This is a genomic window from Marinobacter koreensis (assembly GCF_023156285.1).
Lineage (GTDB): Bacteria > Pseudomonadota > Gammaproteobacteria > Pseudomonadales > Oleiphilaceae > Marinobacter > Marinobacter koreensis.
Window position 1 is genome coordinate 113,862 of the sequence record NZ_JAKZAJ010000004.1, and the last position, 56,614, is coordinate 170,475.

54 protein-coding genes (2 of these 54 only partly in view) are annotated in these 56,614 nt (G+C 60.2%); 29 read left to right on the top strand and 25 right to left on the bottom strand.

Going from position 1 to position 56,614, the window contains the following annotated elements; translation table 11 throughout:
* Together MLD04_RS11815 and MLD04_RS11820 are read left to right on the top strand one after the other, a co-directional pair.
* Window positions 1-223 carry the final stretch of an MHYT domain-containing protein gene (locus MLD04_RS11815; RefSeq protein WP_248158500.1) on the top strand. The gene continues 1,061 nt to the left of window position 1, outside the view, so the window shows 223 of its 1,284 coding nt (coding positions 1,062-1,284); its start codon lies beyond the left edge, outside the window; it ends in the stop codon at window positions 221-223.
* Window positions 224-309: 86 nt separating this feature from the next.
* Window positions 310-3,126, top strand: coding sequence for a DUF748 domain-containing protein (locus MLD04_RS11820; RefSeq protein WP_248158501.1), 2,817 nt, complete (start codon window positions 310-312; stop codon window positions 3,124-3,126).
* Here the strand turns inward: MLD04_RS11820 and MLD04_RS11825 are convergent.
* Entirely contained in the window at window positions 3,123-3,944 is an 822-nt protein-coding gene (locus tag MLD04_RS11825) for a transporter substrate-binding domain-containing protein (protein ID WP_248158502.1), read from the bottom strand. The two genes, MLD04_RS11820 and MLD04_RS11825, sit on opposite strands and share 4 nt — an antisense overlap.
* Before the next feature lie 108 nt (window positions 3,945-4,052).
* On the opposite strand from MLD04_RS11825, the gene yfbR reads away from it, so the two are divergent.
* The 4 genes from yfbR (at window position 4,053) to MLD04_RS11845 (ending at window position 7,641) form a co-directional block, all read left to right on the top strand.
* Window positions 4,053-4,655, top strand: a complete 603-nt coding sequence (gene yfbR / locus MLD04_RS11830; protein WP_248158503.1) for a 5'-deoxynucleotidase — start codon at window positions 4,053-4,055, stop codon at window positions 4,653-4,655.
* Between the two features lie 118 nt (window positions 4,656-4,773).
* The gene (locus MLD04_RS11835) at window positions 4,774-5,589 is read left to right on the top strand and encodes an SDR family NAD(P)-dependent oxidoreductase (protein WP_248158509.1); all 816 of its coding nucleotides are present in this window, start codon (window positions 4,774-4,776) and stop codon (window positions 5,587-5,589) included.
* Between the two features lie 108 nt (window positions 5,590-5,697).
* Window positions 5,698-6,798 carry a GGDEF domain-containing protein gene (locus MLD04_RS11840; protein ID WP_248158512.1) on the top strand — a complete coding sequence of 367 codons (1,101 nt, stop codon included), beginning with the start codon at window positions 5,698-5,700 and terminating at the stop codon, window positions 6,796-6,798.
* Window positions 6,799-6,852: 54 nt separating this feature from the next.
* Complete coding sequence (locus tag MLD04_RS11845; RefSeq protein ID WP_248158515.1) at window positions 6,853-7,641, top strand: class II glutamine amidotransferase; 789 nt, start codon at window positions 6,853-6,855, stop codon at window positions 7,639-7,641.
* A 7-nt stretch (window positions 7,642-7,648) separates the two neighbouring features.
* Here MLD04_RS11845 and MLD04_RS11850 read toward each other — a convergent pair whose 3' ends face one another.
* Complete coding sequence (locus MLD04_RS11850) at window positions 7,649-8,542, bottom strand: metal-dependent hydrolase (protein WP_248158518.1); 894 nt, start codon at window positions 8,540-8,542, stop codon at window positions 7,649-7,651.
* A 229-nt stretch (window positions 8,543-8,771) separates the two neighbouring features.
* Here MLD04_RS11850 and MLD04_RS11855 point away from each other — a divergent pair, with 229 nt between their 5' ends.
* Both MLD04_RS11855 and MLD04_RS11860 read left to right on the top strand, forming a co-directional pair.
* Window positions 8,772-9,878 carry an AraC family transcriptional regulator gene (locus tag MLD04_RS11855; RefSeq protein ID WP_248158521.1) on the top strand — a complete coding sequence of 369 codons (1,107 nt, stop codon included), beginning with the start codon at window positions 8,772-8,774 and terminating at the stop codon, window positions 9,876-9,878.
* A 369-nt stretch (window positions 9,879-10,247) separates the two neighbouring features.
* Window positions 10,248-10,652: an NINE protein gene (locus MLD04_RS11860; protein WP_248159486.1), complete on the top strand. Its 405-nt coding sequence runs from the start codon at window positions 10,248-10,250 to the stop codon at window positions 10,650-10,652.
* Here MLD04_RS11860 and MLD04_RS11865 read toward each other — a convergent pair whose 3' ends face one another.
* Window positions 10,653-12,020: a WS/DGAT/MGAT family O-acyltransferase gene (locus MLD04_RS11865; RefSeq protein WP_248158524.1), complete on the bottom strand. Its 1,368-nt coding sequence runs from the start codon at window positions 12,018-12,020 to the stop codon at window positions 10,653-10,655. It lies immediately after the preceding gene.
* Window positions 12,021-12,448: 428 nt separating this feature from the next.
* On the bottom strand, window positions 12,449-13,147 hold the full coding sequence (locus tag MLD04_RS11870; RefSeq protein WP_248158533.1) for a hypothetical protein: 699 nt from the start codon (window positions 13,145-13,147) through the stop codon (window positions 12,449-12,451).
* Between the two features lie 155 nt (window positions 13,148-13,302).
* Here MLD04_RS11870 and MLD04_RS11875 point away from each other — a divergent pair, with 155 nt between their 5' ends.
* On the top strand, window positions 13,303-13,923 hold the full coding sequence (locus MLD04_RS11875; RefSeq protein ID WP_248158536.1) for a type IV toxin-antitoxin system AbiEi family antitoxin domain-containing protein: 621 nt from the start codon (window positions 13,303-13,305) through the stop codon (window positions 13,921-13,923).
* 47 nt (window positions 13,924-13,970) lie between these two features.
* On the top strand, window positions 13,971-14,312 hold the full coding sequence (locus tag MLD04_RS11880; protein WP_248158538.1) for a nucleotidyl transferase AbiEii/AbiGii toxin family protein: 342 nt from the start codon (window positions 13,971-13,973) through the stop codon (window positions 14,310-14,312).
* Between the two features lie 20 nt (window positions 14,313-14,332).
* On the opposite strand, the gene MLD04_RS11885 is transcribed toward MLD04_RS11880, so the two are convergent.
* The 3 genes from MLD04_RS11885 to MLD04_RS11895 form a co-directional block, all read right to left on the bottom strand.
* Complete coding sequence (locus MLD04_RS11885; protein ID WP_248158540.1) at window positions 14,333-14,770, bottom strand: hypothetical protein; 438 nt, start codon at window positions 14,768-14,770, stop codon at window positions 14,333-14,335.
* Window positions 14,771-14,789: 19 nt separating this feature from the next.
* Window positions 14,790-15,140, bottom strand: coding sequence for a hypothetical protein (locus tag MLD04_RS11890; protein ID WP_248158542.1), 351 nt, complete (start codon window positions 15,138-15,140; stop codon window positions 14,790-14,792).
* 78 nt (window positions 15,141-15,218) lie between these two features.
* Complete coding sequence (locus tag MLD04_RS11895; protein ID WP_008176957.1) at window positions 15,219-15,737, bottom strand: Hcp family type VI secretion system effector; 519 nt, start codon at window positions 15,735-15,737, stop codon at window positions 15,219-15,221.
* Between the two features lie 377 nt (window positions 15,738-16,114).
* On the opposite strand from MLD04_RS11895, the gene MLD04_RS11900 reads away from it, so the two are divergent.
* Window positions 16,115-18,478 (top strand): sensor domain-containing diguanylate cyclase, encoded by a 2,364-nt coding sequence (locus tag MLD04_RS11900; RefSeq protein ID WP_345799621.1) that lies wholly within the window; start codon window positions 16,115-16,117, stop codon window positions 18,476-18,478.
* On the opposite strand, the gene MLD04_RS11905 is transcribed toward MLD04_RS11900, so the two are convergent.
* Window positions 18,475-19,251, bottom strand: coding sequence for a sulfite exporter TauE/SafE family protein (locus MLD04_RS11905; RefSeq protein ID WP_248158545.1), 777 nt, complete (start codon window positions 19,249-19,251; stop codon window positions 18,475-18,477). The genes MLD04_RS11900 and MLD04_RS11905 overlap by 4 nt on opposite strands.
* Window positions 19,242-20,381, bottom strand: coding sequence for a lysozyme family protein (locus tag MLD04_RS11910; protein WP_248158548.1), 1,140 nt, complete (start codon window positions 20,379-20,381; stop codon window positions 19,242-19,244). The genes MLD04_RS11905 and MLD04_RS11910 overlap by 10 nt, the downstream gene beginning before the upstream one ends.
* A 52-nt stretch (window positions 20,382-20,433) precedes the next feature.
* On the opposite strand from MLD04_RS11910, the gene MLD04_RS11915 reads away from it, so the two are divergent.
* Window positions 20,434-21,921 carry an amidase gene (locus MLD04_RS11915; protein WP_248158559.1) on the top strand — a complete coding sequence of 496 codons (1,488 nt, stop codon included), beginning with the start codon at window positions 20,434-20,436 and terminating at the stop codon, window positions 21,919-21,921.
* 122 nt (window positions 21,922-22,043) lie between these two features.
* Window positions 22,044-22,637 carry a hypothetical protein gene (locus MLD04_RS11920; protein WP_248158560.1) on the top strand — a complete coding sequence of 198 codons (594 nt, stop codon included), beginning with the start codon at window positions 22,044-22,046 and terminating at the stop codon, window positions 22,635-22,637.
* Window positions 22,638-22,647: 10 nt separating this feature from the next.
* On the opposite strand, the gene MLD04_RS11925 is transcribed toward MLD04_RS11920, so the two are convergent.
* Genes MLD04_RS11925 through MLD04_RS11940 form a run of 4 tightly spaced genes read right to left on the bottom strand, consistent with a single transcriptional unit; the run spans window position 22,648 to window position 26,680 of the window.
* A complete protein-coding gene (locus MLD04_RS11925; RefSeq protein WP_248158561.1) occupies window positions 22,648-23,787 on the bottom strand; it encodes a HupE/UreJ family protein in 1,140 nt (379 codons plus the stop codon).
* Window positions 23,784-24,974, bottom strand: coding sequence for a tetratricopeptide repeat protein (locus MLD04_RS11930; RefSeq protein ID WP_248158564.1), 1,191 nt, complete (start codon window positions 24,972-24,974; stop codon window positions 23,784-23,786). The genes MLD04_RS11925 and MLD04_RS11930 overlap by 4 nt, the downstream gene beginning before the upstream one ends.
* The gene (locus tag MLD04_RS11935) at window positions 24,940-25,188 is read right to left on the bottom strand and encodes a hypothetical protein (RefSeq protein WP_248158567.1); all 249 of its coding nucleotides are present in this window, start codon (window positions 25,186-25,188) and stop codon (window positions 24,940-24,942) included. Before MLD04_RS11935 ends, MLD04_RS11930 begins: the two co-directional genes overlap by 35 nt.
* Window positions 25,189-25,198: 10 nt before the next feature.
* On the bottom strand, window positions 25,199-26,680 hold the full coding sequence (locus tag MLD04_RS11940; RefSeq protein WP_248158570.1) for a DUF4331 domain-containing protein: 1,482 nt from the start codon (window positions 26,678-26,680) through the stop codon (window positions 25,199-25,201).
* 157 nt (window positions 26,681-26,837) lie between these two features.
* Between MLD04_RS11940 and MLD04_RS11945 the strand changes: the two genes are divergently transcribed.
* A complete protein-coding gene (locus MLD04_RS11945) occupies window positions 26,838-27,401 on the top strand; it encodes a sigma-70 family RNA polymerase sigma factor (RefSeq protein ID WP_248158572.1) in 564 nt (187 codons plus the stop codon).
* Entirely contained in the window at window positions 27,398-28,096 is a 699-nt protein-coding gene (locus MLD04_RS11950; protein ID WP_248158575.1) for an anti-sigma factor, read from the top strand. The genes MLD04_RS11945 and MLD04_RS11950 overlap by 4 nt, the downstream gene beginning before the upstream one ends.
* A gap of 12 nt (window positions 28,097-28,108) precedes the next feature.
* On the opposite strand, the gene MLD04_RS11955 is transcribed toward MLD04_RS11950, so the two are convergent.
* Complete coding sequence (locus MLD04_RS11955; protein ID WP_248158578.1) at window positions 28,109-29,527, bottom strand: HDOD domain-containing protein; 1,419 nt, start codon at window positions 29,525-29,527, stop codon at window positions 28,109-28,111.
* 223 nt (window positions 29,528-29,750) lie between these two features.
* Here MLD04_RS11955 and MLD04_RS11960 point away from each other — a divergent pair, with 223 nt between their 5' ends.
* From MLD04_RS11960 to MLD04_RS11970, 3 genes are read left to right on the top strand one after another with little or no spacing between them, the layout of a single operon-like run.
* Window positions 29,751-30,758 (top strand): methionine ABC transporter ATP-binding protein, encoded by a 1,008-nt coding sequence (locus tag MLD04_RS11960; RefSeq protein WP_248158583.1) that lies wholly within the window; start codon window positions 29,751-29,753, stop codon window positions 30,756-30,758.
* The gene (locus tag MLD04_RS11965) at window positions 30,758-31,423 is read left to right on the top strand and encodes a methionine ABC transporter permease (RefSeq protein WP_248158585.1); all 666 of its coding nucleotides are present in this window, start codon (window positions 30,758-30,760) and stop codon (window positions 31,421-31,423) included. Before MLD04_RS11960 ends, MLD04_RS11965 begins: the two co-directional genes overlap by 1 nt.
* A gap of 43 nt (window positions 31,424-31,466) precedes the next feature.
* Window positions 31,467-32,255 carry a MetQ/NlpA family ABC transporter substrate-binding protein gene (locus tag MLD04_RS11970; RefSeq protein ID WP_248158588.1) on the top strand — a complete coding sequence of 263 codons (789 nt, stop codon included), beginning with the start codon at window positions 31,467-31,469 and terminating at the stop codon, window positions 32,253-32,255.
* 100 nt (window positions 32,256-32,355) lie between these two features.
* On the opposite strand, the gene MLD04_RS11975 is transcribed toward MLD04_RS11970, so the two are convergent.
* Window positions 32,356-33,009: a peroxiredoxin gene (locus MLD04_RS11975; protein ID WP_248158591.1), complete on the bottom strand. Its 654-nt coding sequence runs from the start codon at window positions 33,007-33,009 to the stop codon at window positions 32,356-32,358.
* A 145-nt stretch (window positions 33,010-33,154) separates the two neighbouring features.
* Window positions 33,155-34,519, bottom strand: a complete 1,365-nt coding sequence (locus MLD04_RS11980; protein ID WP_248158592.1) for an alanine/glycine:cation symporter family protein — start codon at window positions 34,517-34,519, stop codon at window positions 33,155-33,157.
* Between the two features lie 200 nt (window positions 34,520-34,719).
* Here MLD04_RS11980 and MLD04_RS11985 point away from each other — a divergent pair, with 200 nt between their 5' ends.
* Window positions 34,720-35,154: a CBS domain-containing protein gene (locus MLD04_RS11985; protein ID WP_248158593.1), complete on the top strand. Its 435-nt coding sequence runs from the start codon at window positions 34,720-34,722 to the stop codon at window positions 35,152-35,154.
* A 29-nt stretch (window positions 35,155-35,183) separates the two neighbouring features.
* The gene (gene fghA / locus MLD04_RS11990) at window positions 35,184-36,029 is read left to right on the top strand and encodes an S-formylglutathione hydrolase (RefSeq protein ID WP_248158594.1); all 846 of its coding nucleotides are present in this window, start codon (window positions 35,184-35,186) and stop codon (window positions 36,027-36,029) included.
* Between the two features lie 24 nt (window positions 36,030-36,053).
* On the opposite strand, the gene MLD04_RS11995 is transcribed toward fghA, so the two are convergent.
* The 3 genes from MLD04_RS11995 to MLD04_RS12005 all read right to left on the bottom strand — a co-directional run bounded on the left by MLD04_RS11995 (window position 36,054) and on the right by MLD04_RS12005 (window position 38,742).
* Complete coding sequence (locus tag MLD04_RS11995) at window positions 36,054-37,178, bottom strand: HD-GYP domain-containing protein (protein WP_248158597.1); 1,125 nt, start codon at window positions 37,176-37,178, stop codon at window positions 36,054-36,056.
* Window positions 37,179-37,294: 116 nt separating this feature from the next.
* Window positions 37,295-37,726: a helix-turn-helix domain-containing protein gene (locus MLD04_RS12000; RefSeq protein ID WP_248158600.1), complete on the bottom strand. Its 432-nt coding sequence runs from the start codon at window positions 37,724-37,726 to the stop codon at window positions 37,295-37,297.
* Between the two features lie 152 nt (window positions 37,727-37,878).
* Window positions 37,879-38,742, bottom strand: coding sequence for a substrate-binding periplasmic protein (locus tag MLD04_RS12005; RefSeq protein ID WP_248158603.1), 864 nt, complete (start codon window positions 38,740-38,742; stop codon window positions 37,879-37,881).
* A gap of 220 nt (window positions 38,743-38,962) precedes the next feature.
* Between MLD04_RS12005 and MLD04_RS12010 the strand changes: the two genes are divergently transcribed.
* The gene (locus MLD04_RS12010; RefSeq protein WP_248158605.1) at window positions 38,963-39,970 is read left to right on the top strand and encodes a GGDEF domain-containing protein; all 1,008 of its coding nucleotides are present in this window, start codon (window positions 38,963-38,965) and stop codon (window positions 39,968-39,970) included.
* Here MLD04_RS12010 and MLD04_RS12015 read toward each other — a convergent pair.
* Complete coding sequence (locus MLD04_RS12015) at window positions 39,927-41,339, bottom strand: MATE family efflux transporter (protein ID WP_248158610.1); 1,413 nt, start codon at window positions 41,337-41,339, stop codon at window positions 39,927-39,929. The genes MLD04_RS12010 and MLD04_RS12015 overlap by 44 nt on opposite strands.
* Before the next feature lie 97 nt (window positions 41,340-41,436).
* Between MLD04_RS12015 and MLD04_RS12020 the strand changes: the two genes are divergently transcribed.
* From MLD04_RS12020 to MLD04_RS12030, 3 genes are all read left to right on the top strand, one after another.
* Window positions 41,437-42,309, top strand: a complete 873-nt coding sequence (locus MLD04_RS12020; RefSeq protein ID WP_008940302.1) for a carboxylate/amino acid/amine transporter — start codon at window positions 41,437-41,439, stop codon at window positions 42,307-42,309.
* 152 nt (window positions 42,310-42,461) lie between these two features.
* The gene (locus MLD04_RS12025) at window positions 42,462-44,036 is read left to right on the top strand and encodes a methyl-accepting chemotaxis protein (protein WP_248158613.1); all 1,575 of its coding nucleotides are present in this window, start codon (window positions 42,462-42,464) and stop codon (window positions 44,034-44,036) included.
* A 166-nt stretch (window positions 44,037-44,202) separates the two neighbouring features.
* Entirely contained in the window at window positions 44,203-45,600 is a 1,398-nt protein-coding gene (locus tag MLD04_RS12030; protein WP_248158615.1) for a sodium-dependent transporter, read from the top strand.
* Between the two features lie 66 nt (window positions 45,601-45,666).
* Here MLD04_RS12030 and MLD04_RS12035 read toward each other — a convergent pair whose 3' ends face one another.
* From MLD04_RS12035 to dctP, 4 genes are all read right to left on the bottom strand, one after another.
* The gene (locus MLD04_RS12035) at window positions 45,667-47,511 is read right to left on the bottom strand and encodes a methyl-accepting chemotaxis protein (RefSeq protein WP_248158618.1); all 1,845 of its coding nucleotides are present in this window, start codon (window positions 47,509-47,511) and stop codon (window positions 45,667-45,669) included.
* Between the two features lie 74 nt (window positions 47,512-47,585).
* Window positions 47,586-48,896, bottom strand: coding sequence for a TRAP transporter large permease subunit (locus MLD04_RS12040; RefSeq protein WP_248158620.1), 1,311 nt, complete (start codon window positions 48,894-48,896; stop codon window positions 47,586-47,588).
* Window positions 48,893-49,441 carry a TRAP transporter small permease subunit gene (locus MLD04_RS12045; protein WP_248158622.1) on the bottom strand — a complete coding sequence of 183 codons (549 nt, stop codon included), beginning with the start codon at window positions 49,439-49,441 and terminating at the stop codon, window positions 48,893-48,895. The genes MLD04_RS12040 and MLD04_RS12045 overlap by 4 nt, the downstream gene beginning before the upstream one ends.
* Before the next feature lie 76 nt (window positions 49,442-49,517).
* A complete protein-coding gene (dctP, locus tag MLD04_RS12050) occupies window positions 49,518-50,564 on the bottom strand; it encodes a TRAP transporter substrate-binding protein DctP (protein ID WP_248158625.1) in 1,047 nt (348 codons plus the stop codon).
* 169 nt (window positions 50,565-50,733) lie between these two features.
* On the opposite strand from dctP, the gene MLD04_RS12055 reads away from it, so the two are divergent.
* The gene (locus MLD04_RS12055; RefSeq protein ID WP_248158627.1) at window positions 50,734-51,474 is read left to right on the top strand and encodes an enoyl-CoA hydratase/isomerase family protein; all 741 of its coding nucleotides are present in this window, start codon (window positions 50,734-50,736) and stop codon (window positions 51,472-51,474) included.
* On the opposite strand, the gene MLD04_RS12060 is transcribed toward MLD04_RS12055, so the two are convergent.
* On the bottom strand, window positions 51,471-53,063 hold the full coding sequence (locus MLD04_RS12060) for a class I adenylate-forming enzyme family protein (protein WP_248158629.1): 1,593 nt from the start codon (window positions 53,061-53,063) through the stop codon (window positions 51,471-51,473). The genes MLD04_RS12055 and MLD04_RS12060 overlap by 4 nt on opposite strands.
* A 144-nt stretch (window positions 53,064-53,207) precedes the next feature.
* Between MLD04_RS12060 and MLD04_RS12065 the strand changes: the two genes are divergently transcribed.
* The 4 genes from MLD04_RS12065 to MLD04_RS12080 all read left to right on the top strand — a co-directional run.
* Window positions 53,208-54,002, top strand: a complete 795-nt coding sequence (locus MLD04_RS12065) for an SDR family NAD(P)-dependent oxidoreductase (RefSeq protein WP_248158631.1) — start codon at window positions 53,208-53,210, stop codon at window positions 54,000-54,002.
* Window positions 54,002-54,442, top strand: coding sequence for a PaaI family thioesterase (locus MLD04_RS12070; RefSeq protein WP_248158633.1), 441 nt, complete (start codon window positions 54,002-54,004; stop codon window positions 54,440-54,442). The genes MLD04_RS12065 and MLD04_RS12070 overlap by 1 nt, the downstream gene beginning before the upstream one ends.
* Before the next feature lie 76 nt (window positions 54,443-54,518).
* Window positions 54,519-55,721 carry an acyl-CoA dehydrogenase family protein gene (locus MLD04_RS12075; protein WP_248158635.1) on the top strand — a complete coding sequence of 401 codons (1,203 nt, stop codon included), beginning with the start codon at window positions 54,519-54,521 and terminating at the stop codon, window positions 55,719-55,721.
* 168 nt (window positions 55,722-55,889) lie between these two features.
* Window positions 55,890-56,614 carry the 5' portion of an SDR family NAD(P)-dependent oxidoreductase gene (locus MLD04_RS12080; protein WP_248158638.1) on the top strand. 43 nt of this gene lie beyond the right edge of the window, so the window shows 725 of its 768 coding nt (coding positions 1-725); the start codon lies at window positions 55,890-55,892; its stop codon lies beyond the right edge, outside the window.

Genomic DNA, 56,614 nt, shown 5'->3' on the forward strand with positions numbered 1-56,614 from the left:
GTTCCTGTTTCGACAACTGCGTGAGCTGGACCAACGCATTGGTACCTCAGCCGTGCCGTTACTCTGGCGGGCGGGGCAGTCGGTCTTCCCTGTCACCGGGAATTCGAGTCGTAAGCTGATCCGTGCTGCCATGGTGCCCCGGGACCTTTCGGAAATCGGTCGGTTCGAGAACGTGAAGGCCGATCCGGAGATGGTGCTGCCGGGAAACAAGGCCGTTAGCTGACAAAACGGCACCGGGCCGACTATCCTTGTGTCAGGCAGAGGGCCATGCCGGCCCCGGTTTTTCGCCCCATCACCAGGAGACGATACGTGGTCCGGAGCCGTCAGCGCAGTCATCTTCCAAGAAACCTCGTCATTGCCGTGCTTGTTCTCGTAGCGCTGTATGCGGCGGCAGGCTTTCTGTTATTGCCCTGGTGGTTGAAACGCACCCTTCCCGAGCAGTTCGAGCAGCAAATGGGTTGGCAGGCGACGGTCGAGGATATTCGCAGCAATCCGTTCGCGTTAACGCTCGAGATCCGCAATCTGTCGGCGGTGGATGGCGATGATAAAAAAGTACTCGGCTTTGACGATCTATTCGTCAATCTGGGCTTCTTCCAGTTTTTCAAAGGCATTGTCGGGTTCCAGGAAATACGACTGGACGAGCCCTACTTCCGGCTGGACCTGTTGAAGGGCAACAACGTCAATGTCGCCCGGGACTGGCAACAGGCCCATCCGGCGCCGGACGAGCCGGCGCAACCGGCCGATTCTTCCGGCGGACCGCCCCGCCTTTTCTTCGAGAAGCTGGCGATTAACGGCGGCGAAATGCTGTTCCGGGACCTGTCCGGCGAGAAACCGGCGGAATTTGAGGTACGCCCGCTGAGTCTTGCGCTGAATGATCTGGCCACCTGGCCGCAGGAAGACGGTGACAGTAACTACTATCTGCTGGCGGCCCTGGGTAGCCAGACCATCGAGTGGCAGGGCGATCTGACGGTCACGCCGGTCGCCTCCAGTGGCCGGCTTCGTATTGCCGATGTGAGTTACCAGACCCTGTCCCATTTTCTGGCGCCCTACCTGCCGTATGACCTTCGGGGTGGCAGTGTTACCGTCAGTTCCGATTATCAGCTCAGTGTCGATGACAGCGTCCACCTCGCCACCTCCAATGGCGAACTGTCCCTGAAAGATCTGGCGGTGGCGCTGGATGCATCGGCGGACGAGCCTCAGTTGCTGACGGGTCAAATCGGCGTGGATCAGATCGGTTTCAACCTGGATGCCCGTGAGGCGAAGGTGGGCAAGGTGACGGTCACAGGTCTGGATCTGGGTGTCCGTCGTGACGCCGACGGGCAGATCAACTGGCTGGCGCCCCTGGGCCAGAATGAAGACGCCGGACAGACATCGACCGGGGACGCTTCTTCCTCTGGTGGCGAACGCCCGTTCCGGTGGTCCATTGCGGGGATCGATGTGTCGGGTTCGAGTATTCGCTGGCGCGATGAGGTCCCACCAGAAGGGGTGGACCTGGCACTCGAGGGGATTACACTCTCGACCAGCCCGCTGACCGACAATCTGGAGGAGCCCGTTCGCTATTCACTGAAGGCGAGCCTGGCGAGCGGTGGAAACCTTTCGCTGGACGGCCAGGTGACACCGGCGCCCTTCACCCTTGAGGCGGCGGTGTCCGGCTCCGACGTCAGCCTCAGCGCCTTCGAACCCTATGTCCGCCAGGGGGCAAACCTGGCGATTGCCAGTGGGGATCTGTCGCTGGACGGGAACCTCGATCTTGATGCCCAGCAGCAACCACTGACCGGCACCTTCAGCGGTACGGCAGATGTAAGCAATCTGAGTGTCAGCCTGCCTGACAGCCAGGATCGCTTGTTATCCTGGCAATCACTGCGCCTGGCTCCCATTGAGTACAACGTCAGTCCGGCGCGTCTGGAAATCGGAACGGTGACGCTGGTCCAGCCGGTCGCGAATGTGGTTCGTGGTACCGACGCCGTTCATAACGTCGAGCGGATTCCGGTGACGGCGCCGAGCCCCGCTGCCGACAACGCCCAGTCATCCTCCGAAACGGGCGATTCCGCGCCGGGGCTGATTTTCCGGATCGGGGAGATTCAGGTCGACAATGGGTCTGTCGCGTACACAGACCGCACGCTGGATCCGGCCTTCACCACCTCTCTGGATGAACTGAACGGGTCCGTCACCGGCATCAGCAACATTCCGCCGCAGCAGGGCAAGGTGGCGCTCAAGGGGCGGATCGGCCAGGTCGGTCAGGTCGATTTCGACGGAACGCTGGGGACGCTCGGTACCGACGACACCACCGAAGTGACTCTCAAGGCGGATAATCTGTCACTCCCGGCCTTGTCGCCGTACTTCGGACGTTACCTGGGGTATGCCGTGGACAGCGGCAAGCTCAATCTGAACCTGGATTACAACATTGCCGGGCCCCGGATCGACGCATCCAACAAAGTGACCATGGACCGCCTGGCGCTGGGCCGCACGGTTGCCAGCGACCAGGCGGTGAAGGCGCCGGTGAAGCTGGGTCTGGCCCTGTTGCGGGATCGGAAGGGTATCATCGAGGTGGATCTTCCGATCAGTGGCGACCTGTCGAATCCGGACTTCAGTGTTGGCCAGGTAGTAATGCGGGCTTTCGTAAACCTGTTGGTCAAGGCCGCCGCCTCCCCCTTCAGTATGCTGGGTTCGATCGCTGACATGGCTGGCTTCAGCGGGGAAGAATTGGGGCAGGTTGGTTTCCGGCCCGGCAGCATTGAACTGGCCGAGGGTGAGTCGAAGAAGCTGGCTGCGTTGGGAGATGCCCTGAAGCAGCGTCCGGATCTGCTGCTGAACATCCGGGGCAGCGTTGCGCCGGAAGCCGATGGTCTCGCGTTGCTGCGGGACAAACTGACCAATGGCGGGCAGAAGAGCATCACGGAGGAACAATGGAGCCAGGCCCGGGAGGCTTACCTCAACGGTGAGCGTTCACTGCCTCCGGAAGCACTGAACAACCTTGCACGGGATCGCGGACTGGCGGTACGGAAGGTCCTGGCTGATACCCAGGACGTACCCGAGGATCAGTTATTCCTGCTGGATCCGGCCAAGGATGCGGGGGTGAATGGTTCCGGAGCAGTGGTGGTTCCGTTCCGGCTGGATGTTCGCTAATCGTTCAATGGAACGTCGGGGAAGTGGCCGAGGAAACCCGGCGGCAGCCGGAGTCCCCACTGCTCCACCAGTAACCGGTAGCGGCCGTTGGCCACCAGGGGCGCAAGCAGGCTCATCATGTCGTCCGCCGTTACCGGGCCGTCCGGTCGGGCAACCACGCTGAGTTTGTAGACCTGATCCGGGCGGTCTGAAATCAGCAACCGGTTCCAGTCTTCCGGATTCTGCGCCAGATCACGCTGCAGGTAGGAGTAGCTGATGATGGCCACCTCTGCCACCGAGGGGCGATCGGCTTTGATCAGCTCGAGGTTGCGGCGGTGGCTGTCGGAAAATTCAATGTGAAACTTTTCCTCAAGCTTCCGGTTGTCAGTCTCGAACCCGGCGAAGCCGTAATGATACCCCGCCATGGCGACGATGTTTCGTTCGGCAATGTCATCGAAAAAGCTGAGATCCCTCCCCGGCTTTTTGAGGGCGACGTACAGTTCTTCATCCATCAGAATGGGCGGTGAGATCAGGGCGCCTTTGTCCTCCCACTCCCATTCGGGACTCTCGAAGAACATGACGTCAAACAGGCCGTCGTCGTAATCCAGATATCGGCGCTTGGGAGACGTGTAAACCACGTGAAACCGGATGTCGGGATGGGTCGCTTCGAGTTCATCCAGCAGATCCCCCAGCAAACCGGTGGCCTGATTGTTTGCGTTCACCTGGGCAATGGGAGGAAAGTTATAGACGCCGACGTTGATGGTGGTCGTTGCGTGAGCTGGAATGGCAAGAGTCAGGAGGAGCAGACTCTGGGACAGGATGGATCGAATACTGGTCACGCGAGCTTCCGGTTCATGTGTAGCTTGGGAATACGCATAAAACCACCAAAGCTGATTCTGAATCAAGGTTCATTTTTATTAAAAACAGGTTAAAAGGATATATCCGTAATGGGCCGTGTGACGAGCCATTTTTTTGCTTATGTTTCCCGGTTACGCTGGATCCGGCGTTGGGGATTAATGCGTAATGCCATTGAAGAAAACGTGGCCACCCATTCCTGGGAAGTGGCGACCCTGGCCCATGCACTGGCCATCCTCCGGAATGAGCAATTCGGCGGCGCAGTCAATGCCGACCGTATCGCTGCGGCCGCACTCTACCACGATGCCACTGAAGTGATTACCGGCGATATGCCAACGCCGGTAAAGTACCACTCCCGGGTGATGCGCAGTGCCTTTGGTGACATCGAGCACAAGGCGGAGGAAGAGCTGCTGGCACTTCTGCCCGGGGAACTGAGGTCATCGTTTGCGCCTTATCTGTGTGAGTCCCGGCTCACGGAGCAGGAACAGGAACTGATCAAGGCAGCAGACCGGCTATCGGCGTGGCTCAAGTGCCGGGCCGAGCTTGCCGCCGGCAACCCCGAATTCGGGCCGGCGGCAGAGCAGATCCGGGAGCGCCTGGAACATGATGATCTGCCGGAGGTTCGGTACTTTCTCGAGGTGTTCGCTCCCAGCTACGACCAGCCGCTGGACAATCTGCTTGGACAGGGCGACTGACTTCACAGCCTGTGCCGTTCAGTGTGTTGTGCCATAGGCGCCCGCCCGGGACCCTCCTAAAGTGGTTTTTCCCAGCAGTTTTGCTTTACTGGAACAATCACTACAAGAGGCTCTCGCCATGAAGGATCTGAAAGACAAAGTTGCCGTTGTCACGGGTGCCGGTTCCGGCATCGGTCGGGCATTGGCCCAAAACCTCGCCGGGCGCGGATGCCGCCTGGCCATCTCCGACGTTAACGAATCGGGGCTGGCAGAAACCCTGGCCAGCCTGAAGGGTGCCGACGCCCGCAGCTATGCCCTGGACGTGTCGGACCGTGACGCCATCTACGCTCACGCCGCTCAGGTGGTTGAGGACTTCGGCCACGTCAATCTGGTCATCAATAATGCCGGGGTGGCGCTTTCGGCGTCCGTCCGGGAGATGACCGATGACGACTTCAAGTGGATCATGGACATCGATTTCTGGGGCGTGGCCCACGGCACCCGTGCCTTCCTCCCGCACCTGATTAACTCCGGCGATGGCCATGTGGTGAATATTTCCAGCGTCTTCGGGCTGATCGGCGTGCCCAAGCAGAGTGCATACAATGCGGCCAAATTCGCGGTTCGGGGCTTCACAGAATCCCTCCGCCAGGAGATGAAGCTTGAAAATCAGCCGGTGTCGGTGAGCTGTGTCCATCCCGGCGGTATCCGGACCAACATCGCCAACGCCGCCCGCATGGGCAAGTCGGAGAACGCCGAGGCTCAGCGCAAGGGGTTCGACAAGATTGCCATGACCACGCCGGACAAGGCCGCGGAAATCATCGTCAAAGGCATCCTGAAAAACGAATCACGCATCCTGGTCGGGCCGGACGCCTGGGGCATCGATGCGATCAACCGCCTGTTGGGATCGGCCTACCAGCCACTCGTGGAGCGCTTCTCACGCCGTAACCTGTACGTGTAATCGGGGCCCGATAGCAACAACAGGCTGGCCTGCGTCGCCCGCCTGTTGTACATTTTACAGGCAGTTTTTCCGGTCTATACTTGCTGTTCGTCTAGGGAAAGAGTCAGCATGAATTCACCACACATCCCCGACCTGGGGGCGACTCTGGAGCAGAGCCGCTCGGGTCTCCGCGATGGTCATCGCCGCTCGCTGATGCGGCTGTTGTTTCTCGTCACCGGTTCGGCACTGGTGGTGTTCGGCTGCCTGCAACTCCTGAACGGGTTCTGGTGGATCTCCGCGATCGAGTGGAGCGCCAGCGTCGCGTTGTTCTTTGGCATGCTATGCCTCAAAACGACGACCCGACTCCAGCAATGGATCTACGCCTACCTGGTTACCCTGTTCAGCTTCTTCGTCGTGATCATGCTGTTCCCGGAATCGTCCGTGTCGGCGTTTGCGTGGGTCCTGATGATGCCGGTGATGGCCTACCTGCTGCTGGGCAAGAAAGAGGGACTGATCCTGAGCCTGCCCTTCATGCTGGTCGGTGCGGTGATCTATCTGGTCCAGCTTGGCCGGCTCGGGAGCCCCCACGCCATGATTGACCTGCTGAACATGGTGCTGTGCGGTGGCCTGATGCTGGTGTTTGTGCACATGTATGAGATCCGGCGGGAAGAAGCCGAGCAGCGTCTGGTGAATATGGCCCAGACCGACGCTCTGACGGGACTGGCCAACCGGGCGAATTTCCAGTCCACGCTCAACCGGACCATTGCGGAATGCAACCGCAGCCGAACCGGATTTGCCCTGGTGGTCATGGATATCGATCATTTCAAGGTGGTCAACGATACCCTTGGGCATGACGCGGGCGATCATGTGCTGCGTCATATCAGCCGGTGTCTGGGCGAGCGGCTTCGGAGCACGGATTTTGTGGGCCGTCTCGGTGGCGAGGAATTCGGGTTGATCCTTCGTGACGTAAAGCCGGCGGACGCCTTCGAACTCATGGACGAACTGCGTGAGCGCATTGCCAGCCAGCAACTGGCGTATGGTGAGGCGACCATCCGGGTAACGGCGTCCTTCGGGATTGCTCAGTGGCCCGATCATGGCCAGGAGGCGGAAACCCTGTTCTGCGTGGCCGACCGGTGTCTCTACAGCGGCAAGCGGGCCGGTCGTAACCGGGTGGCCGGTGCCGGTGTGCCATCGTCCCAGGGGGATCTTCTCGCTGGCAGTGCCGGCTGATTCGCGTATCCTGAGGGGCAAGTCCATTGTCCATCGCCCGGAATGCTTGGGATTATGTGTGAATTACTGGCCATGAGTGCCAATACCCCCACTGACCTCTGCTTCAGTTTTACCGGTCTCACCCGCCGGGGTGGCGCTACCGGACCGCATAAGGACGGCTGGGGCGTTGCGTTCTATGAAGGCAGAGGGGTTCGTGCCTTCCACGACGCTGACGCCAGCGCCCATTCCCGCATTGCCGAGGTGGTCCAGACTCATCCGATCAAGAGCGAGGTAGCCATCTGCCATATCCGGCAGGCGAACGTTGGTGAGATCTGTCTGGCTAACACCCATCCTTTCATTCGTGAACTCTGGGGCCGCTACTGGGTGTTTGCGCACAATGGCCAGCTGAATTCATTCCGAGGCCGTCGCGATTTCTATGAGCCAGTGGGTTCGACCGACAGCGAGGCCCTGTTTTGCGACATTCTCAACCACCTGCGGCGACACTGCGACCGCAATACACCCGATGAAGAACTGGTCGCACGGCTGGTGAGCCTTTCCCGGGACTATGCCCGCCAGGGCGTGTTCAACCTGTTGCTCAGCAATGGCGAGTGGTTGTTTACCTACTGCTCCACCAAAATGGCCAGCATCACCCGGCGCGCGCCGTTTGGTCCGGCCAGGCTGAAAGACGCCGACGTCACGGTGGATTTCGAATCCGAAACCACGCCAGATGACATCGTGAGCGTGATCGTCACAGAGCCGCTGACCACGGATGAAGCCTGGGATATCTACGCGCCAGGAGAGTGGCGTCTCTGGCGTAAAGGCGAGGTGGTGCAGTCAGGTCGGGCAAACGCCCAACCTGACTGACAGAGGATTACTGGAGGGTACGGCGATTGCCGTTCCGGTATTGCGGTGCGATGTGCTCCTCGATCTCGGCCTTGAAGCGTGCGATCAGGTCGCTGTTGTCCTTGTCCCAGGGGTGATATCCGGGCTTGAAGTATTCCAGCCAGGTCGGAATCAGGCTGGAGAAGGTACCGTTCCGGCCCCACATGCGCCACATGCCCCTGGCACTGTCTTTCAGTGAGAAATTCTTGCGGTCGTTGAGCATCATGCGGCCGGTAAACCACGAGCCGACAATGCCCAGTGCCACGGTGCTGAACACCTGATAGAAGGCCCGCTCGGCGTAGGTGCCGCCGGCCTGCTGGAAGACGTCGTAGGCAACTGCCTTGTGCTCGGTCTCTTCAATCGCGTGCCAGACCCAGAGCGGACGCATGGATTCGTGCATGTCCTCGCGCACATCGTCACGCTCGAGCAGCATGTCTGCCATCATCGCCGTGATGTGCTCCAGGGCACAGGTGATCGCCAGCTGGTGGCGCTTCGGCAGTTTCCTGGCCACATCCAGGATGACCTTCAGGTCCCGCTCCATCGCTTCCACCGGCATGCCCTGCTCCCGAACATGCTCGTTCATGGCGTCGTGCTCCAGCGAATGCATGGCCTCCTGACCAATAAACCCGCGTACGTCCTTTTTGAGCTTGGGGTCTTCGATGCCGTCCCGGAACGCACGGACCGCGTCCACGAAGAACTGCTCACCTTCGGGAAAGAGGACCGAAAGCGCGTTCATCGTATGGCTGATGAAGTAGCTGTTGTCCAGCCAGTACCGGGGCACCCGGGAGCCAAACTCAAAGCCCATGCGTTGTGGCTTGATGGCGACCTTGTCCGGCGTCTGCGAACCCCGAACCTGTTTCGGGGAGGATGTCGTTGTCAGCATGATTCTGCTCCTCTGCGCCTTGGCGCTTTGGCTGTTGTCATGCCTACAGTTTCCGCCGGGCAAGGCCCGGATTGAAGGCGAGAAAGGGACGACCATCGTTCAGGATGGGCCAAGCGGAGGAGGGAATTGACTCGGATGACGTGACCACGGGCGCCGGAGATCCCACTGTACGGGGGGCAGGCTTCTGATAGAGTCAGCTTACACAATAACCAATCATCAGAGGCCTTTGATGGCAACAACCAGTCCGGAAAACGAACGGCAGATGCTGGGCTTTTTCCTGGTACCCGGTGTCTACATGCGGGTACTCGCCGACACCGTCCGGAAACTGGGTCATAACGATCGCCAGCTCTTCGAAGGCCTGGATTTCACCCCGGCCGACCTCAAGGCCAACGACAGTCGCATATTCGTGACCGACGCGATCATCATGGCGCAGCGAGCCGTGAACCTCGCTGGCAGGGATGGCCTGAGTTTTGCCCTCGCCCGGGAACTGCGCCTGACCATTCACGGCACGCTCGGATTCGCCGCCCTCACCAGCCCGACCTTCGAGGGAGCCCTGGATTCCGTTCGCCGATATCTCCAGTTGCGGGCCCCGTTCCTGACCATGAAACAGTCCGTGGCGGGGGATCAGGTGCTGGTACAACTCTGTACCGAATTCGATGTGCCCGAGCTGTATGCGTTTCTTGCCGAAACCGTGAGTGCCACCCTGATCCTGCTCACCGAGCAGTTACTCGATCGGGAAGACGCGGCCCGAAAAGGATTCTCCCTGGAGGACGGCAAGCTGCCGGGGGTCCGGGTTCATCTGACCAACAGCGAGCCCGCCTATTATCGCCGGTATGCGAGCCAGCTCCCGGTCGTGTTCGAGTATGGCCAACCGGAAGAGATGATGATCTTTCCCACCGGTTTGCTCGACGTACGGATGCGACTGGCGGATGCGGATGCGTCTGAAATGGCCCGCGAACAATGCGAATTCGAGCTCCAGAAGGCCTTGAAGGAACAGGGAGACATCGCCATGGCGGTCCGGAACATGCTCCGGATGATGCCCGGCCCGCTTCCCTCACTGGAGGCGATGGCCGACCGGTTCTGCGTGTCCTCCCGCACCCTGAAACGACGGCTGGCGGACCGGGATACCAGCTATCGCGAGATCGTCGAGTCGGTCCTGAAGGACCGGGCCATCCAGTTGCTCCGGTACACCAACCAGTCGGTCAGCGAAATCGCCTACGAACTGGGCTATGCCGATCTGTCCAATTTCAGCCGGGCGTTCCGCAAATGGACCGGGAAGTCGGCGAGCGAGTTCCGGGAAGGTGGGCCGGATCCGGCGCCCGACGTTGGGCCCTGATAGTCGGTTTCCTCCTGGTTGGGAGCATGGACGCGGGGCTGGGGGTGTTTTCTTCTGGGACAAAGAACTCGCTGCGCTCAGACATCTTTGTTCCCGGCAGAAAACACCCCCAGCCCCACGCCCTGTCGACCACCGAGAAGGCCGTCCGCGGGTGGATATACCGATTTTAACTTGCCCCCCGAGACTATCCCTCAATAATCTGACGGACGGAGGGGACATACTCTTTTCCGCCAGGAAAAAAATGTCTGAGCGCAGCGAGTTATTTTTCCCAAGGAAAAGAGTATGTCCCCTCCGGCCAGCCACCAATTCAGGAAGGCTGGGGCCAGAATCTGGCGCATGCACCACAGCAAAAGGACGAACCAGACGATGATGGAAAGAACGGATACACACAGCAAACTCTTCGGCTATCTGCTCTGGATCTTCGGATTCCTGGGATCCCACCGTTTCTACTACGGTAAACCCGTGACCGGGACCATCTGGTTCTTCACCCTGGGGCTGTTCTTTATCGGTTGGATCATTGACCTGTTCCTGATTCCCGCCATGGATGAAGAAGCGGACCTGAGGTTCCAGGCTGGCGACATCGACTACAACATCGCCTGGCTGCTGCTCACCTTCCTGGGGGTCTTTGGAATCCACCGCATGTACATGGGGAAATGGGTCACCGGCATCATCTACCTGCTGACCGGCGGTCTGTTCCTGATCGGGATTCTCTATGACTTCTGGACGCTGAACGACCAGATCTCCATCCGCAACCAGGAACACCGCCTGGGCTGATCAGAGCCCGGCAGCGATTTCCAGTTCGTTCAGGCTGTCGTCCAGGTACTCCAGCATGCGTTGTAGGCTGGGCAGGGTACGGCGGCAGCCGATCAGGCCGAATTCCACCTGGTCGTTGTAGCTGGTGAGGGTCATGTTCAGCGCGAGTCTGTCCATGGCGATGGAGACCGGGTACATGCCTTCCAGCCTGGCCCCGTTCCAGTAGCGGGTTCCGTCCGGCCCCGGGACGTTGGAGATGACCACGTTGAAGGTTTGCCATGCCGGCGCCATGCCGGTGAGCAGGTGGAAGGCGGCAGGCGCAAGGGTCAGCGCCGTATAGTTGAGGATTTCCTCCGGCGACATGTGTGCATAGCGATCCTTGGCGGCCTGCATCCCTTCATGGATCCGGATCAGCCGTTTTTCGGGATCGTTTTCGTCGGTGTGCAGGTTCGCGAGAATGACACCCACATGGTTGCCGCCGGCGCTGTCATCCTTCCGCAGCGACACCGGAACCATGGCGATCAGTGGTTTGTCCGGCAGGGCATCCTGGTTCATCAGGTAGGTTCTCAACGCACTGGCGCACATGGCCGTGACGACATCGTTCACGGTGGTGCCATAGGCGTGGCAGACCGCCTTGATACGATCGAGACTCCAGGACTGGGCTGCGAATCGCCGGGAACCGGTGATCTTCTGGTTCAGCATGCTTCTAGGGGCGTGAAAAATCGACCCGTAGGCCGGGTCTTTTCTCGCTTCGTTGACGGTCTTGAGTAATTCCCGGGCAACCGTAGGCACGGTGCCCAGCTGGCGGCCGGATTCGCCCAGCAGATGACGGATACTCCGGACCAGGGTACCGCCGCCCTCGCCCGTTTCGCCGGAGGCCCTGGGGGGAAGCGCCCATATCGGGGGAAGATCGCGTTGGGCCGGATCCGGGGACAGCATCTTGGTCGCCATGCGCATGGCGGAGATCCCGTCCACCAGGGAGTGATGCACCTTGGTATAGAGCGCGAACTGCCGGTCTTTCAGCCCCTCGATCAGATGCACTTCCCACAGCGGCCGTTCCCGGTCCATCAGGTGCGAGTGTTCCGCCGAGACCAGTGACAACAGTTCGCGGATGCGTCCCGGCGTGGGCAGCGCCTCGAAGCGGAAATGATGTTCCAGGTCCAGGTGCTCGTCTTCAACCCACACCGGCTGGCCCAGACGGTAGTCCAGGTGCTGGTTGAACGGAGGCGTGACCACGGAGTGTTCACGCAGCTGCGCGGCAAGCCGGGCCACATAGTCATCCGGCGCCCCTTCGGGAAATGAAAACAGCTGCAGACCACCGACGTGCATGGGCTGCTGGCGTTTTTCCAGCCAGAGGAAGAGTTGGTCAGTGGGGCTGAGGGGCTTCACGGTCAATCCTTGTGCCTGAACTCTCCCTGAATGTTAGCGCAGTTCCATGTCGGGTTAATTGACCTTGGAAACTTTCTGACTAAGCCGGTAACGTCCCTTCAGCATGTGCATAAAAAAGCCGGACCATCTCCCCCGAAGAGGTTCAATGATCCGGCATCAATGCCAACAACAATGATCTGATGGTCCGGCCTGATCCGTGGCCGGGACATTCGTCCTTGATCTGTTACTAAGCGATGTTCATGCCAATCGTGGCGAGGGCGCTGAAAAAAGCGGTGAGAGCGCCAAACATTGGGAAACTGAGGGCCGTTGTCAGATCGAAGTGTCGAGTAGACCGAATGATATCGGGACAGATCATGCACTTATTCGGAGCCGCTGCACTGTACCGAGGCGATATTGGCACAGTGTGTCGGGGCGTCGGCACCACTTCGTTATCCGGCTTTGCGTAGCATCTGTAGCGGCACCCGATAGCGAACGCCCCGGGCTCTGCCTGTGCCATCGACGGTGCAGGTTTTGCGATTGATGCGGATGATCTGGCCCTGAACTTCCCGCGGCCCTTTCCCGAAAGCGACCGCCTCGCCAACCTGCCAGCATCCCCGTTGATGGCCCGGATCTGGCAGAACGAACGCGGCATCCGACAGGGGAATGCCCCGATCATGTGAACGTTCGGCCAGCGCCCGCCGGGTCTTGTCGGCGCCTCCGCTCTCGTGCAGCTCATCCAGGATGGCGTAAAAATGCCGGTTGTGGACCGAGCCACGAAACCGTTGCCCGGCGCTTTGTTGCAGCAGATGGGCAAATTCGTGGCAGCAGGTGTGGGCAAGCAGGTTCAGGGCACTCAGTTCACCGCCAAAGTACCCCCGTTTCTGGATTTCCCGGCTCGACAGCCAACCGTTCGCCGTGTCAGGGCGGTGTTTCGCCTCGATCATGCGAACCCCATAGGTGATCAGGTGCAGTTTCCGTTGCCGGTCAAACCGGTGGTAGGTGGCCTGACCAGAACCGACGCGACACACCAGTTCGCTTCCGGGCAGACGCTCCCTGATCCAGCTGGCAGCGGGGTGCCAGAGGATATCGCGGGTGGTGTCGCACATGAGTTGGCCGAGCAGATGGGCCTGGGCTTTCGAAGCGGTCATGAATGTGAGGCGTGCCTGGTCATCGGAAAGCATAAACTGGTTCAAGGGTACCGTGGCTTCGCTGACTTTGCTATGGCCTCACTTGCCATTCCGTCACTTGAATCCTTAATGGAAATCAGACAAGCTGTCACCAGATACTTATAAGTGGTGACAGTTTGTCTGAATCCGGCTCCGCCCCACCATCCCGGGCACAGCTTCAAATCCTGTTCCGCCAGCACAGAGGGCAGCTTCGTCTGAGTGAGGCGCTGGCGCAAGGTTTTAGTCGGTACCAGTTCTACCAACTTCGGGATGAGGGTTTGATTGAGCCAATCAGTCGAGGTCTTTACCGGCTGGCGAGCCTTCCCCCTATAGAAAACCCAGACCTGGTGGCCGCTGTTACTCGTTTCCCCAATGCCGTGCTATGTCTGATTTCTGCGCTGGATTGGCACGGCATCACCACACAAATTCCCCATCGGGTGCACCTTGCGGTGGAGCGGGATGCCCGCCCGCCGTCGCTGAATTATCCCCCTGTGGCCGGGTACCGATTCTCCGGACGGGCCTTCAGCGCAGGCATTGAGCAGGTCGACGTGGATGGCATCGTCTTGAATGTCTATAGCCCGGAAAAAACTCTGGCGGACTGTTTCAAGTTCCGCAACCGCATTGGCATGGATGTGGTGCTGGAGGCCTTGGAGCTTTATCGAACTCGAAAAACCTTTTTGCCGGGCAAATTGATGGAATACGCGAGAATCTGTCGGGTTGCCAATGTGATGGCACCATACGTTGAAGCCAAAATCTGAGTGAGCCCGGCCAGTCAATGAAATCACCAAAGTGAAAGGAGATCACGATGGTCAGAAACATTGCCGCATCAGTTCGCCGAAAACTGCTGAACAAAGCCCGGAGTGAGGAGCGTCCTTTTCAGGAGCTGTTGCAGTATTACGCCATGGAACGGTTTCTCTACCGGCTTAGCGAATCGTCCCTAGGCCGCTGTTTCACCCTCAAGGGTGCGCTAATGCTCTGGGCCATGCAGGGGCCGACCAGCCGGCCGACAAGGGATATTGATATGCTGGGCCATACAACCAATGAACCGGAGGCGATTCTGACCCAGGTGCGTGACATCATTGCGACCAACGTGATGGATGATGGTTGGCATCCACCAGTTCCATCTAGTCGGCAGGCCTCTGGCTAGTTTTATTCCTTGAGAACGGTTCAGATACCAGGCGAAATTGTATTCGCCACCTTTTCAAATATGCCCTCTGGAAAGCTGAATATAAGCAGGGAATCTGGGTTCTCTTCATTGATGATATAGCCCGTCTGATATTCGCGGATCTTGGCTGAAAAGCCCTTAAAACCGGATTTTATCCCGAGTACTTGGATTTCGGTGGATTCAGAAGCCGAGGCTGATTTGAGGGAGTCAATGAATTCAGATGTCGATTGGACATCGGCAGAGATTGGCTCCAAGCGAATGAATCCGAGGGCCTTTCCATCGTTAAATAGCGTTATGTCATTGTCGGCGATGCGGACAGCGTCGAACAGATTTGACTGAACAGAGACTGCGTAATCCTGGCTCGGGGAGAATTGGACTGACGGGGTAGAGGTGCATCCAGTCAGAATCAGCGCAAAAACAATTGATACGGCGAATTTCATTGTATTGAGACGTCCATGTTTATCGTAAAGAGGCTTCCAGCAAGCTTCTAAACTGTAACCCGCGAGTGAGCTTGCAGGTGTAGCTGATGTCAAGGTTACCACGGGCAAATGGCTCGGCGGCAGCCCTGACTACACGGATTGCCCATTTGCGGATGCCGTTTGCCGGGGCAACGAGGTCTTTAGGGTTTGGAACGGCATCAATCCATTTGCTGCACACTTCCGTTCCGGTGATGAGCTGTGCAGTAAGCTCTACTGTTTGCGCTGTTATGCTGCCAGCATGATAACGGTTCGCGACTCTTTTACCGTAAAACGCCTTGACGATTGCTTGCACAGAGGCGATCTCTTCCTCAGTGAGGTTAACGTCGCTCACTACCGGGCTCCTCAAAGTTTTAAAGTCGTAAATAGAGAGAGGGCACTTGCCGCTCCCTCTAAACTGTCCAGGCTGGACCTACGCCTCGATCGGCGAACGCCAGTCATCAGCGCCAGACGTCCCCGCCACGGCGTGCTCCCAGGTGACCTTGCGGTAGGACAGGGAAACGGTGACCAGCTGGGTGAAGTCGGCGTTGCCGGCATCCTGACAATGGGGCATGTTGCAGTTGATGTCGATAATGGTGGCGTCCTCCAGGATGGTGGAGAAGAAGTGCTCCTGCTTGCCCTCAACGGAAGTGCGGTACCACTTCAGCTCGACTTTGGGGAGCATTTCGCCGGAGGCCAGCGCGTTGTACATCAGCGGGGTGGCCTTGTTCAGGGCGGAGGTGAACTTGAATGGCTTGTGCACGCGTTGACCGGAGGGCTGACCGGACTGGGGATCGGTCGGTACGGTGACAACGTGGCTGAATTCCTGGACCAGTACTTCATCTTCGTGGCCTTCGACGTAGATGTTGCCGACGGAATCGGAGGTGAATGCACCGGCGGTGATGTTGCCCTGGGTCTGTCCTTCAATGCTGATATAACAAGGGGTTGGCATAGTCTGCTCCGTGACGTTTGAATGAAAATCGGTCCTTGGGGTTCTCCCTGGACCGTGTTTGTCTTAACAAGGGCTGTGCCATTTCCATAAATGTTATTGAAAACAAGGGGATGGCTCTAAAACGGAGTTGGGGTCAGCGTGTCCGGGCAAGAACCTGCCCGGCGAGTGGGCGAGGTATTGCGGCCGAGGCAAGCAATCGCCCGGCAGGCGACTCATTACCGGCCAGGCTTGATTAACGTCGCGGTAGGTGAAACCGCAGTTTGCTAGACTGAAAGCCAACCGATAGATTGTTCAGCCGTATAACAGTCGTAAAGGCAGGAAATGTTACCGGAGGTGCCTATCTTCCATCTGTTGGCCCGCTCAGGAGTCGGACTGGCGTGATACTGAGACAGTGGTTCGGGAGTCTGGTCAACCGCGCTGTGGCGCTGGTTGTGGCGGCGGTTCTGGTCACGGCACTGGTGCTGACTCTGGCGAATTCCTTCCTCAGCCGGGGAGAATTGGAGGACCAGGCGAGGGCGCAGGTAGAGACCATTGCCGAGCTGGTGGCCAGTGAGCTGGATGACCGGCTCAGGCGCCGATTGGAGACCCTGAGCCATGTCGCCAGCAACCTCACCATGTCAGAAGAGGCCTTTCAGGGTAGAGCCCGGGTTGTTCTTCAGCAGCAGGTGGCGCTTCAACACCAGTTCGATGGCGTGTACCTGATCGGGGCTGGCGGTAAGGTGCTGGCAGAGACGCCGGAGAAATACCATCAGACCGGTATCAACGTGTCGGATCGGGACTATTTCAAGATCGCTTCCAGTCAGCTGACGCCTGTGATCAGCGCCCCCTACCTGTCCAACTACCAGAACCTTCCGGCATTGATGGTCGCCGCACCCATCTTCGACCACAAGGGCCGCTTTATCGGCATGATTGGCGGCGCGATGACCCTTCAGAGCGGACGCCTGATGAAAGACATCGCCCGCGTCCGGATTGGCCACACGGGGTACGTGAGAGTGATTACCCGGGATGGTATCACCGTGATCAGCAGCCCCGGAGAAGCACCGTTAAAGATGGCGGATCCGGACAACCCTGTGTTCCGGGATGCCATGTCTGGCTTTCAGGGGACACGTCTGGGCCGAAACGGGGACGGCAAAACCAGCGTCATGTCGGTGCAGCAGCTGGCCCAGGTGCCCTGGTTTGTGGTGGCCGTCTGGCCCGAACGCGAGGCCTTTGCCCCCATTACCCGCATAGCGGATTCCTTTGTCTGGATACTGCTGGCTGTCGTTGCTGTGGTTGTGCCTTTGGCACTCTGGTTGTTCCGGCGCCTGATGGCTCCCCTGAAAACGCTGGGCCGTCAGATTCAGGAAAGCCACCTGGGCGATCGGAGTGGCCCGGTGGACATCGCCGGCGGTCTTGAGATCAGACAGGTGGCGGAAACCTTCAACCGGGTCATGGACGAGCGTGACGATGTCCTCTCCCATCTGGCGGAGCGGGAGGCGTTTTTCCGTTCCCTGACCCGCAGCGCCCCCATCGGCATTGTTCAGACCGACGTGCTTGGCCGTATCGAATTTGTGAATCCGGCGTATGAAAACATCATGGGGCATACCCAGGAGGAGCTGGCGGGAACCTACATCATGGAAACCGTGCACCCGGATACCCGGGCCCAGATCCTCGATGGCTGGCGTGTTGCGCTGCACCATCAGAGCATCTACCGCACCCGGCTGCGGCTCGACACACCGACCCGGCTTGGCGAGGTCTGGGCCGACGTCATGTCGGCTGTGATCGGAACGCCGGACAAAACCCTGGGTACTATTACGGTGGTTCAGGACATCACCCACGAACTGGAGGTGGAAGACGCACTGCGCCAGGAGCAGCAACGGGCCGAGAGTATTCTTGGCGTGTTGCAGGAGGGAGTGCTCATGGTGGATGTCAATGGGGTCATCCGCTATGCCAATCTTGCTGCCTGTCGCTTCCTGGGCATTGAGGGTGACTGGAGCGATCATCCCTTTTTCCAGAACATCACGGTAGAAACGGAGGACAGGGTGTGGTCCAGGGAGGATTTCCTGGCATCGGAGGAACTCGACAGTCTCTATTGTACTTTGCGCAATAGTGAGGGCGAGGTTTTCGATATTGACCTGACCATGCTGCACATCCGGCAGGGGCTCCATAACGAAAGGATGGTGTTTGTCCTCCGGGATGACAGCACCCGGCGCCGGGAAGAAGAACGCCTGTCCTGGGAGGCGACCCACGACAGCCTCACCCAGCTGCTGAATCGTCGGGCGTTTACGTCCTCACTGGTCAAGATCCTGGGCGAAGCCGGTCGGCAGGATGTGCCTTCGGTGCTGATGCTGATCGACCTGGATCATTTCAAACCGGTCAACGACCAGGGCGGTCACCTGGTCGGGGACGATCTGTTGCGGCGGCTGGCAGAATTGTTCAAGGACGCGGTCCGCAGCTCGGATACCGTCGCCCGGCTTGGCGGGGATGAGTTCGGTATTATCCTGCCGGCTTGCGGGCTAACCCGGGCCGAGGCCCTGGCCGAAAAAATCCGGACATCGGTGGAGTCGCTCCGTATCGAACAGGACGGTCGGAGTTATGGCGTTACCACATCCATCGGGCTGACAGAGGTGAGCCCCCGGGACAGCGGTCCACGGGAAGTGATGGGCCGGGCAGACGAAGGGACGTACGCGGCCAAGTCCAGGGGCCGCAATGCGGTGGTGGTAGTGCCGTTGCCTCCCGACGAAGGCGATGAGGACGCCTAGGCGGGCCAGTGCCACCAGCCGGCGGTGACACCGGAAAGCCAGAGCAGGCGCAGGGCCAGCGCGGTCAGCGTAATGTTGAAAATCAGGGAGAATTTCTGGTTGTCCATGGTTCGGAGCACGTGCAGCCCGAGCCAGGTGCCGGCGAAGCCGCAGACAATCATGGCCAGGATGAACACCAGCCAGTCCGAGAACACGAATCCCGCCAGCGTGAAGACCAGCGCCTTGGGAAGATGCTGCAGCGTCATCGCCGAGGCAAACGTGGCAACCGTGGTAAACCGGTCCCGATGAATCTGTTTGACGAATGCCGCCACCAGAGGCCCGGTCGCGCCCACGAACAGGCTGGCGAAACTGGTCAGCCCCGACGCAAGAAAAATCCCGGGACGCCCGAATGCACCCTTTGGCAGTGGCGGTCCCCAGCACAGGAACAGAACAAACAGGGCAATGGTCAGCTGCCACAGGTATTCCGGCAGATGGACCAGCACAAGGCTGCCCAGGCCGGCACCGATGATGACGCCCGGGGCGAACGCGGCGATCACCCTCCAGTCCACGTGTTTCCAGGTCAGCGACATGCGGCCCGCGTTCGAACCGAGCTGGATCATTCCGTGCACCGGTATGATCGCCGCCGGTGGCAGCCATCCGGCCATCAGGACCAGCAGGAGCAGACCTCCCCCGGCGCCAAGGCTGGCGGTAATCATGGAGGTGAGTACCGAACACGCCAGCAGGAATACTGCAATGCTTGGCGGGAGCGCGTCGGGAAGCAGCGTCATTTCCATTCGCAGAAATCCGTCTTGCTCAGCCTGGCCGTCTTGCACAGTGCGTTGCTGGCCAGCTGGACATCCGCCACATAATACAGGGACGCCAGCCCCAGGCGGTCCCGGCCGAGGTTGTGGAACACCATGCCAAAGGCAATGTCCCCGGCAGTAAACCGTTCCTGATGTTGCGCAAAGTAGGCAGCGGGCCGGGAGAGCGTCTCGTCTTCAAGCAGTGCCTGAACCCGGGCGGCTCCGCCATGGTAGGCCTGGATCAGCAGCAGGTTGAACAGACGCTGGCGCTTGTCGTCGGGGAGGTCGCCGAACCGGGCGTCGAAGGCCGGACGGATGTTTCGCGCATTCTGGGCTGTCAGGCGCAGGGCGCAGTCGAGCTGTGCGAGACGGTGCCAGTAGTTGTCCGGTTTGATCTGGCAATCGGACAGTGCGGTGGGTGAGAGCTGAAGAATGCCCCGGGCATTGGCGGCGGAATGGGCCCGGGCCTGTCCCCCGCTTTCAATCAGGATCTGGCCGGCAATGTGATGACGAATGGCCGGTGGCAGGTCAATCCGGCCCTGCTCCGACCGTGTGTCGAAGACATACACCAGAGCGTCGTGCAGGCTGCCTGGTTGTTCCGCGTCGGCAAACGTCAGATCGTCCCAGCTCCCCCACAGCCGATCCGGAGGCAGAGTGCCCAGGTAGCGGGCGATGGCTTCGTCGAGGTTGACGTGGGGCTGGTCGCAGGACAGGGCAAACGGGTAGCCGGTCTGGCCATCACTGCCGGGCACCCAGGAGTCGACACGACCCCGCTGGAAGAGGGACTGGCGGGTTTCGTTCAGCAATTTCTGGGTGTGCTCACTGTCGGGTCCATCGGCCAGCCAGGACAGAAACTGGCCGCGCATGTCGAACAGAATGTGGCGGTCGCTGTCAGTGCAGTAGGCGCTTTCTTCCAGTACCCATTGCCGAATGGTCAGGATATTGCGATACACCCCCTGACTGACCCAATAGGGCGACGCGCGGATGACCTCGGTCCAGTCGCTGCTTTCGGTGGTAGCGGCGGGATCGGTATCCTGCGCTCTGGCACCATTGAACAAGGCCTGTGCAGCCAGGATGAAAAACAGCAGGAGCTGGCGTAAGCTTTTGAGTTTACGGTTCATCTGTGTATCACCCGTCACCATTCAGCCAACAGAATAACAAACGGAATCCATTATGAAGCAAGCTGAGTACCTGAGATACGATGCCACCGCCCTTGCCGACCTGATTGCCCGTGGCGATATTACTGCCCGCGAAGTCTGTGACGCGGCCATTGAACGGGCCACCCAGGTTAACGGGACGCTGAACGCCATCTGTCACCCCCAGTTTTCCGAGGCGGTGGAGCAGGATTTCCCGGAAGCTGCGCCCTTCGCCGGCGTTCCGTTCCTGCTCAAGGACCTGGCCCAGGAACAGGGTGGACAGCCCTGCAGTTTTGGTAGTCGCGGACTGAAAAACAACGTGGCGCCCAGGGATTCGGAATTCGTCCGGCGTGCCCGTGCTGGTGGTGTGCGTATCCTCGGTCGCACCACCACGCCCGAGTTCGGCCTCAAGGCCATCACCGAACCGGAACTCTGGGGGCCCTGTCGTAATCCCTGGAACACCGATCTCACGCCGGGTGGTTCCAGCGGTGGCTCAGGTGCAGCGGTGGCCGCTGGCGTCGTGCCCATGGCCGGTGCCAACGATGGCGGCGGGTCTATCCGTATCCCGGCCGCCTACAATGGTCTGTTTGGTCTGAAACCCTCGCGCGGACGCCTCTCCAGCGGCCCGTTCATGGGCGAAGCCTGGACCGGTGCCTCCTCGGACCATGTGGTGAGCCGGACGGTACGCGACAGCGCCGCCATGCTTGATGTACTCAGTGGACCCGCCGTGGGCGATCCTTTCGTGATCGCACCACCCTCACAACCTTATCGGGAACTGATGCAAAAAGCCCCCGGGCAGCTCCGGATCGGCGTGTTCACGTCGTCACCCTACGACACAGACGTGGCTCCCGAGTGTGTGGCCGCGGTCGAGGCCACGGCCCGGACCCTGGAACACCTGGGCCACAAGGTCGAGTATGCCCGGCCGGAGTTCGATGGCATGGCGCTGGCCCGGTGTTATCTGGGGATGTACTTCGGCGAAGTCTCGGCGTTGATGGACCGGGCGCGGGAGGAATTCGGGGCGTCGGAGGACGATTTCGAGCTGGATACCCGGCTGATCGGCATGCTGGGGCGGACCATGCCGTTGCCGGATTACGTCCGTCGGCGGCAGCAGTGGAACGAATTTGCCCGGGCATTGGGGACTTTCTTCGAAGGCTATGATCTGTACCTTTGCCCCACCACTGGCCAGCTGCCGGCCCGCATCGGCGAGCTGGAGACGCCAGCTCACCTGAAACTGGCGGCCCGCCTCATGCTGACCCTCAAGGCCGGGAAGCTGGTCCATCGCAGTGGCCAGGTCGATCAGATGGCCATGGAGAGTCTGGCGCGTACGCCCTTCACTCAGCTGGCCAACCTGACCGGGACTCCCGCCATGTCCATGCCGCTGCACTGGACCCAGTCCGGATTGCCGGTGGGCGTTCAGTTCGGAGCGAGTCATGGTGGCGAGGGCCTGTTGCTGCAACTGGCGGCCCAGCTGGAAGAAGCCAACCCGTGGTTCAATCATTACGAACGGCTCGAAGGCGCGTTTTAGGGGGTTGTGATCCAGCCGGGCGAACTCCACGTTTATCTTTGTAGTCGGAACAGGCTATGCTGTCAGTCAGGAAGACATCTTCTTCCTGACCTACCTGATGGCATCGAGGAGGCGTGCGTCTTATGAACCAACCGATGGCAATCGACGATCTTGTATCCGTAGCACAGGCCGAAGCCATGGGGGAACTGGATGCCCCGATGATGGCGATCGTCCTGTCCAGTGAGCAAAGCTATGATTTGCCCATAAACTCCCTTGAAACCGATGCCGACAAGGCCCGCTGGGGCCTGATTCTGCGGGCGGCCCGCGAACATGTGGAAGCCGATGCGGTGGCTGTGCTCTACCCGGCCTGGACGACTATCCGGCAGAAGCAAACCGATGAAGAGAAAGCAGCGACGGAGGCGGATGACGAAGGCAGCAGTCCCATCGACACCCTCTTCGTACAGCTCCACACGCGGGATCATGTCTACTGGCGCGGCTTCGAGCAGATCCGTGATCCCCGCCACCAGCGGATCATCGGTTTCCGCCGGATCAAGGCGTTGTCCACCGACTATCGCCGTGAGGAAGCGCCCTCCGTGGCGGCCTGGCTCAGCACCCTGTTTGAGCCGTTGCCGATAGAGGGTGAGGAGACCGAGGTGGATCGGGAACTCGCCGATCTGCTGGAAGAGCCGGAAGTCAGTGCTGCGCTCTACCCACGGCAGATGCGGTCACTGCACTAGGGGGAAGGCGTCACCCGATCCAGCCGGGCAGGGGCACTCGCTGGCCCGCCCAGACCAGACTGGTGACGCCGACTACCGCGAGCATGATCGGCACCATCGCCCGTTCATACACAGGTCGGTGGGCCAGTGCATACAGCAATGGGAAACCAACCAGCAGCAAACCGATCTGCCCTAGTTCCACGCCGATGTTGAAACCCGCCAGGGCCGACGCCAGTTCCGACTGACCACTGGTCAGGTCCGACAGCACACTGGCGAACCCGAAGCCATGCACCAGGCCAAAACCGAAGGCCAACAGCCAGGTCCGTTCGCCGAGAACGGGCCAGATCACGTTGATGGCGGTAACGGTGATGGACAGGGCAATGGCGGTTTCCACCCAGGCGCTGGGCAGATTGACGATGTTCAGGGCCGAGAGCGCCAGCGTGATCGAGTGGGCAACGGTGAACGCGGTGGCGATGCCAGCCAGTTTCTTTATTCGCGCCGTCAGCCCCAATGCCCTGCGAGACCCGGTCGCTGCCCGCACACCCAGTGTCGCCGGGATGGCGAGCACCAGCAAAAAGAACAGGTGATCCATCCCCATCAACAGGTGTAGCACGCCCTGATGCACGAAGGTCAGGAACGTCTGCCATGGTGAGGGGGGACGGGTTCCGAGTGATATTTCGCCGGTTTCAGGGCCGAACACCGCCAGCCTTGAACCGCTACTGCCTTCTATGCTGACCAGTGCCCTGTGCAAGGGATCGATGTGGAACAGCAGCGTATAGCGCAGCGTGTCTGGTGTGCCGCCATCGGCGCAGTCAATCCGGTAATCGGCCGCCGCATAATTTCCGTCGCTGTGTTCGGAGATGCCCCAGCGCTGACCGGTCAGCCGGCAGGGGCCTCCGGCATTGCTGACCATCACGCCCTGCTCGACGGTGCGGGTGATGGCCGGTCTGGCGGCCCGGACCTCCGCGCCGCTCACGGCCTGGTCGCCATTGCGATCAAGGGAAACCAGCAAAGCGAGGTCCCTGAGCGCCAGATCCACCCGCAGGTGGCCCTCGTCAGGGCTGATATAGATAAAGCTGTCGCTGGCCTTGTGGGCGTGTGCGACCGGCGACATCAGTGCAAGCAACGCTACCCAGAGTGCCGCGAACGCGAGCGGGTTATGGTGACTCATGGCGTGTCTCCGGGGTAACGGGCATCGGTCTGATGATGACTGGCCAGCCATTGCCGGACCGGTCGGGAGCGTTCGGTCTGGCCGGCCTCCCGGGCGGCGAGAAGCAGCAGTCGGGTATCGGGTGGCTCGCGCTGGGTCTTCCAGTTGGCCAGTGCGAATTCAAGTGCCAGCTCCGGATCGTTTTCAACGTGAAGCTGAAACCGGGCGTAGTCCCGCTTGTGCAGCATGCTTCCCCGCCAGCGGGCTTCGCTGAATCGTTCCCGCAGTCGTTGGACGAGTGTGGGAGCATCGGGGTGATCGAGTCGCCTCATGGCAATGGCCCGCAACACTGCCAGGGAATCCACTTTTTCATAGCCCCGGGTGAGTGCGAGTACCGGTTGTGCCCGATGATGTCGCAGGTACCAGTCGGCCAGCTCCGCCCGGATATAGAGATCGTCGGGGTTGGACAGCAGAACCTCGCGCCAGTACTGCTCGGCTTTGTCGTTGTCGAGCTGATCGGCCAGATCGCCCAGGGTACCCAGGGCCCATAGTTGTTCCGACGTTGCTGCCCCCCGGGCCTGTCGGTATCCGGCAAGCAGTGTTTGATAAGCCTCTCTGGCCTGGCCGGTGCGGGCATCCACCAGCGCCAGACAGCTCTGTGAGATCAGGCCGGGCATTGCCTGCTGGAGTTGCTGGCAGGCCGTTCGGGCCTGATCGTAGCGCCCCTGCACGGTCTGCACGTTTGCCAGGGTCAGCAGAGCCTGCAATCGCTGCGGACCATAACCCTGCTGGATGACGGTCCGAAGGTCGGTCCGTGCCTTGTCGAATTTGTGCTGGCTCTGGTAGAGAGTGGCTCTCAGGACCCGAAGCTCGTCGGTCATCCGATTCTCCGGCCAGGGGGAGAGGATACCTTCGGCGTAACCGATAAAACGTGGATCGCCGGTGGACCGGGCCTGTCGTATGTATTCGTGGACCTGGCTGGCCAGGGCTTCCGGTGAGGACGGTGGTTGTGCGGTGTTGACCCGGACGTTTGGCAGTTGCGCCAGAATGGCCGTATCCGCAAAATCCGGATTAATCGGAGACGGGCCGGCGAAGGCCGGCTCCGTCGACAGCACCATCAGAATCAGAAAGGCGGAGAGACGGCGGCGGGAGACCCGCCACCGTTCCCACCGCTTACTGATTGAACAGATCGCTGTAGGCTTGCGCATTGTTGCGGTCATTGAAGCTGAACTTCACCGAGTTGATGTTGACCGCCTCCCGATCGTCACGGGTATTGGCGATTTCCTTCTTCACGAACGTCGTGAAGTCTGTCGAAGCGGCGATGCCGGATCCCGACCGGGAATCGGAGCTGGAGCCTCCGAAGCAGCCGCTAAGTAGGATTGCGGTGGAGGCCGCAATTCCCAGGTTGATAATCGCTTTCATGTCGGCCTCCTCACAGTCCGTTCGGTGAGCCGGCGACCGGCGTTGCCAGATACGGGAAGGTGGTTCTCAGCGTGTTCGGATCCAGCTGGACACCGTCCGTGAAGGGAACATCCTTGTTGGGAGCGTCGGTGGTCAGTGCCCCCATGGCGACACGGAGTTCGGCATCCACTACATCGTCCACCGGGCGTCGTCCGTTGGGGAAGCCGGCGGTGTCACCACCGAGTACACCCAGGTCGTTCTGGGAGCCGGCGGCCGTGACCGCAATCGCCGTGTTCAGGCGAAGCATCTCGGAAGCGGTTACACCCTCGGGCTTGTTCAGTCCGTCGATGCCGGTCAGGAAGGCGCTCACCAGATCCGTTCTCGGGAAGTTGTTTGGTGCCTCGGCCCCGGCACTGCTGAACAGGATTTCCAGCAGTTCAGGCAACGTCGGATTGGTCACGTAGGTCAGGAACTGGCCATCGTTCATGGGCTCGCTGGCGTTGAATCGATCCTTGTCTTTCAGACCGATGACCACTTCGTTCACCAGCGGCATACCGAGCCGGGATACCTGGGCCCAGGCACCACCCTCGATGGTCGCGCCTTTGCCATTGGCAGACGGGGCACGGTTGATGACCCGGGCCTGGCGGACGCTGGCGCTCGTCCAGGCGCCAATCACCGGATCACCGCCGGCGGTCATGGCCGAACCGGTCAGGCAGGAGGTGGGCACCTCCAGGGCGAAGGAGGTGACGTTCTTGTCCACCAGGTCCCCCGGGCCTTCCGCATCCCGGGCACCGAGCGGATTGGTGTTCACCAGGTCGAAAATTTCCCCGAGGTTAACCGCAAACGCTTCTTTGCGCTGGCCAACGAAGACCCGGCCATTGGCGCTGCAGCCCGGCAGGTTGATGGTGTAGATGTGCTGGTCGGCATAGGTTCCGTAAGCCGCCGGGTCCATGTTGCCGCCGAAGGACTTCTCACCGATGTTGTCCAGCGGTTTGAAGAAGTACTCGGTGCCGGAATCCACGTTCGTGGCGGTCTGAACGGTGCCCTTGCGGCGATCGCCGCTAACGACCTTGACCGTATACCGCTGGCGAACCTGAACGTTCGCGTCGTCGGTGGCATCGCCGATGTTCTTCAGCGGTACCGATACCATCTCACTGCCCACGGGGATCTGCTTGTCGGTCAACTGATCCTCGAATCGGAACTGGAACGTCAGGTCTTCCTTGGCGTCACCGTTGTTGTCGATGTGGATTTCGTAGAGGGCGTCGTCGTCCATATCGAAGTAGTTGGGACCGCCATAGGCATCCTGCAGGGGCAGATAGTTGGCGATCAGGGTAACGTAATTGCTCCGCCCGGACTCGTAGCTGCGGAACATGTAAAAGTCGGTGGCATCGACTTTGGGCATCTCGGTAATGAACGGAGCCTCGCGATGGCTGGAGGCCTGCGCTATGCCGGTTGAAAGCAGGGTGGCCGCACCCAGCGCCGCGACAGCCGATGTTTTGATGACAGTGTTCATTGTTCTCTCCTCACACAGATTTTGTTGTGTTGCACAAGGAGAAACGGGCGCCGGTTCGGGTGAGATGCACCTGCCTGTAAAAATTTGTAATCGGCCCCGGTTGCTGCATCTCCAATCCCCGTCCTTTCGTATTCTTGTTAAAAAGGGAGGACCACACGTGGCTTATGCCCAGAAAGACACCGACCATGACCGACTGATGAGGCTGCTTATGCAGATCGCCCGGGATGACCGGGATGCATTCCGGCAGCTGTATGAACTGGTGGCGGCCCGAATGTTCGGGATGTGTCTCAAGCTGGCGGGGCAGCGGGATCTGGCGGAAGAGGCGCTGCAGGATGCCTTTGTTCAGATCTGGCACCGTGCAAGCGAATACCATCGCGACCGGGGCGCACCGCTCAACTGGATGATGACCATTGCGCGTTATCGGACGCTGGATCTCATGCGCGCCCGGAAGGCCCGCCCGACGATGGGTGACGAAGGTCTTGAGGACCTGGATGATGGCCGGAGTGGTCCGCTGGAGTCTTCCCTGCGGGATGCCGGTGCAAGCCGTTTGACCGGGTGTCTGGATGAGTTGTCCGATGTCCAGAGAGACAGCATCCTGTTGTCCTATTACCGCGGATTTACTCACGAGGAGCTGTCGCAGGCCTTGAGTTCGCCGATCGGAACGGTAAAGAGCTGGATTCGCCGTGGGTTGATCGCCTTGAAGAGGTGCCTGGAACGATGAAAAAGACACCTGAACGTATCGAGGCACTGGCGGCCGAGTATGTGCTTGGCTCTCTGAAGGGGCCAGCCCGCAGACGCTTCGAACAATGGATGATGGAATCCGGACGGGTTCGTCAGGAAGTGTGGTTCTGGGAGGAGCGCCTCAGCGAACTGAGCCGAGAGCTACCCGAAGAGGCGCCGCCCCGGTCGGTCTGGCAAGGTATCGAACGGCAATTGTGGCCGCAGCAGGCTCAGGCCAAACCGACTCGCTCCGGCTTTGCCCGCTGGTTCTGGCCCGGTTGGAGTCTGGTGGCAACAGCGGCGGTGCTGGTGCTGGCGGTGGTCCTGGTGCAGCAGCCTCGTCAGCCCGACACTGGTCAGCTCTCTGGTGCAGTGGTCCAGGCCAACCTGGAAGACCCGCTGTGGCTGGTGTCGGAGTCCGCGTCCGACCGCCTGCTGAAACTGCGTTCGGTGGCCGCGACTGCCGCCGCCACCGGTAAGGACTATGAGCTCTGGGTTGTACCCGAAAGTGGCCAGCCGTTGTCACTGGGTGTGATTCCGGCTGGTGGCGTACACACGGTCCGTTTGAGCGACGAGGCCCGTCAGGCCCTGTCCAAGAGCCGCACGCTGGCCATCAGCCTGGAGCCTCGTGGTGGATCGCCGACCGGCGCACCGACCGGGCCGATCCTGCACGTGACCAAGCTCTACTCCCTGTAACCAGTCCCTGCCTTACCCGCGGCTGGAGAGCAGGGTGAGGCAGAGCTGGGCGTTCTGGATGAAGTGCTCGAACGCCGTCAGCTGTTCGGCGGACGGCGTATAGCCCGCAGCGGCGTTGTCGGCATAGAACAGTCCCACCAGCCGGTCGCCGGCCTTGAGGGTGCCGGTGAGCGCGGGAACCTTGCCCAGCCAGCGGTCGAAGTCGACACCCGGCGCGTTGGCAGGAGGCTGGTATATGACACAGCCGTTCTCCGGTAAAAGGCCGCCGAGCGGGCCGGACCGATCCTTCTTCAGAGCCAGGTTGTCCCGCCAGGCTTCGGTGCCACGACCGCCCAGCTTGCGAGGGAGCAGCAACTGGCCGCTGCGGTCGCTCATCAGCAAGGCCACCCTTTGCATGCCGACGGCCCGGTGGATCCCTTCGATGACGAGCTGACAGATTTCGTTAATGTCCGGCTTTTCCGCCAGGCTGAGGGTCAGATCCCGGAGTATCTGCAGCTGAAGGTTGGGGTCGATGTCCGGCGCCTTTTCCGGGCCGGATTCCTCCTGGTTCCCCGGCATCATTGCCGTGACCTGGGGAATGCCGAGCGAGACCGCCACCTTGGCGGCTTCGCCGGCGTTTACCTTGACCCGGTCGCGGAGGGTGGCCGGCGCCTCGCCGGTGTCCTTGCTCAGGCTTTCGAGTACCTTGTCCATCTCGGCGCCACGCCATCCCTGCTCCGCCAGCCTTGCCATCTCCACAGAGTGGCGAACCAGGCTGCTGGCCATGGAGTTGGGCTGCCCCGGCGAAACCACGTCGCGGATGAACGGCCCAAGCGACCAGGCTTCCACCAGACCCCGGGTGATTTCCGGAAAGGTGGTGTGCAAAGCAGCCTTCTGTGCTTCAACCGGCGGCTCCTCCAGCCGCAGCCGCTCTTCGAGCTCGTTCGCCTGCGGCGTTTCACAGGACCAGAACGCCAGCTCGCCAATGTTCATCAGCAGGGCACCGATAAACACTTCTTCCAGCGCGTTTTCATTGCGCTTGGGCATCAGGTAGCGGGCCTGGACCGCGGCATGAATGGCCCGTGCCAGGCATCGGAGCAGATGGGGGCGGTCATTACGCTGTAGCAGGCTGTCAACGATCAGTGAAGAGATGGCCATGGATTTGACGGCATCAAAGCCGATCAGGGTGATGGCTCGGCTGACGGTGCTGACCTGGGTGCGGGTCTGGTTGTAGAACACGGTATTGGAGAGCCGCAGGACCTGGGAGGTGAGCTGGGCATCGTTGAGGATCACATTGGCCAGCTCGTTGACCGTGCTGTTGCTGCTGTCGGTCAGTTCGTTGATGCGTTTGAGGGTGTTGGCAAGAACCGGCAATTCCACTTTGCTCAGGTAGGTGACCCATGCCTTGGTCGATGTCATGCGTTCGGGAAGCGTCTCGCTCTGATTGGTCACGTTATTGTTCTCGGGCCGGTTGTGGGTAGGTTGGAAAAAGATGCCTCTTGAATGAACAGTTTAGAGCAGGTCCGGCACTCCTGTCAGGTAACCGTTGGTGGCAGCATTGTAAGGGCAACTACCCATACGGTTTGGCGATGATTGGCATTCGTTCTCATTCGGGTTTGCACGGATAATGCGCTATAATCGCCGGTTTTAACGCTGCACCCACAAGGCGCTGACTGTGATTGTATTCGACCAGGTACAGAAGTCGTATCAGGTGGGCGGCCGGGCGATCCCTGCGCTGCATCCCACCGATATGACCATTGAAACCGGCGAGGTCTTCGGCATCGTTGGCCACTCCGGCGCGGGCAAATCCACGCTGGTTCGGCTGATCAACCTCCTGGAACCGCCCACCGGCGGCCGCATCCTGATTGATGGCGAAGACGTCGTCGGTTACAACCCGGCCCAGCTGCGGGCGTTCCGTCGCAAAGTGGGCATGATTTTCCAGCACTTCAACCTGCTGTCGTCGAAAACCGTTGCCGACAACATTGCCTTCCCGATGAAGCTCGCCGGCATCTATTCGAAGGCCGAGATCCGGGATCGGGTGGACGAGCTACTGGCCCGGGTCAGCCTGACCGATCATGCCAACAAATACCCCTCCCAGCTTTCCGGTGGCCAGAAACAACGGGTCGGTATTGCCCGTGCACTGGCCTGCCGACCGACGATTCTGTTGTGTGACGAGGCTACCAGTGCCCTGGATCCCCAGACCACCCAGTCGGTCCTGAAACTGCTGGCGGACATCAATCGGGAGCTGGGCCTGACCATCGTCCTGATCACCCATGAAATGGACGTGGTCCGCCGGGTCTGTGACCGGGTGGCCGTGATGGACGCCGGTGAGGTGGTCGAGATGGGACCGGTCAGTGACGTCTTCCTGCATCCGAAGCACCCCACGACCCGCGATTTCGTGTTCGAGAGCGAGAATATCGACGGCCAGGAGTTACAGGAAGATCTGCAGAAGGCCAACGGCCGGATCCTCCGCCTGACCTTCAAGGGCGAATCGACGTACCAGCCATTGCTGGGCAGCGTCGCACGCCAGTCCGGCGTGGATTTCAGCATCCTGTCGGGGCGTATCGATCACATCAAGGATACCCCCTATGGCCAGCTAACCCTGTCTCTGGTGGGCGGTGACCTCGACCTGGCCATGCAGGCGTTTGATGCTGCGGACGTGCATGTGGAGGTGGTGCGCTGATGGAAGGTTTATTGAGCAATGTAGACTGGGCGGAAATCGGCTTTGCCAGCTGGGACACGCTGGTGATGGTCGGTCTGTCACTGGCATTCAGCGTGCTGATCGGTCTGCCCATCGGCGTGTTGCTGTTCCTCACCGGCAAGCGTCAGTTGCTGGAGCAGCCGGTGGCCTACGCGGTGCTGTCGTTCGTCGTCAACGTGCTGCGGTCGGTACCGTTCATCATCCTGCTGATCGTGATGATTCCCTTCACGGTCATGCTGATCGGCACCTCCCTCGGCGTTGCGGGGGCTATTCCCCCGCTGGTCGCCGGCGGCGCCCCGTTTTTCGCCCGACTGGTGGAAACCTCGCTGCGTGAAGTGGACCGGGGCATCATCGAGGCCACCCAGGCCATGGGCGCCACGGTACGACAAATCATCTTCGGCGCGTTGCTGCCGGAAGCCCTGCCCGGGATTATCGCCGGCATTACCGTCACCGCGATTACGCTGGTGTCCTACGCGGCCATGTCCGGTGTCATCGGCGGTGGCGGCCTGGGCGACCTGGCCATCCGCTTCGGTTATCAACGATTCCAGACCGACGTGATGGTGATTACGGTCGCCTTACTGGTCATTTTTGTGCAAGTACTCCAGATGGTCGGTGACCGTCTGGTGCTCTATTTCAGTCGTAAATAGCAACTGCCCGATTTTTCCAACGATCCACTCAAGGAGTAAATCTATGAACCTCAAAAAGACCCTCGTGGCCCTGGCGGCCGCTGCGGTAACCACCTTCTCGGTGTCCGCGTCCGCAGAGAAACTGTCCGTGGCAGCGACGCCGGTCCCCCATGCCGAGATCCTGGAATTCATCAAGCCCAAGTTGGCCAAAGAAGGCGTGGATCTGGATATCAAGGTGTTCACTGACTACATCCAGCCGAACATCCAGGTGGCGCAGAAGCGGATGGATGCCAACTACTTCCAGCACCAGCCGTACCTCGATGAGTTCAACGAAGGCCGTGGCACCAATCTGGTGGCGGTCACCGGTGTGCACGTGGAACCGTTTGGTGCCTACTCCAGCAAGATTGACTCCCTCGACGATCTGAAGGACGGCGCCGTGGTGGCGATTCCCAACGACCCGACCAATGGCGGTCGCGCGCTCCTGCTGCTGCAGAAGGCGGGCCTGATCAAACTGAAGGACGCCAGCAAGATCACCGCTACACCGCGCGATATTGCTGAAAACCCGAAAAACCTGGACTTCAAGGAACTGGAAGCGGCAACCCTGCCCCGGATTCTCGACCAGGTGGACCTGGCGCTGATTAACACCAACTACGCGCTCGAGGCCGGCCTGAATCCGACAAAGGACGCGTTGGTGATCGAAGGTTCCGATTCACCCTACGTGAACATTCTGGTGGCACGTCCGGACAACAAGGACAGCGAGGCCATGCAGAAGCTGGCTGCGGCCCTGCACTCCGACGCGGTGAAGCAGTTCATCCTGGACAAGTACAAGGGTGCGGTGGTTCCGGCGTTCTGATTCAGAAGCAGTACGCAGACAAAAAACGGGCAGCCCTCGGGCTGCCCGTTTTTTTAGCCTGGGGTCAGAGGAAGGTTTCGTCTGGCCCCGTTTTCAGCGTTTACTCGCCGCTCCAGTTGGATTTCGGGTCCGGTGTCATCCGCAGGTAGGATTTCACGGCCTTGTAACCTTTCGGGAAGCGCTGCTTGATCTCTTCCTCGTCCTGGAGGGAGGGCACGATCACCACGTCGCCGCCACGCTCCCAGTTACCCGGAGTCGCTACCTTGTGCTCGTCGGTCAGTTGCAGCGAGTCGATGACCCGGAGCACCTCGTTGAAGTTACGACCGGTTGACGCCGGGTAAGTGATGATCAGCCGGACCTTTTTGTTCGGGTCAATGATGAACAGGGACCGGACGGTCAGGCTGTCGTTGGCGTTCGGATGGATCATGTCATAAAGATCAGACACGGTACGATCGTGATCCGCAATGATCGGGAAGTTGACCGCGCATCCCTGGGTTTCGTTGATGTCCTTGATCCAGTCGTGGTGTGAGTCCACCGGATCGACACTCAGGGCGATCGCCTTGACGTTGCGTTTTTCGAACTCGTCCTTCAGCTTGGCCGTCAGTCCCAGCTCGGTGGTGCACACCGGTGTGAAATCCGCCGGGTGAGAGAACAGAATCCCCCAACTGTTGCCCAGCCACTCATGGAAGTGAATCTTGCCTTCCGTGGAATCCTGTTCGAAGTCCGGTGCAGTATCGCCTAAACGTAAGCTCATGACTGATCTCCTTGATCGTGTGTGTTGCCAGTAACTTTCAGGGTTCGGCATGACTCTGCCGGAGGTGGAATTAACAGTGTATACGACATTCCATGGTGGCGGATGAGGTGAATACAAGGGTGTCGTACCCACCTCACCACGACACTCATCGTACGCCGGGTGCCTGCTGCCGGGCGAAGTGCTCACGGGTCAGTTTGAAGACCACGGGGCTCAGCATCAGCAAGGCGATCAGGTTTGGCAGTGCCATCATGGCATTCAGGGTGTCTGCCACCAGCCATACGAAGCCCAGTTTGAGTGTGGCACCCACCGGAATGGCGAGAATCCAGGCGACCCGGTAGGGCACGATGGCTTTGACGCCAAACAGGAACTCGATGCACCGTTCACCGTAGAACGACCAGCCCAGGATCGTCGTGAAGGCAAAGATGGCCAGTGCAATCGCGACAATGTAATTGCCGACACCGGGCAGCGCTTCGGCGAACGCCAGGGACGTCAACTCCGCACCGGACACGCCCTGGGTCCAGGTGCCGGATGTGATGATCACCAGACCGGTGATGGAACAGATGATGATGGTATCGATGAAGGTACCGAGCATGGCCACCATGCCCTGGTTGATCGGATCCTTGGTCTGGGCGGCAGCATGGGCGATGGGGGCGGAGCCCAGGCCGGCTTCGTTGGAGAAGATGCCCCGGGCTACGCCAAAGCGGATGGCGGCCCAGACCGCGGCACCGGCAAAACCACCCTGGGCAGCGATCGGCGTGAAGGCGTGCTGGAATACCAGGCTCAGGGCGCCTGGAATCTCGGACGCGTTCAGGGCCAGTACCACAACCCCGGCGACAAGGTAGGAAATCGCCATCAACGGCACCAGGGCACTGGCCACGTGACCGATCCGGCGGATGCCCCCGATCAGTACCAGGCCAACGAGTACCATCAGGACCACGCCCGAGATCCAGTGCGGCACACCGAAGTTCGCTTCGATCACATCGGCCACGGAATTGGCCTGAACCGTATTACCGATCCCGAAGCCGGCAACGGCCGCAAAAATCGCAAACAGGATGCCCAGCCAGGCCCACTTCTGCCCCAGCCCGTTCCGGATGTAATACATGGGGCCGCCAACATGGTTGCCACGCTCGTCCACTTCCCTGAAACGCACGGCAAGAACGGCCTCGGAATACTTGGTGGCCATACCCACCAGTGCCGTCAGCCACATCCACAGCAAGGCGCCGGGCCCGCCGAGGAATACCGCCGTTGCGACACCGGCGATGTTGCCAGTGCCCACTGTGGCGGAGAGGGCGGTCATCAGTGCCTGGAATGGCGGGATTTCACCTTCGGATTCGGCGCCGGTGGCCTTGCGACCGGTCCACATCAGCCGGAAACCGGCACCGAGTTTGCGGATCGGCATCAGCTTCAGACCGATACTCAGGAACAGGCCGACGCCCAGTATCAGGACCAGCATGGGAGGCCCCCACACCAGACCGTTAACGCTGCTGAAAAAATGCTGGATGGCTTCCACGGGGATCTCCCTTTGTCTGCCGGATGGAATTGGATTTTTGACCCTGTAGGGTATAACCGATTGAGTTTAGTCGGATATTTTTCGCTGTAAACTGTTATTGAGGAATCCGATTTCCTTTTGGGTGCCCTTTGCCTATGGTTAGGGAGAAGCATGCCAGGTTCTGCCTGGCCACAAGCGAGCCATGAAAGAGGGATCTGCCTATGCGTTCTTTGAAAGTGTCCGATGTCATGTGGAATCACATCGAACCGATACGGGTTGGCACGCCTCTGACCTCGGTGGTCAAGGCGCTGCTTGGCAACCACGTGACCGGATTGCCGGTGGTGGACGACCAGCGGCATGTCCTGGGATTCATTTCGGAACAGGATTGTATTCATGCCCTGCTGGTGAGCGGCTACCACCATGAGGGCGATCCGACCGTGGACGATGTGATGTTCCGCGAGCCCCTGACGGTGTCGCCGGAGTTGGCGGTTGTGGATCTGGCACAGAATCTCGGTGCCGGCAAGCCGAAGGTGTACCCGGTGGTGGACCATGGAAAACTGGTTGGCATCGTCACTCGTACCGCTATCCTGTCGGAGCTGGCCAAAACGGGGTTTGGTGCGGAAATGCCCCGATACGCCAGCGCCGACGAGGACTGACTTCATTTTATTTCAGGACCAGGAAACTTATGGAACTGCTATCCACCAATGTTTGCTTTGACGGGGAGCATCGCCGTTATCGCCATACTTCGAAAACGGTCAACGGCGATATGGAATTTGCGGTCTTTCTGCCGCCCTCGGCAGTGGGGCGAGAGCCGAAGGCGGTGCCGGTGCTCTACTGGCTCTCCGGCCTGACCTGCACCGACCAGAACTTCATGCAGAAAGCCGGCGCCCAGAAGCTGGCCGCGAAACTCGGGCTTGCCATTGTCTGCCCGGATACCAGCCCCCGGGGGCTGAACCTGCCCGGCGAGGATGACAGCTACGATTTTGGCTCCGGTGCCGGCTTTTACATCAATGCCACCGAGGAGCCCTGGGCGGCTCACTATCGCATGTACGATTACGTGGTGAGTGAATTACCGGCACTGGTGGAACAGGCGTTGCCGGTGACTGACCAGCGATCCATCAGCGGCCACTCCATGGGCGGTCACGGCGCCCTCATCTGCGCGCTCAAGAATCCGGGACTTTATCGGTCAGTGTCGGCGTTTGCCCCGATCGCGAATCCGACCGAGTGCGCCTGGGGACAGAAAGCCTTCCGTGGTTATCTCGGTGACGATCAGAGCCGATGGGAAGAATGGGATGCCACGTTACTGATTCCCACCGCCCGGGAGCGTTTACCGCTACTGGTGGATCAGGGTACGGCGGACGAGTTCCTGGACAGCCAGCTCAATCCCGACGCGCTGGCGGATGTCTGTGAAAAGTTCCATCACCACATCAACCTGAGGATGCACCGGGGCTACGATCACAGCTATTTCTTCATTGCCTCATTCATTGAGGATCATCTGAACCACCACGCGCGGGCGCTCGGGCTGGCCTGATGGTCAGCCCTTTCCGGCGCTGGCTCAGGAGCGGAAGCCCCAGATCAGGCTGAAATCCATGGACGGCATGATTTCGGGTTCCTCCAGTGCGCGGATGTTGTACTCGAGCAGGCTGGTATCGCGCTCGAAGGTACCGCTGTAGCGGTTGCCCCTTGGTCCGAAGATGGCTTTCACGAACGGGCCGCGTGCCCGTACGGGCCTCCCGGTGACCACGGCGACTTCGTTGTTGTCCAGGCGGACGAGGATCCCTGGTGGATACTCTCCGAGCACTTCCAGCAGGGCTTTCGGGATCGCCGGGCGGAATTTGCCGTCGGCGAGGGTTGCGATCAGGCGCCGGGCCTCGGACACCGTCATACGTTTGCGATAGGCGCGCTTGGTGATCATGGCTACATAACGTTCCGCCAGGGCAAGGATTTCCGCCTCCGGCCGGATATCAGTGCCACTCAGACCATCCGGGTAACCAGAACCATCGGCCTGTTCATGGTGCTGGGCAATGATGGTGTGAAGCAGAGGGTTGGTAATGCCCGCCGCTTTCAGGGCCTCGATGCTGCGCTGGGGATGCCGTCGAATGACCCGGCGCTGTTCGTCTGTGAGGACTTTGTTTGATGCGTTTAACTGATTGGCGACCGGCACAAGGGCCAGGTTGGCGGTCAATGCCGCGCCGGTCAGCACCGAGATCCGCTTTTCCTCCAGCCCGAACTGACGGCCGATAAACTGGCAGAGGATTGCGTAGAAGATGATCTGCTCGTGGATCGTGGGGCCGATCGAGTAGAGGTGCACCAGTGCGAGGCTGGCATCCGGTGCCTCCCTGCAGGTTTTCTCGATCATCCGGCAGAGCCCGAGCAGGCGCGGGCGGGCGCTGGCATCACGGTCGGTGATGGCGGTCAGGGTTGCTTCAAGGCTTTGCAGGAACTCGGCGTAATCGGCGAACGGGTTGCGGTCCCGGTTATCCTCGAAGATCTCTTCCTGGGGAACATCAATCTTTCGAGGTTTGAAACGGCCTCGTTCGAACAGCTGTTCCAGCTGGCTGTCGCTGTTGATCACGTACCCTTGCCGCAACAATACGTTGCCGTCGGCATCGTATACCGTCCAGGGCAGGGGCCGGCCGATTTCCAGAGCGCCTGGGGCTATGCGAACGAGGTTGGACAAGTGGTTATTCCTGAACGTTGTTTCAATAACGTTTTAGTCTAACCCTGAACTTTGGTTCAAGGCCAGTGAGCAGGGGCCAGATTCATGGGATTGGCGGGAAAGACGGTAACCGGACATCAGTTGGCGTTTTTACGTCCCTCGTCCGTCGGGTGGGTGTCAGGTTCACCGGGCTCCGGCTCGTGGGTAACCGGCAACGGTTTGGCGTCTACGCTGATATTGCTGAGCGCTTTTCGGGAATGTGCCTGGAGCAGCTCGGCAAAGCTTACGAGCAGTTCGCGATCCTGTTCCGGCAATGATATGAAAAAGGTGTTCAATGCCACTTGCCTGGGGTCGCGCTGGGTGCCGGAAGCTTCCGAAATCGAAAAAATGTCGGCCATCGTCGAGTCGAGTGCATCGGCAACACGATAAAGGAGATCGAGACTGGGTTTGGCGACATTGCGTTCTATGCGGGACAGGTTGCCGACGTAGGAGTCGGTTCTGTCGGCCAGCTCGGCCAGCGTCAGTCCTTTCTGTTTCCTGAGGCGTCTCAGTGCCTGACCTAAACTCATAACAGCGCTGTCCGGTGGGCGGGTGAATCACCGTCAAAGCATATCCTATGTGCTGGGATCGTTTATTGATCGAGGTTAAGAAATGTGTCGTTACGTGCGGCAGAGTGATTCGTGCCTATGGTTCTGCCGGGTGTTGGCTTCGTCAGGGACGATCAGGGACAGGCATCCGCCGGGGGCGTTGCCGGAATCTGTTGGCTGAAATCCTGCAGCCCGGATACAAATGCGGAGGACGATGAGTCAGCCAGCCAGGTCTTTTCCATCGCTCCGATCAGGCGCTGGTATCTGCCGGTTTCGACCAGCCGGGCCAGTCCGTCGTTGAAGGCCGCGCGGAGCGCGTTTGCGTCGCTGGTGCTTCTGCTGAATATCAGGTGATACCACGCGACCCTGATCGGGTGTGGGTCGTAGGTAATTCGGTCCAGGGCCGAGGCTTCGAACGTTTCCGACAGCATGGCGAAACCGGTCAGGGGATCCATCGGGAACAGATCGATGCGGCCCAGCAGCAGCTTCTGGAAATTCGCCCTGTCAGAGGTGGTGATGTCCGGTTGCAGTAAGCCCCGGGCGATGGCCGTTGCGACCTTCGATCCGTAGGCGTAGTCCTGGGTCAGGCCTATCCGGAGGCCAGCCCAGTCCTGGATGGATGACCAGGAAAAATCGTCGCTTTTCCGGTGGAAGAGGACGTACCGGAACGGGTACAGCGGACGGCTGAAAAGGAAGTTCTCTTTTCGCGTGGGGGTGCAGCTCCATACGGCCGATGCGTCAAACTGTCCGGATCGCGTCATTGCCAGTGCCCTGGACCAGGGCACGTGAGTGAACCGGGCCTGGATGCCCTGGGTGGCGAAGGCTTCCCGGATCAGCCGCGCGAAATACCCGCCGCTTTCGGCCGACTGGTCCAGGTAGGGTGGCCAGAACCCGGTCGCGATTTCGACGGTGCGCCCCATGGTCTCGAGGCTGTTGAAAAACAGAAGTAACAGCAACGCTGCCCGGGTGATTTCTCGGACAGTGAAACGTTGAATCATGGCGTGTCCTTGCGGTTGTGCCTCTTATAAAAGCTGCGACGATGATCTCAGGTTAACTTAAAATGCATTGGGTGCATATTCGGGTGGTGTCTGCCCGGGGAGATGGCAGGACCGACCGCCGGTTTTCAACAAATTAATGTTAAAAATCGTAGCTGGAGGGCGAAGCATGCAGGGCATTGGGCTATTCTGAAGGGCCATGAAAGCCACCGGTCGGAGATTGATGCTTTACCGTCTGAAAACCGATTTTCGCCTGTCGATCATTACCCTGTTGGGTGTCAGCGGGTTGCTGGGTATTACCCCGTTTGCCGTGATGCGTTTTGTTCAGGGAAACCTGAAGGCAGGGCTGGTCGACGTATGTATCCTGCTGGGGGTGAGCGGTGGCGTTATATACGCATGGTTGACCGGCGATACACGGCGCAGTGGCTATTTCATGGCTGTGGTATCGTCCTATGGTGCCGTGCTGGTGGGCACCATTGTGGGGGATCCGGGGCTTTTCTGGCTGTACCCCTGTCTGATTACCACGTTTTTCATGACTCCGCCCCGGGCGGCGATCGCGATCAATCTTTCCGCGATTACGCTCATGGTTCTGATTGGCGAGGCCTTTCGCGGCCAGGAGCAGATGTGGTCATTCGTATCGACCGCGCTGGTGGTCAGTGCCTGCGCCTTCGTCTTTGCCAGCCGGAACCAGGATCAGCGCCGTCGGCTGGAACACCTTGCCACGGTGGACCCGCTGACCGGGGTGAAAAACCGTCGTTCCATGGACGCTGAACTGGATGCGGCAGCCGCCAGTGCCGAACGAACCGGCATTTCCCACGCCCTGGTGATCCTGGATATCGATCACTTCAAGCGCATCAACGACGAGTTCGGCCACACTGTGGGTGATGAGGTCCTGGTGGATCTGATCGCTTTGCTGGAGCAGAACACCCGACGGTCGGATCAGTTATTCCGGTTTGGTGGAGAGGAGTTCGTGCTGTTGCTGGCGGGTGTGGATGGCGACGGCCTCAAGGCGGTATTGAACAACCTTCAGCAGACCCTGCGCAAATACCTCAAATCGCCCGGAGGCCCGGTGACGGCGTCTTTCGGGGTGGCCATCCTGAGGCACGGTGAGAGTGTGGGGAGCTGGCTGAGCAGAGCCGATGATGCCCTGTATCAGGCCAAGGAGTCGGGCCGGGACCAGATAGTGTTCAGCGATGAACCCATGCCCCAGGCGCAGTTTCAGCCGACCTGAACCGGAACAGCCGCCACCCGAGTAGCAGGCCGGCCGAGGTGAGTCCGCCGGTCAGTCCCACCCAGAACCCCGCAGCTCCCATCGCCGGCCAGAGTACGTCCGTGAAGGTCAGCAGGTATCCGAGCGGCAGGCCTACCCCCCAGAATGAAAACAGCATGATGAACATGGGAATGCGGGTGTCCTTGTAACCCCGCAGGGCGCTGATGCAGGTCACCTGCACCACATCCGCGATCTGGAACAAGGCCGCGAAACCGAGCAGGCGGATGGTGACCGCCCGAACGTCTGCCTCACTGGAGTACAGTCCGGCAATCTCCGGTGAAAAGACATACAGCAGGGACGCAAATAACAGGGCAATCAGCGCCGCCAGGATCAGGGAGCTTCGGGATATGAGCCGGGCGGTATCCGGGGCTCTCGCACCGATCAGGAAGCTGACGCGCAGGGTCAGGGCCATGCCCAGACTCAGTGGCAGCATGAACAGCAGGGAGACCACGTTGAGCGCGATCTGATGCCCGGCGACCACCACCGGGCCCAGTGGTGCCAGAAACAGCGCGATCACCGAAAACATGCTCGCCTCGACGAAAATCGTAAAGCCGATCGGCAGGCCGATCCGCAGGATGTCGACCATTTCACGCAGAACCGGTCGCGACCAGTCGGTCACCAGATGAAAGCGGCGGTATGCCTCGCTCCGGTTCAGGTAGGCCAGCAGGGCCACCGCGGCGACACCGTTGGCGATGGAAGTGGCCCAGCCGCACCCGATGCCCCCCATGGCCGGTAGTCCCAGTTTCCCGAACATGAAGATGTAGTTCAGGGGCAGGTTGATCAGGGTGCCGAGCACGGAGAACGCCATAATCACCCGGGTGTGTCCCAGGCCATCGGTCAGGCCACGAAGGGCGGTCATCAGCAGAAGCGCGGGAACGCCCCAGGCGAAGGCATCGAGATAGCCCTGGGTGATGTGTGCGGTGTGGGTATCGAGTTTCAGTCCGGTGAGCACGGGCCGGACGTTGATCAGTAAGCCGATCATGATGACCGAGCCGGCGGCGGCCAGGTACAGTCCCTGCCAGGTAATCGGCATGATCCGGTGAAAGGTCCGTGCGCCGTTGTGCCCGGAAATGATGGGCTGGAGCGCGCCAAGGGCGCCCATGAAGAACAGGAACAGGGGCATCCAGAGGCTGCTGCCAATGCCCACGGCCGCCAGATCCTCTGCACTGGCATGGCCGGCCATGACGGTGTCGATCACCCCGTTGGCCATCTGGGCGATCTGGGCGATCAGGATAGGGCCGCCCAGAATGGCCAGCGTCCGCCATTCTTCCAGCATCCGCCGCAGACGCGGTTGCCGGCTATGGGGCAGTGGCTGATGAGTCTCGTCCATCGGTGCTCTGGCGCCTTGATCATCCTCAAAAACAGGCCTGCATCCTACCGGAAAAGTCGGTAAAGTACGCCCCTCTTCAAGCAGGAGCGTGTGTGCTATGGGTTTGCTGGTTTTCGTAACAATACTCTGGGCCTTTTCTTTCAGTCTGATCGGGGAGTTCCTGGCCGGGCAGGTAGACAGCGATTTCGCGGTGCTGAGCCGGGTCCTGATCGGCGCCCTGGTGTTCTTGCCATTTACCCGCTGGCGTGGCGTGCCCGGAGGCATGAAGCTGGGCATCCTGGCCACAGGCATGCTGCAGTTTGGTATCACCTACCTGTGCCTGTACCGGTCGTTCAGCTATCTCACCGTGCCGGAAGTGTTGCTGTTCACCATCTTCACGCCCCTGTACGTTACCCTCATTGACGATGCCCTGTTCCGGCGCTTCTCACCGGTCGCCCTGCTGGCGGCGGCAGTGGCCACGCTCGGTGCCGGCATCATCCGTTACGACGGGCTGAGCGAGGATTTCATCATCGGTTTCCTGTTGCTGCAGGTGGCCAACTTCACCTTCGCAGCCGGTCAGGTGGGTTATAAGCACGTGATGCAGCACTTCCCCATCGAGCTGGGGGCGCACCGGACCTTCGGTTACTTTTTCCTGGGCGCGTTAACCATTGCGCTTCCCTCTTTCCTGATTTTCGGGCATCCCGATCGCCTGCCGTCCACCTCCCTGCAATGGGGCGTTCTGGCCTGGCTGGGCTTTGCCGCTTCGGGCCTTGGCCTGTTCCTTTGGAACCGTGGCGCATGCAAGGTCGACGCCGGTACCCTGGCCATCATGAACAACGCGCTGGTGCCGGCGGGTCTGCTGGTTAACCTTCTGATCTGGAACCGGGACGCCGACCTGATGCGGCTCGCGGTTGGCGGCGGGGTGATTGCGTTTTCCCTGTGGCTCAATGCGCGGTTTCATCCCCGGGCCCGGCTGGCTGCCAGCGCCTGAAAATAGGTGATCCTGACGACTCAAGATTGGTTCTGGCTGGCCGTTAACTTCCCATGAATTCGGTCGTGTTGGTTGCAATATCCGGATAGGAGGTCTGGTATTGTTGTATTGATTCTCCAGGGGCTTTAACCCCGGAACAGTAAGGTTTTTATATGCGCAAGAATCTCCCGGTAACCCAGCGTGAAATCCGGATGCAGGAAGGTGGTCGGCTGATCACCACAACCACGCTAAAGGGTGTTATCACCTACTGTAACGACGAGTTTGTGGAGATCAGCGGTTTTTCCCGGGATGAATTGGTTGGACAGGCTCACAACATCATCCGTCACCCGGACATGCCCCCAGCGGTTTACAAGGATATGTGGGACTACCTCAAGGCCGGAAAAGCCTGGATGGGGGTGGTCAAGAACCGCGCCAAATCCGGCGATCATTACTGGGTCAATGCCTATGTGACCCCCATTCGTGAAAATGGCCAGATGGTTGGTTATGAATCGGTCCGCGTGGCACCGACCCGTGATCAGATTGCCCGGGCGGAAACACTCTATGCCCGGATCAACGCCGGTAAATCCCTGCTCAGTGGTATGGGGCGAGTGGTCTCCATCGTGAAATCGGGATGGCCCTGGATCTTCTCGCTGACCGTCAGTCTCGGTGCACTGTCAACGGGAAATGTCGCCCTCGCGGTCGGCCTGATTATCGGAGCCCACGTTCTGGGTGCGGCTTTCCTGCTGAAGTCTGTTACGGGTCGATTGAACCGCTTGCTGGACCTGCGTCCGGATGCGTTCAAGGATCCGGTGGTGGCCCGGACCTACAGCGACGAGAGCGGCCTGTTCGCCCAGATGGGGCTGCTCTTGATCAGCGAGGATGCCCGCATTCGCACCGCGCTGGCCCGTATTGACGATCAGGCCGAGTTGCTGGCCGAACAGGCACGGGCTTCCCATGGCTACATTACCGATGGGGCGTCCGCCATCGCACGGCAGCGATCGGAAACCGATCAGGTGGCCTCCGCGGTGAACGAAATGACCGCCTCCATTCACGAAGTCGCCGAATCGGTGACCGGCAACGCCCGGGAAGCCGAAGAGGCGAATCGTCTGGCGGATACCGGCAGCCAGCGAAGTGCCGAGGCACTGGAGGCGATTGAAGAACTGGTGGGCCGGGTCAACGGCATTGGTTCGACCATCGAAAAACTGGGTGAGTCCACGCAGAGCATTGGTGAGGCTGCCAACCTGATTTCGGAGATCGCCGATCAGACCAATCTGCTGGCACTGAACGCCGCCATTGAAGCCGCGCGGGCCGGTGAACAGGGTCGGGGCTTTGCGGTGGTGGCGGACGAGGTCCGTTCCCTGGCACAACGCACCCGGGAATCAACGGTACGGATCCAGGACGTGATCGACGACTTTCGCAAGCAGGTCGAAGCTGCGGTTCAGGCAACCCGGGACGGTGAAGCGGTCGCTGGCCGCGGGCTGGACAAGGTCCGGGATGCGGAAGACTCTCTGAGAGCGATCGTGTCGTCGATACAGACCATCTCGGACAGCTTCATCAGCATGTCCGCGGCCTTCGAAGAGCAGAGTCAGGTGTCGGAGGAAATCAACAAGCAGGTGGTCAATATCTCCGAGCTGGCGGATCAGAGCGATCAGCAGGCCGACGCGGCCCGCAACAGCAGTAACCAGTTGAGTAACATGGCCAAGGGTCTGAAAGATCTGGTGTCCCGCTTTATCAGCAAAAACCACTAGTTATAACCGGGGCCCCGCTGCAGTCGGCACGCGGGGCTCCGCTCCTCCCCCAGCGCCTCTGGCATCCGTTGGCCGGTACTGGCAGAATCGCGCCCCAACAGCGTACGGGCCTGTCCCGGCGCGTACTCGTTGTCTCATTCCCTAGCCAAAAGCACAGGAACCCATCATGACTCAGTCCAACCCGTCTGCAGCCAATGGTGACACGTCATCCCGTGGCCTCTGGTCGTCGCGGCTGGCGTTCATTCTGGCCGTGACCGGCTCTTCCGTTGGCCTCGGTAACGTCTGGAAATTCCCCTACATCACCGGTGAAAATGGCGGCGGCGCCTTTGTACTGGTGTACCTGGCCTGCATCGCGGTCATTGGCATTCCCATCCTGATGGCCGAGGTGTTCCTTGGCCGGAACGGGCGGCACAACCCCATTACCAGTATGCGTCTGGTGGCAGAGCGTAATCTCGCGTCCCCGCTCTGGCGGGTTTCGGCCATTGTGGGCATGATCGCTGCGTTCGTCATTCTGTCGTTCTATTCCGTCATCGGCGGCTGGGCGGCGGCCTACATCGGGCATGGCGCTACCGGTGATTTCGTCGGTGGCAATCCCGACACCATCAACGCCATGTTCGGAAACCTGCTGGCCAGCCCGGGCGAGCTGCTGCTGTGGCACAGCCTGTTCATGGCCCTGGTGGTTCTGGTCGTGTCCCGGGGGCTGAAAAAAGGGTTGGAGCGTTCGGTGACCATCCTGATGCCCGCCCTGTTCGTGCTGTTACTGGTGGCGGTCGGTTATGCCACCACAACGGGCCATTTCGGGGAAGCGGTGACTTTCCTGTTCAGGCCGGATTTTGGAAAGCTCTCCATTAATGGCGTCCTGATTGCCCTGGGCCATGCGTTCTTCACCCTGAGCCTGGGTATGGCGATCATGATGGCGTATGGCTCCTACCTGGGGCGGGACGTGTCTATCGGTCGCACGGCGGTGATTGTTGGTGTCACCGATACCCTGGTGGCACTGCTGGCGGGGCTGGCGATCTTCCCTGTGGTGTTCGCCAATAACCTCGAGGCGGGCGCCGGTCCCGGCCTGATTTTCCAGACCCTGCCGCTGGCCTTTGGCCAGATGCCCATGGGCAGCCTGTTCGGCACCCTGTTCTTCGTATTGCTGGTGTTCGCGGCCTGGACCTCGGCGATCTCGCTGCTGGAACCGGTGGTTGAGTGGGTGGAAGAGAAGACCACCCTGGGACGCTCCGGCAGTGCCATGCTGGTCGGTTTCCTGTGCTGGGCGCTGGGGATCGTCTCGATCCTGTCGCTCAATCTCTGGTCCGACGTCACGCCACTGGCCATGTTCGAGCGGTTTGAGGGTAAAACCTTCTTCGACCTGATGGACTACTTCACCGCCAACGTGATGTTGCCGTTGTCGGGCATGCTTACGGCGCTGTTTGTGGGCTGGTGTGTGGCCCGGGAATCCCTGAAGCAGGATGTGGGCCTCGATGGCAAACTGTTCGGCGTGTGGTATGGCCTGACCCGCTATGTCACGCCGGTGGCCGTTGCCGTGGTGTTCGTCTACAACCTGTTGTCCTGATTACCGGCGTTTCCTCCGGAATCGGAAAGCCCGGCCGCTATTCGGCCGGGCTTTTTTGATTGACACCTACACCGTAAACCGGGCCACCTGACTCCTCAGGCTTTCGGCCAGGCCCGCCAGTTCAGAACTGGCGCCGGAAACCTGGCCGGTCGAGGTGGCCGTCCGGTCGCTGACGTCGCGGATCAGGGTGATGTTTTCATTGATTTCTTCGGCCACCGAGGTTTGCTGTTCCGCGGCCGTAGCAATCTGCTGGTTCAGCGAGCGAATACTCTCAACCGCCTGGGTGATGGTGCCAATGGCCTCGCCGGTGACATGCGCCGTGCTCAGGGTGTCTTCCGCCAATCTTGCCCCTGCCGCCATGACGGTAACGGTTTCTTCGGCACTGTTCACCAGTCGGTCAATCAGTTCTTCGATTTCCGACGCCGATTGCTGGGTACGTTGAGCCAGCGAACGGACCTCGTCCGCTACCACGGCGAAGCCCCGGCCCTGTTCACCGGCCCGGGCGGCTTCGATCGCGGCATTCAGCGCGAGCAGATTGGTCTGTTCCGCCACCGATTTGATCACATCCAGAACGGTACCGATGTTCCGGGTGTCCGATTGAAGGGCATGAAGGCGTTCCTGCACCTGGATCACCTGGGCGTTCAGCTCGGTCACTTTCGCCACCGTCTGCTCCACCGACTGCTCTCCGGCACCGGCTTTTTCGCTGGCGTCGGATGCGGCGTTTGAGGCGTCCTCGGCATTGCGTGCCACTTCGCCCACGGTCGCCACCATTTCATTCATGGCTGTGGCGACCTGGTCGGTCTGCTCGCTCTGCTCAGTTACGCCGCGGTTGTTCTCGGCGGTGATCTGGGTCAGCTGGCTGGACGACGACGCAATGTCGTTGGCGTTCGCGTTGATCTGGTGAACCAGTCCCCGGAGGCTTTCGATCATGGTACCGAGGGCATTGAGCAGCTGCCCGGATTCGTCGGTCCGATCACTGCTCAGGTTGGCAGACAGGTCGCCACCGGCCACGCTTTTCGCCGCCGCCACCGCCGCACGGATCGGTCGCACAATGCCGCGGGTAAGCATGACGGACAGCACGATGCCGATCACAATGGCAACGAGTGTGGCAATGGCAATCGCAATGATCGCCTGCCGTTGCTGGCTCTCCATCCGCGCCACCTGCTGCTTCTGCAGGTCGGCGGAGGCAGCCATGCTCTGTTTGGCCACGGTTTCCATGGTCTGGTTCAGTTCGTCGGTCTTGCTGATCAGCGCTGCCGCCGCGTGAAAGGCGTCGGCGTAGTTATTGAACAGCTCCTTCGCCTGTTTTTTCTCATCGTCACTGAGCGTGGAGGACCGGATGGAAGCGAGGCTCCGTTCCAGCCGCTGATCGAACTGGTCAATGGAGTCGGCCTCCCGGGTAATCAGATAGTTCCGTTCTTCCCGCTGCATCTGTTTGAACATGGCATTGGCAAGGTAAAGCCGGGTCTCATTGTTCATCTGGGCTTCCAGAACCCGGCCCTGCATAGTGAGGTTGTCCCGCGCGGTTTCGGTCTCCGCCTGGATATCGACCACCTGCTGCAGGAGCTTTCCGAAACGTAGCGCTCCGGCGCTGATCTGTGCCGGAAGTTCGCTGTTGTTCCCGGTCAGTGCCCCGGCCTGATCCGACGCCTGCTTCAGCAGCTTTGTAGCCGCCTCTGCGTAGGCCGGATCGTTTTCCAGCAGGAAATTCTTCTCTTCGTTTCTGGCCTGGAGGAGCACCGAATTGATCTGGCTGGTCCTGGCCACATTATTGGCACTGGTCCCGTACTGATCCAGTGCCCGGATGCCGATCAGGCCGGTACTGACCGTCAGGACAATGAGCAGGGTGAAACCGATGGCGAGTTTCTTGCCAATGGTGAAGGGGGTGAATACGCGGGGAAGCGACGGCATAGCTGCAACCTCTGAATTGTTATTGTCATGAGGAAGATCGGGGAGCGACCGTCAGGCGCTCCCCGGTTGAACACTCAGAAAAACACGCCTGGCAACCAAGTAGCGATTTCCGGAAACGCCATGATGATGCCGATGGCGACAATCTCGATCAGCACGAATGGAATCACCGACGTGTAGATATCCTTCATGGTGATGCCCGGTGGCACCACACCTTTCAGATAGAACAGGTTGAAGCCGAAGGGCGGCGTCATATATCCGATTTCCATGTTGATCACGAACAGGATGCCGAACCAGACCGGATCGAAGCCCAGGGACTTCACGATGGGCATGAACACCGGGAGGGTGATCAGCATGATGCCCACCGGATCCAGCACCATGGCCAGGAAGAAAACGATGACCATCATCGCAATGATGATGCCCCAGGCGCCCCCGGGAATACCCTGCATCAGGCCTTCGATCAGGTCCTGGGCCCCCATGCTCTGGTAGGCCGCACTGAAGGCATGGGCGGCGAACAGGATCCACATGATCATGCCCGTGAGCTTGAACGTGCGGATGGCCGCTTCCTGCATGATCGACCACTTGAACTGCCGGTAGACCGCAGCGGAAATCAGTGCACCAAGGACACCCATCGCGGCGGCTTCGGTCGGCGTGGTGATGCCCCCGATGATGGAGCCGAGAACCATGACTACCACACCGATGGGCAGCAGGACGGCGCGCAGGGCCCGGAATTTCTCGCCCCAGGTGCCACGCTCCTCTTTGGGAAGCGCGGGTGCCAGATGTGGCTGCAGATGGGCGCGGACCAGCACGTAAATGGCGGTAAGCACCATCAGCAGGACGCCTGGCATAATGCCGGCGGCAAACATCTGGCCCACCGAGACGCCGGTGATCAGCGCGTACAGGATCATCAGGATGCTGGGCGGAATCAGGATGCCCCAGCCACCGCCGGTATTGATGACGCCGAGGGCCATTTTCCGGTCGTAGCCCCGCTCCAGCATGGAGGGCAGGGCGATGGTGCCCATAGCCACCACGGCGGCGCCACTGATGCCCACCATGGCGGCAAACACGGCGCAGATAGCCAGGGTGCCCAGTGCCAACCCGCCACGAATGCCGCCGAACCAGAGGTGCATCATGCGGTAGAGATCTTTCGCGACGCCGGTCCGTTCGAGCACCATGGCCATGAACACAAACAGGGGAATGGCCACCAGGGTAAAGCTGCCCATGGTGCCCCAGATCTGGGAAGCGACCATGAAGAAGGAGTCAAAGCCCCAGGTGAAGTAAAGGAATACGACGGAAACCCCACCGAGTACAAACGCCAGCGGCAGGCCGAGTAGCAGGAAAAACAGCAGCGACCCGAAAAACAGGAGGGTCAGTAGTTCGATGCTCACAGGTACTCTTCCTCTTCTTCGGCTTGCTCGGAGGGACGGTAATAATCCAGGTTGAAGGCGATGGCGATGTCTTCAAGCAGTTTCACCAGTCCCTGAAGGACCAGCAGACCCGTGCCAACGGGGATCGCCAGCTTTACCGGCCAGATCGGCGGGTTCCAGGCGGAAAACGAGGTTTCCCAGCTGGACATGGAGTCGCGGGCCATGTCGATGCCGAACCAGAGCAGGGCCAGGGTAAAGATAAAGAAGACCACCGAGGTGATGATGTCGAGAAACGCCCGCTTTCTCGGTGCCAGGTGACTGTGGATCAGATCGACGTTCACGTGTCCCCGGTGGGCCATGATGTAGCCACCGGACATGACGGCATAGACGCCGAACAGTAACTGGGTCAGCTCGTTGGTCCAGACCGTTGGCGAGTTGAACAGATAGCGGAATCCCACTTCCAGAAGCAGGAACGCAAACATTACGAACACCAGCAGGGCGATCCAGCGCCCGACGAAGTCGTTCAAGCGTGTGATTCCCTTCATGAAGGCTGACAGCACACCCATGGCACGCTCCGGAATGATTGGTCTTTAACGGGAAACGGCCAGGGAGAATCCCCGGCCGTGTTTCAGAAATAATGTCTTACAGGTAACCGAGGTTGCCCAGGAATTCTTTCAGCATACCCAGAGCCTTCTTGGCCTCTTCGCTACGCTTGCCTTCCTCGTCCCACATGCCCTGGGCCGTCTTGACCAGCTTGGCCTGGACGTCATCCGGGAGCGTGTTGATCTGGACGCCCTGCTCGGCAATGGCTTTCGCCAGAGTCACCCGTTCCTTGTACTGGTACTCGTTGGTGCGTACCCAGAACTGCTCGTCGAGCGCCTGCTTGACGATCTTCTGCATGTCTTCCGGCAGCTTGTCGAGGGCCTTCTGGCTGACGATGATGACGTCGGTGCCCGCGATGTTCAGGGCCGGCTTCACGTGGTACTTGGCCACTTCGTACAGGCCCATGCTGTACGCGCCCTGGGCTGCACCCCAGTGGGCCCCGTCAACAATACCGGAATCCAGAGCGGAGTAGAGTTCGCTGCCCGGAATATAGGAAGCGGCGGCACCGGCTTCGGTCAGGAAGGTCTGCAGAGCGCCGGAGGAGCGGATCTTCAGGCTGGTGAAATCGTCCCAGCTCTTGATCGGCTTCTTGACGACCATCTCGGTGGGATAAACCTTGTCGGTCGCCCAGTAGACGCCGTACTTGGCGGCTTCGTCGCGCAGCATCTGCTCGAAGCCCATGTTCTGGTGGAAGTAGGCCGCTTCCCAGACGTGACGGAAGGCGAACGGCAGGCCGGAGGCAATGCCGGCGAGGGTCATCTTGTCCTGGGCGTAGGACGGGGAAATGGTGCCCATTTCCAGGATGCCGCGGCTGACCGCGTCAAAGGTGTCCTTGGCCTTGAACAGGGCGCCCGCTTCGAACAGCTGGAGTTTCAGGCGGCCATCGGTCCGCTCTTCGATGACGCGTTTCAGGCGACCAAGGCTGTCGGTGTAGGAGCTGCTGGAACCGGGCCAGTGGGACTGCACCTTCCAGGTAACGGTTTCCTGGGCACTGGCAGGAACGGCGGACAGGCTAGCGGATACCCCAAGGGTCATTGCCGAAGCAAAGACAAAGAACTTCCTTCGAGTCAGAGAGAACAGGTTCATGACTGGACCTCATTCGTTGTTGTAGTGGTTGTTGGAACTGCTTTATATTTCACTGTGCAGAATTCATAACTGCATAGTGAATTGGTATTCTTGGAATCTAACACATGCACCGGCTTTTGCAATAGGATGTTTGCCGACAATTATCAGAATAGCCCATAGGAGCGGAGTCATGATCAATACTCACCGGCACGAAGGGTATGTCCACCTCGTTATCAGTCGCCCGGAGAAGAAAAACGCCCTGACCAGGGACATGTACGAATCGTTGGGGCACGCCGTAGAGGAGGCCGCAGCCGATGAGAGCATCCACGCGATCCTGATCTCCGGCGAGGGTGATGTGTTTACCGCGGGTAACGACCTGGATGACTTCCGGGCCCGGGCGACGGATGCCAATCCGAGACCCTCTTCGGGATTGGCGTTTATCGAAGTGCTGATGAACTGTGACACGCCGGTACTGGCAGCGGTGGAAGGCCTGGCGATCGGTATCGGGACCACCATGCTGCTGCATTGTGACGCCGTGATTGCCGGCCGCTCCGCGAAATTCAAAACCGCATTTATCGATCTCGGCCTGGTACCGGAGGCCGCGTCCACCGTGACCATGCCCTTGCATCTGGGGGCACGAAAAGCGGCGGAACTTCTGCTCCTGGGGGAGGTGTTCGACGGCGAGCGGGCCAGTGAGTGCGGTCTGATTACCCGGGCCGTCGACGATGGCCAGGCCCTGGCCGAAGCCGGTCGCCTCGCTGCGAATCTGGCCACCAAGCCCCGTGAGGCGCTCAGGGCCAGTAAACGCCTGATGCGGGCGCCCTGGCAGGAATCCATTCAGGCAGCGCTGGAGCGCGAGCGCGCGGTGTTTGCCGAGCGCCTGCGCTCGGACGACTGCCAGAGTGCGCTTGCTGCGATGCAGCGCCGTTAAGAATTGGGCGCTTCCCAGTAAGGCGCTCTCAACTCTCGCTTGAGTACCTTGCCGATGGTGGAGCGGGGCAGTTCATCGCGGAACTCGACGGCCGCCAGTCGCTGGGTCTTGCCCAGGCGCTGGTTGGCCCAGTCCAGCAGGTCTGCCTCGGTTTCCCCGCTTCCGGCCTTTCGGACTACGAGCGCCAGGGGTGTTTCGCCCCAACGGTCGCTGGGAATGCCAATTACGGCGACGTCGGCCACAGCCGGATGGCCCAGGAGCACGTTTTCCAGATCCACCGCGTAGATGTTGAATCCGCCCGAGATGATCATGTCCTTGCGCCGGTCCAGAATGTAGATGAAACCCTCTTCGTCGATGCGCCCCATGTCGCCGCTGCGATAGAAGACCTCACCGTCCGGGCTGGTCCAGAGCATCTCGGCGGTCTGCTCCGGCCGGTTAACATAGCCCCGCATCATCGAAATGGCCCGACCAACGATCTCTCCGATCTCTCCCCGCGGCAGTTCTCGGCCGTCCTCATCGATCACCCGGACCTCGGCGCCTTCGGTGGGGACCCCGACCGAATCCCATTTATCCGGATGGGCGGCGCAATCCAGGCTGGTGGAAATGCCGCCCTCGGTCAGCCCGTAGACTTCCCGGATATTGCCGGGCCAGCGACGCATGGCTTCGGCGATCACGTCGGCCCGCAGCGGTGCGCTGGTACAGAGTTTCAGTTCGAAGCTGGACAGATCGAACCGGTCGAAATCCGGCACCGCCAGGATTCGCTGGTACTGGACCGGCACCAGCATGGCGTGGGTGACCCTGTGCTGTTCCGCGAGTTCCAGGAATCGATGGGCGTCGAACCTGGCCATCAGTACCAGGGTGCCGCCATTGAAGAGTGTCGGCAGAACGGAAACCAGCGTGGTATTGGAATACAGCGGAGTCGAAACCAGGTTGATCGCGTGGTCGTCCAGTCCGAAACGGGCCATGCGAACCATCTGCCGTTGCCGGAACCGGTAGTCGTGGAGAATGCCTTTTGGGGTGCCCGTCGTGCCGGAGCTGTAGATGATGTTGAAGGCATCGTCGAGCGACACCGCCGCAGGGTTGGCGTCGTCGCTGACGGTTCCGAGCCATTCCGGCAGGGATAATTCTGTTTCCATGGTGTCCAGCCCGATCATCTGCTCCGCTGGCAGATCCAGGCTGTCGCGGAATTCCTGCCAGAGGTCCAGATTCTTGCGTGAGACGAACAGGAAGCGGGCACCGCAGTCGCGGATCATCAGCGTCAGGGCCTCGGCGCTGGCCATGCCCGACAACGGCACCATGCAGCCGCCAGCCACCAGGGTTCCGAGATACAGCGATAGGTATTCACGGGTATTTTCCGAGAGGCCTGCCACGCAATCGCCGGTTTCCAGACCCGCGTCCCGGAGGCGGTTGGCAATCCGGTTGACCTGCTGCAACAGTTCCCGCCAGGTCACACTACCCCGCTCATCAATCAGTGCCACCTTGTCGCCCTGCGTCTGCGAGTAGGCCTGAATGCGGTGGCCGATGGGATCCATGGTCTCGTCTGGCTGCACGGGCGCGTACACGGGCAGGTCATTTGTTGTCTTTTTCATTTTTATCTCTCTCGACACTTTATAGTTTTGCTAGATGAAATTAACTTCCAAATATATTGACTCAAAACCGGAATGCGTGACAAATTATCGAAAAGACACAGCGTTGATCACAATAACAATGGCACAACAACGAGGAGTATCACCATGGAGCGTTTCCATCAGCGAATAGCGCTAGTGACCGGAGCGGGCAGTGGTATCGGCCGGGCAACCGCCGTTCGCCTGGCCCGTGAAGGAGCGGCCGTGGTGATAGTGGATGTCTCCGAGCCGGGATTGCTGGAAACCGAAAGCCTGATGCCCGAGGGTGCCCGCTATCTTCGCCGTCAGGTCGACGTCTCCGACGAAAAACAGGTCCAGGCACTGGTGGCAGAAACCCTGAAGACCTATGGGAAGCTGGATGTGCTGTGCAACATCGCCGGCATTGCCAGCGTTTCCGGCGCCCATCCGGCGATCACCGAAAACGACCGCGACGAATGGGAGAAGGTGCTGTCGGTAAACCTGATCGGCACCATGCTGTTCATCAAGCACGCGGCGCCGCACATGCAATCGCGCAAGCTCGGGGCCATCGTGAACGTTGCCTCGGTTGCCGGTATTCGCTCCGGTGCGGGCGGCAATGCCTATAGTGCCTCCAAAGCCGGAGTGATCAACCTGACGAAGACGTCGGCCTGTGATCTGGGCGGCGATAATGTCCGGGTGAATGCGGTCTGCCCGGGGCTGGTGGAAACCGGCATGACCCGGGCCGTGTTTGATTATGCCCGTGCCCACGAAAAGGCCCACAAACTCGGCTCCCGGTGTGAACTGCGCCGTTATGGCGCGCCGGAGGAAATCGCCGCGGCCATTCTTTTCCTCGCGAGCGATGATGCCAGCTACATTACAGGGCAGGCCCTGCCGGTGGACGGCGGCAACACGGCCTCCCTTAACCTGCCAGGAATGAAAGTCTGATGAGTCTGGATAACCCCCACATTAGCGGCGGCGATGACCTGCCCGGATTCCACAACCTGCTGGGCTACCGCCAGGTGTCATGGGAAGAAAGTGAAGCGGTCATTGCCCTGGACCTGCAGCCGAAACACCTGAACCTTGGCGGCGTCATCCATGGTGGCGTGTTGACGTCATTGCTGGACATCGCCATGGCCGAAGCGGGCACATACTGCCCCTATCCCGGGCGGATGCGCAAGGCCATCACCCTGTCGCTGACCACCACGTTTACCGGGCAATGTTCCGGCGGGATGATCCGGGTCACCGGTCGCAAACGCGCGGGCGGAACTCGCATTTTCAACAGTACCGGCGAGGTCCATGACGAGCAGGGCAACCTGCTGGCCATTGCCGAAGGTACCTTCCGTATACGCTCGGGCAGCGAGAAGCCGGAGGGCGTGCCGATCTGACGGTCGGCCGAAAACGATCATTGACTGCTGCGATGCTGCGGCAGGACGAAGGACAACACAACAAGAGGACGCGGACATGTTCGAGCTGTCAGAGAAGGCCAGGAAGCTCCAGGCCGAGCTAAACGACTTCATGGATGCCTACATCTATCCGAATGAAGAGAAGCATCACCAGCAGATCGAGGAAGCGGAAAACCGCTGGGCGCCGGTGCCCATTATTGAAGAGCTCAAGGTGAAGGCGAAGGCGGCCGGACTGTGGAACCTGTTTCTTCCGGAGAGTGAGTTTGGCGCGGGCCTGACCAATTTCGAATACGCGCATCTGTGCGAAATCATGGGCCGCTCCGAGATGGCGCCCGAGGTGTTCAACTGCTCCGCGCCGGATACCGGCAACATGGAGACCATTGCCCGCTACGGTAATGAAGAGCAGCAGGAACAGTGGCTCAAGCCGCTGCTGGCCGGCGAGATCCGGTCGTGCTTTTCCATGACCGAGCCGGAAGTTGCGTCGTCCGATGCTACCAATATTGCCTGTGAGATCCGTCGCGAGGGCGACGAGTATGTGATCAATGGTCGCAAATGGTGGTCCTCCGGTGCCATGACCACCACGTCCAAGATCGCCATCGTGATGGGCAAGACCGATCCGAACGCGCCCAAGCACCAGCAGCAGTCTATGATCCTGGTGCCGCTGGATACCCCGGGCGTGAAGATGATCCGCCCGCTGACGGTATTCGGTTATGACCACGCGCCGCATGGTCACGCCGAGATCGAGTACAACAACGTCCGGGTGCCGGCGAGCAACATTCTGCTTGGCGAAGGCCGTGGTTTCGAAATCGCCCAGGGCCGCCTTGGGCCGGGGCGTATCCATCACTGCATGCGTACCATCGGCGTGGCCGAGCGCGCCCTGGAGTCCATGTGCAAGCGCGCCAATGCCCGCGAAGCCTTTGGTCGGCCACTGTCCGAGTTCGATTCCATCCGTAAGGACATCGCCCGCAGCCGGATCGAGATCGAGCAGGCCCGTCTGATGACGCTGAAGGCCGCGCACATGATGGACACCGTGGGTAACAAGGTGGCCCGTCAGGAAATTGCGATGATCAAGGTGATTGCGCCAAGCATGGCGCTGAAGGTCATCGACCGTGCCATTCAGGTTCACGGCGGTGCCGGCGTCAGCCAGGACACTTTCCTGGCCGGTGCCTGGGCCAAGGTCCGTACCCTGCGCCTGGCCGATGGCCCGGATGAGGTGCATCTGGACAGTGTCGCCAAGCTGGAGCTTCGGCAGTACCGCTAACGCCAAAACCGATAACCGACACCTCGGGGGTGGCGGGCGAGGCGATGTCCTTCCGGGGCACGCCGTGAATACGTCCCTGTAGGCTTGAGCAGAACATCCCTGTTCTGCACAGCCCCGGAAGGACACCGCCCCGCCCGCTTTCCGGGGTTTGTGCATGAGGATCGAAGAATGACTAATCCGCTTTTTGATATGACCGGCAAGGTTGCCGTCATAACCGGTTCCACCAAGGGCATCGGCCGTTCTATAGCCGAGGAAATGGCCAAGTGTGGCGCGAAGGTCGTGATTTCCAGCCGCAAGGCCGAGGTCTGCGAGCAGGTGGCCAGTGAACTCAAGGCCCAGGGCTATGAAGCCATCGCGATTCCCTGCCACGTTGGTAAGAAAGAAGACCTCCAGAACCTGGTGGACAAGACCAACGAAGCCTGGGGCGACATCGACGTGCTGGTGTGCAACGCCGCCACCAACCCGGTCTACGGCCCGACGTCCGAACTGACTGACGATGCCTGGGACAAGATCATGGACACCAACGTCAAAGGCACGTTCTGGCTGACCAACATGGTGCTGCCGCAGATGGCGAAGAAGGGCGAAGGCTCCGTAGTCCTGCTGTCCAGCATCGCTGGCCTGCGGGGTAACACCGTTATTGGTACCTACGGCGTCTCCAAGGCGGCGGAAGCCGCACTGGCCCGAAACCTGGCGGTGGAGTGGGGGCCACAGGGCATCCGTGTGAATGCTATTGCACCCGGCCTTATCAAGACCGACTTTGCCAAGGCCCTCTGGGAAGACCCGGTGCGCGTAAAACGCGCCGAGGATAAAACCCCGCTGCGCCGCATCGGCGACCCGGTCGATATCGCCGGCCTTGCAGTATTTCTGTCCACCAAAGCCAGTGCCTACATCAC

Bases quoted from the DNA above. Each gene is read 5' to 3' on its own strand.
- MLD04_RS11930 (WP_248158564.1), bottom strand. From the start codon at position 24,974: ATGCGCAAGCCTACAGCGATCTGTTCAATCAGTAAGCGGTGGGAACGG.
- MLD04_RS11880 (WP_248158538.1), top strand. From the start codon at position 13,971: ATGGTCAGAAACATTGCCGCATCAGTTCGCCGAAAACTGCTGAACAAA.
- MLD04_RS12015 (WP_248158610.1), bottom strand. From the start codon at position 41,339: ATGGACGAGACTCATCAGCCACTGCCCCATAGCCGGCAACCGCGTCTG.
- MLD04_RS11860 (WP_248159486.1), top strand. From the start codon at position 10,248: ATGGAAAGAACGGATACACACAGCAAACTCTTCGGCTATCTGCTCTGG.
- MLD04_RS11975 (WP_248158591.1), bottom strand. From the start codon at position 33,009: ATGAGCTTACGTTTAGGCGATACTGCACCGGACTTCGAACAGGATTCC.
- MLD04_RS11965 (WP_248158585.1), top strand. From the start codon at position 30,758: ATGGAAGGTTTATTGAGCAATGTAGACTGGGCGGAAATCGGCTTTGCC.
- MLD04_RS12070 (WP_248158633.1), top strand. From the start codon at position 54,002: ATGAGTCTGGATAACCCCCACATTAGCGGCGGCGATGACCTGCCCGGA.
- MLD04_RS12045 (WP_248158622.1), bottom strand. From the start codon at position 49,441: ATGGGTGTGCTGTCAGCCTTCATGAAGGGAATCACACGCTTGAACGAC.
- MLD04_RS12020 (WP_008940302.1), top strand. From the start codon at position 41,437: ATGGGTTTGCTGGTTTTCGTAACAATACTCTGGGCCTTTTCTTTCAGT.
- MLD04_RS12055 (WP_248158627.1), top strand. From the start codon at position 50,734: ATGATCAATACTCACCGGCACGAAGGGTATGTCCACCTCGTTATCAGT.
- MLD04_RS11920 (WP_248158560.1), top strand. From the start codon at position 22,044: ATGAACCAACCGATGGCAATCGACGATCTTGTATCCGTAGCACAGGCC.
- MLD04_RS12060 (WP_248158629.1), bottom strand. From the start codon at position 53,063: ATGAAAAAGACAACAAATGACCTGCCCGTGTACGCGCCCGTGCAGCCA.
- MLD04_RS12010 (WP_248158605.1), top strand. From the start codon at position 38,963: ATGCTTTACCGTCTGAAAACCGATTTTCGCCTGTCGATCATTACCCTG.
- MLD04_RS11935 (WP_248158567.1), bottom strand. From the start codon at position 25,188: ATGAAAGCGATTATCAACCTGGGAATTGCGGCCTCCACCGCAATCCTA.
- MLD04_RS12005 (WP_248158603.1), bottom strand. From the start codon at position 38,742: ATGATTCAACGTTTCACTGTCCGAGAAATCACCCGGGCAGCGTTGCTG.
- MLD04_RS12025 (WP_248158613.1), top strand. From the start codon at position 42,462: ATGCGCAAGAATCTCCCGGTAACCCAGCGTGAAATCCGGATGCAGGAA.
- MLD04_RS11910 (WP_248158548.1), bottom strand. From the start codon at position 20,381: ATGAACCGTAAACTCAAAAGCTTACGCCAGCTCCTGCTGTTTTTCATC.
- MLD04_RS12075 (WP_248158635.1), top strand. From the start codon at position 54,519: ATGTTCGAGCTGTCAGAGAAGGCCAGGAAGCTCCAGGCCGAGCTAAAC.
- MLD04_RS11915 (WP_248158559.1), top strand. From the start codon at position 20,434: ATGAAGCAAGCTGAGTACCTGAGATACGATGCCACCGCCCTTGCCGAC.
- MLD04_RS11925 (WP_248158561.1), bottom strand. From the start codon at position 23,787: ATGAGTCACCATAACCCGCTCGCGTTCGCGGCACTCTGGGTAGCGTTG.
- MLD04_RS11905 (WP_248158545.1), bottom strand. From the start codon at position 19,251: ATGGAAATGACGCTGCTTCCCGACGCGCTCCCGCCAAGCATTGCAGTA.
- MLD04_RS11845 (WP_248158515.1), top strand. From the start codon at position 6,853: ATGTGTGAATTACTGGCCATGAGTGCCAATACCCCCACTGACCTCTGC.
- MLD04_RS11985 (WP_248158593.1), top strand. From the start codon at position 34,720: ATGCGTTCTTTGAAAGTGTCCGATGTCATGTGGAATCACATCGAACCG.
- MLD04_RS11940 (WP_248158570.1), bottom strand. From the start codon at position 26,680: ATGAACACTGTCATCAAAACATCGGCTGTCGCGGCGCTGGGTGCGGCC.
- MLD04_RS11840 (WP_248158512.1), top strand. From the start codon at position 5,698: ATGAATTCACCACACATCCCCGACCTGGGGGCGACTCTGGAGCAGAGC.
- MLD04_RS11855 (WP_248158521.1), top strand. From the start codon at position 8,772: ATGGCAACAACCAGTCCGGAAAACGAACGGCAGATGCTGGGCTTTTTC.
- MLD04_RS11885 (WP_248158540.1), bottom strand. From the start codon at position 14,770: ATGAAATTCGCCGTATCAATTGTTTTTGCGCTGATTCTGACTGGATGC.
- MLD04_RS11895 (WP_008176957.1), bottom strand. From the start codon at position 15,737: ATGCCAACCCCTTGTTATATCAGCATTGAAGGACAGACCCAGGGCAAC.
- MLD04_RS11950 (WP_248158575.1), top strand. From the start codon at position 27,398: ATGAAAAAGACACCTGAACGTATCGAGGCACTGGCGGCCGAGTATGTG.
- MLD04_RS12000 (WP_248158600.1), bottom strand. From the start codon at position 37,726: ATGAGTTTAGGTCAGGCACTGAGACGCCTCAGGAAACAGAAAGGACTG.
- MLD04_RS12030 (WP_248158615.1), top strand. From the start codon at position 44,203: ATGACTCAGTCCAACCCGTCTGCAGCCAATGGTGACACGTCATCCCGT.
- MLD04_RS11870 (WP_248158533.1), bottom strand. From the start codon at position 13,147: ATGACCGCTTCGAAAGCCCAGGCCCATCTGCTCGGCCAACTCATGTGC.
- fghA (WP_248158594.1), top strand. From the start codon at position 35,184: ATGGAACTGCTATCCACCAATGTTTGCTTTGACGGGGAGCATCGCCGT.
- MLD04_RS11850 (WP_248158518.1), bottom strand. From the start codon at position 8,542: ATGCTGACAACGACATCCTCCCCGAAACAGGTTCGGGGTTCGCAGACG.
- MLD04_RS11835 (WP_248158509.1), top strand. From the start codon at position 4,774: ATGAAGGATCTGAAAGACAAAGTTGCCGTTGTCACGGGTGCCGGTTCC.
- MLD04_RS12065 (WP_248158631.1), top strand. From the start codon at position 53,208: ATGGAGCGTTTCCATCAGCGAATAGCGCTAGTGACCGGAGCGGGCAGT.
- MLD04_RS12035 (WP_248158618.1), bottom strand. From the start codon at position 47,511: ATGCCGTCGCTTCCCCGCGTATTCACCCCCTTCACCATTGGCAAGAAA.
- yfbR (WP_248158503.1), top strand. From the start codon at position 4,053: ATGGGCCGTGTGACGAGCCATTTTTTTGCTTATGTTTCCCGGTTACGC.
- dctP (WP_248158625.1), bottom strand. From the start codon at position 50,564: ATGAACCTGTTCTCTCTGACTCGAAGGAAGTTCTTTGTCTTTGCTTCG.
- MLD04_RS11970 (WP_248158588.1), top strand. From the start codon at position 31,467: ATGAACCTCAAAAAGACCCTCGTGGCCCTGGCGGCCGCTGCGGTAACC.